Here is a 57671-nt window from a genome sequence, read left to right as displayed (position 1 = left end):
CTGCATTGCTCAAGCTTTTACCGCGAAACAGAAAGAAGTCGCTATCGAGATGGCAGAAGACGCGATTTCGGAAAGTCAGCAGATCGCAAACCAAGCGACACAAAGCGAAAGGCGCTTGTCAGTTGTACTTGACCAAGCGAATTCAAACTCTGAAAGCCTACAGGACGTTTCTGTCCATTTAGAACAACAGTCACAAGACCTACATGCGCAAGTTGAAGTGTTGAACATCAATTGTGAATCTCAGGCGAGTGCTGCCGAGGAGATGAGCCAGCAATTGCATCAGATGACGCAAGGTATCGCAGAGTCCAACTCATTTGTCGGAGAACTCAAAGATCGCAGCGAAGCCGTAGGCACTAAAGCACAGAAAAGCTCTGAGTCACTTGAGGCTTCGACCAGTGCAATCAGCCAAATTATTCAAAGCAACCAAGAAATCATGAAGGTTGCAGACTTGATTACGTCGGTCGCTGAGCAAACCAACTTACTCGCACTGAATGCTGCGATAGAAGCGGCTCGCGCAGGTGAGCAGGGCAGAGGCTTTGCTGTGGTTGCTGATCAGGTAAGGGAGCTATCAGCGAAAAGTAGTCACTCAGCCATTGAGATTCGAAGCTTGTTGGATCGCAGTAAAGTGGAAGTGGAACATGGTAGAGCGATCATCGAAACGACAGCTAATGAAATGAACGGCATTATTTCAGAGGTTCAGACTATCTCTACTGATGTGAACCAATTGACCGATATTATGGCAATGCAGATGGACTCACTGAAAGAGCTGGATCTTGCGAGCTCAGAAGTGGCACAGAGCGTTGCGGAAACAAAATCGGTATCAGGTTTAGTGGCTAATTATGGTTCTGAACTGACAGGACATGTTACCTCTGTCAAAGATCTCGTCGAAAGCCTAAATAACGTGGTCTCCCAAGCTAAACAAGCGTAAATAAATCCCTCCAAAAAACATAAAGAACTGGATAAGCATCCAGTTCTTTTATATTCTGTCCCTCAAACTAAATTCCATCAAGAGAGCGAACTGTGATCGGACGTCTACGCGGTACATTAATAGAAAAACAGCCACCAGAATTATTGATTGAAGTCAGTGGTGTTGGTTACGAAGTACAAATGCCAATGAGCTGTTTTTATGAACTACCAAACGTAGGCGAAGAGGCAATTATCTACACGCATTTTGTAGTACGTGAAGATGCTCAGCTACTTTATGGCTTCAACACGGTTAAAGAGCGGGCGTTATTCCGTGAAGTCATCAAAGCAAACGGTGTGGGCCCTAAACTTGGCCTTGGTATTCTTTCCGGTATGACGGCGAGCCAGTTTGTTCAGAGTGTTGAGCGTGAAGACATTTCTACGCTAGTGAAGCTACCGGGTGTTGGTAAGAAAACCGCTGAACGTCTAGTTGTTGAAATGAAAGACCGACTAAAAGGTTGGGGTGCTGGTGACCTGTTTACGCCTGCGACTGACGCGGCGCCAATTGACTCTATGCCAACCGTTCACGATGCTGAAGAAGAAGCGGTAAGTGCACTGCTTGCATTGGGCTATAAGCCGACTCAAGCTTCTAAGGTGGTTTCTCAAGTGGCTAAAGAAGGTATGACGAGCGAACAGTTGATTCGTGATGCCTTGAAGTCGATGGTTTAATAAAAACCGACGCTGACGATGTAAGCTCAGTTACTGCATCGTGTTTATCTCTAGCGACTACCATCTCGTTAGAATATCCTCAGTATTCATTAGCGCGAATATTAGATAACGGCTAAGCAAGAATTAAAGATAACAGAGTTAATACTCTCAAATTGGAACTCTCTATGATTGAAGCAGATCGCCTCATTGCTCCTGACAATCCGGTCTTTAAAGATGAAGATGTTATCGACCGTGCAATACGACCAAAGGCGTTAGCCGACTATCAAGGTCAGGACCACGTTCGTGACCAGATGGAGATTTTCATCAAAGCGGCGCAATTGCGTAATGAAGCACTTGATCACCTGTTGATATTTGGTCCTCCAGGCTTGGGTAAAACCACATTGGCGAACATTGTTGCCAATGAGATGGATGTAAACATTCGCACCACTTCTGGGCCGGTGTTAGAGAAAGCCGGCGACTTAGCGGCGCTGCTGACCAACCTTGAAGAAAATGATGTCCTATTCATTGATGAGATCCACCGCTTAAGCCCTGTGGTTGAAGAGGTGTTGTATCCAGCTATGGAAGATTACCAGTTGGACATCATGATTGGTGAAGGCCCTGCGGCGCGCTCTATCAAGATTGACTTGCCACCGTTCACTCTGATTGGTGCAACGACGCGTGCTGGTTCACTGACCTCTCCACTGCGTGACCGTTTTGGTATTACTCAACGTCTCGAGTATTACAAAGTAGAAGACTTGCAAAACATCGTACAGCGCAGCGCTGACTGCCTTGGCCTTTCGATGGAAGCAGAAGGGGCGTTGGAAGTGGCTCGCCGAGCTCGTGGTACACCACGTATTGCAAACCGTTTACTGCGCCGCGTCCGCGATTATGCGGAAGTAAAAGGGGACGGACATATTTGCCCTGTGGTCGCAGACAGCGCACTGAACATGTTAGATGTTGATGCCAAAGGTTTTGACTATATGGACAGAAAGCTTCTATTGGCAATTATGGAGAAGTTTGGTGGCGGCCCAGTTGGTATCGACAATATGGCTGCAGCAATTGGTGAAGAGAAAGACACCATTGAAGATGTATTGGAGCCTTATCTAATACAGCAAGGTTATCTACAAAGAACACCAAGGGGCCGAATCGCGACTGATAGAGCCTATTTACACTTTGGGATAGACCTACCGTCTAATCGCTAAATTATTCATTTTTAAAGATCCCAGTTGCATAAGCGCTGGGATTTTTTGCATTTTACTGAATAACAACTCTTTGCGCGAGTCGCTATAAAGCTCAAATAGGGTCACTCAAAAATGAAAACTTTGATTTCAGCTTTGATTTGGCTAACAAAAATTGAAATAAGTTGTCATATTTCTTGTTAATACTTTATGGGTAGTTGTGACTTGAATGTTGATGGTGTGCTGAGGTTTTGTCACAGGTATCATGCACTGTTATTAAGACAAGCCGAATTGGTGTGATTTTAATCATATTTGTACAAAATTAACCCTATTTTGCACGAATAAATTTGATACAAATCAACGCAGGGTTCTCCCATAAACCTTTTGAAACATACTGATTTTACCAGTAATATTAGCGCCAGCTATATTAGCTCATGCTTAACAATAATCTAACTATAACGGTACGTTTTTGCTACAAATTTCAAGTTGTAATAACAATTCTACAAATTGTTTTAACATGGATTTTTGAGGTGAATAATCACACAAGTGTCATTCAGCCGACACAAAGGAGTTACCATGATTGATGTTGTTGATCTGTCGCGATTGCAGTTTGCATTTACAGCGATGTATCACTTCCTATTTGTTCCACTGACTTTAGGTATGGCATTTCTACTTGCCATCATGGAGTCTGTTTATGTAATGACTGGCAAGCAAATTTACAAGGACATGACCAAGTTCTGGGGTAAATTGTTTGGTATTAACTTTGCTCTTGGTGTAGCGACAGGCTTAACCATGGAGTTCCAGTTTGGTACTAACTGGTCTTACTATTCTCACTATGTTGGCGACATCTTTGGTGCTCCGCTAGCTATCGAAGCGCTTGTTGCATTCTTCCTAGAGTCTACTTTTGTTGGCCTTTTCTTCTTCGGTTGGGACAGACTGTCAAAGCGTCAACACTTAGCGGTAACTTGGTTAGTAGCACTTGGCTCTAACTTCTCTGCGCTTTGGATCTTGGTAGCAAACGGCTGGATGCAAAACCCAGTGGGTGCGGAATTTAACTTTGAAACCATGCGTATGGAAATGGTGAGCTTCGCTGAAGTTGTACTAAACCCGGTAGCGCAAGTTAAATTCGTACACACAGTAGCGTCTGGTTACACAACGGGTGCGATGTTCATCCTTGGTATCAGCTCATACTACATTCTTAAAGGTCGTGACCTTGCCTTTGCTCGTCGTTCTTTCGCGATTGCAGCATCTTTCGGTATGGCGGCGATCTTGTCAGTGATCGTACTAGGTGATGAATCTGGTTACGAGCTTGGTGAAGTTCAGAAAGTGAAGCTAGCTGCAGTAGAAGCAGAGTGGCACACGGAAGAAGCACCCGCAGCATTTACTGTTTTTGGTATTCCTAACCAAGAAACAATGGATACTGACTACGCAATTAAGATCCCTTACGTAATGGGTATCATTGCAACGCGTTCTCTTGATAAAGAAGTAACGGGTCTACGTGACCTACGTGATGACCACGTTGATCGTATCCGTACTGGTATGTACGCTTACGAGCTTCTAGAAAAACTACGTGCAGGCGATAAGTCTGAAGAAAACATGGCAGCGTTCGACGAAGTGAAAGGTGACCTAGGTTACGGTCTACTTCTTAAGCGCTACACAGACAACGTTGTTGATGCAACAGAAGACCAAATCCAAATGGCTGCGGATGATTCTATCCCAACAGTTTGGCCTCTATTCTGGTCATTCCGTCTGATGGTTGCTTGTGGCTTCATCATGCTGTTTGTATTCGGTGCGGCGTTTGTTCAAACGTGTCGTCAGAAGATCGAACAGAAACCATGGGTACTTAAAGCAGCACTATTCTCAATCCCACTACCTTGGATTGCGATTGAAGCAGGTTGGTTCGTTGCTGAATTTGGTCGTCAACCATGGGCGGTTGGTGAAATCCTACCGGTTAACGTTGCTGCATCAGCACTAACTATTGAACAGCTATGGACTTCTCTATTCGCTATCTTGGCACTGTACACAGTGTTCCTGATTGCAGAAGTTTACCTAATGCTGAAATTCGCACGTAAAGGTCCAAGTAGCTTGAAGACAGGCCGTTACCACTTCGAACAAAACGATAACTCTGTTGAAGACAAAGTTAGCCGTTCAGTTGAAGTATAAGTGAGGGAATATTAATGTTTGATTACGAAAGCTTACGACTTATTTGGTGGATCCTAATCGGTGTATTGCTGGTAGGTTTCGCAGTAACTGATGGCTTTGATATGGGGGTTGCAGCACTTTCACCGGTTATCGGTAAGAGTGACACTGAACGTCGTATCATGCTGAACACGATTGCCCCTCACTGGGATGGTAACCAAGTTTGGTTAATCACGGCTGGTGGTGCACTGTTCGCCGCTTGGCCACTGGTTTACGCAACGTCTTTCTCTGGCTTCTACTTTGCTATGTACGTGACTCTAGCAGCGCTTTGGCTACGTCCACTGGCTCTAGATTACCGTTCTAAGATTGAAGAGCCAAAATGGCGTAAAGCGTGGGACTACGCACTTTGCTTTAGTGGCACAGTTCCGCCAATCATCTTTGGTGTAGCATTTGGTAACCTTCTACAAGGTGTTCCATTTGACCTGAACGACCTAATGATGTCTAAGTACCACGGTACATTCTTCGCTCTGCTAAACCCGTTTGCATTGCTATGTGGTGTATTGGCTCTGATGTTGTTCGTGACGCAAGGTGCAACATGGCTACAAATGAAGACGACAGAAGCGCTGCACGCTCGTGCTCGTAACGTTGCTCAGATCACAGGCCTGGTCTCAATTGTTCTATTTGTTATTGGTGGCTTCTGGGTTCAATCTATCGAAGGCTATGTCATTACAAGCACGATTGACACGTTCGCAGACTCTAACCCGCTAAACAAAGAAGTATCACTTCAAGTTGGCGCGTGGATGACAAACTTCGAGACGTACCCAGCAATGTGGGCAGCACCGATTCTTGGTGTGGTTATGCCACTGTTCGCTGTGATTGCATCTCGTCTTGAGCGCGGTGGTTTTGCTTTCTTATTCTCGAGCCTATCTAACGCTGGTGTTATCTTAACGGCTGGTTTTGCAATGTTCCCATTCGTAATGCCATCAAGCCTGAACCCTGACCATAGTTTGACTATGTGGGATTCAACAGCGAGTGAGCTGACACTTGGTCTAATGACTGCAGTTGCGGCGGTAATGGTTCCTGTGATTCTTGGCTACACAACTTGGACATACTACAAAATGTTCGGTCGCCTAGATAAGAAACACATCGAAGATAACGACGTTTCAGCTTACTAAGCTAGAAGTGAAATAACTTAGGAGAAATTTTATGTGGTATTTCGCATGGATTTTGGGTGTACTTCTAGCATGTGCATTCGGCATCATCAATGCTCTATGGCTTGAGCATTCTGAAATGATGGACAAAGACAGTGAGTAATCTCGCAGAACAAGTCGCTAAGCTGCATCGACCAATGGACAAGACTCTCTTAAGAGCTTTGTCCCTAATATTGGGTTTCATGCATGTTGGTTTAGTGATGTGGGATCCTGAAGCGTATGCAGCAAGCATCGGTGGATTTAACGCGATCATCGGGCCTATGTTTATTTGGGCAGTATGCTCAAGCATGGTTTACGGTGTTGGATTTAAACCGAGAGCTTGGATGTGGCAACTACTGTTTAGCCCATACGTTTCACTCACCATTCTGCTCTACCTAACGGTGCTACGCCTTCTATAAAATAGGTGTGGTTTAGGTTCTCATTGAACGTGAGCCTTTGTACTTGTTGGGTTTTTAGTCAAAAAGAGGTCATCTTATACAGATGGCCTTTTTTTTCGTCTATTAAATCAAAAAATTCACAGCCATATACTATTAATGATAAGGAGTTAGGTTATAGTGATGTCTTTATCGATTTTTGGTTTGTGGTATCAATTTGCAGGGATTATCTAAGCCGTTTACGTGGCCAGTAACCGTATATTACGAAGACACCGACGCAGGTGGCGTGGTGTACCACTCGAATTATCTCAAGTTCTTCGAGCGTGCTCGAACTGAGATGCTGCGCTCAATTGGCGTTTCTCAACAAGTATTATTAGAACAAAACATCGGTTTTGTAGTCCGACATATGGATATTGATTTCATTCAAGGCGCACGTCTTGATGATTCTTTACAAGTCATTACAAATATTTACGAGTTAAAGCGAGCTACCTTGGTCTTCTGTCAAGAGATCGTAAATCCTGATGGCAAAGCATTGTGTAAAGCAATGGTTAAGGTAGCATGTATCGAAAATCAAAAAATGAAACCCAAGGCAATGCCAACATTTATTCTTACGGAGCTAACGAATAGTGACTGCTGAAATCTCAATCTTAGGCCTAATTCTAGAAGCTAGTTTACTAGTGAAAATGGTCATGCTGACCCTTATGGGCATGTCTGTCGTTTCTTGGGCGATGATCATCAAGAGAAGTAAGGTGCTATCTCAAGCTTCTAAACAAGCCGAAGTCTTCGAAGATAAATTCTGGTCTGGTGTTGATCTGGCTAAGTTGTACCAAGAGAGCAATAAGCGCAAAGACGAGCTTTCTGGAACAGAAGAAATTTTTTACGCAGGCTTTACTGAATTTGCTCGCCTTCGTAAATCAAACGCAACGTCTCCTGACTTCATCATGGAAGGTACTGGCCGTGCAATGCGCGTAGCAGTGGCTCGTGAAGTGGATGAGTTAGAAACCAACCTACCTTTCTTAGCAACCGTTGGCTCAATCAGCCCATACATCGGCCTGTTCGGTACAGTTTGGGGTATTATGCACTCATTCATCGCGTTAGGTGAAGTAAAGCAAGCAACACTCGCTATGGTAGCGCCAGGTATTGCAGAAGCGCTTATCGCAACAGCGATGGGTCTATTTGCGGCGATTCCAGCTGTAATGGCATACAACCGCTTTAGCAGCAGTGTTGGTAAGTTAGAACATAACTATGCGACTTTCTCTGAAGAGTTCCACAGCATTCTTCACCGTCAAGCGATGGCTGGCAGGGAATAATAGATGGCTGGATACCAACCTAAAAAACGTAAAATGACAGCTGAGATTAACGTTGTACCTTATATCGACGTTATGCTCGTGCTGCTGATCATTTTTATGGTGACGTCACCGTTTGTTACTCAAGGTGTAGATGTTGAACTGCCTCAGGCTTCAACCGCTAAGTCAGCGCAAGATTTATTAGGCGACGACAATGCGAGTTTCATTATCGTTGAAGTGAACAAAGATGGTGAGCTTGGCCTAAGTGTCAACGACGAAGAGGTGCAGCGTGGCTTGTCATTGGAAGATATTATCGTTCGAGTAAAAGCTGAACTGTCTTTGAAACCGAATTCTCCAGTGGCGGTGGGCGGCGATGCTGCTACTCCTTACGCTGAAGTGGTTTTGTTACTTGATGAATTAAGCCGTGCAGGTGTGCCAAAGGTTGGCCTTTTAACGGATATAAGGGAATAGCTCCGTAGCATTCATGAAAGCGAATAATAAAAAATCCAATAGTTTTAAAAAGCCGCTTCTAATTTCACTTGGGCTGCACGTTGTCTTATTCGTTGCTCTCATTTGGGGAGCGGACTTTACTATGTCTGAACCAAAACCTACGGGGCAGATGGTTCAGGCTGTCGTTATCGACCCTCAATTGGTTCGTCAACAAGCTCAACAAATCCGTCAACAACGTGAAGCGGCGAGTAAGAAAGAGCAAGAGCGCCTAGACAAGCTTCGACGCGAAAGTGAAAGGCTAGAAAAGAATCGTAAGGCTGAAGAAGAAAACATCCGTAAGCTAAAAGAGCAACAAGCGAAGGATGCGAAAGCCGCACGAGAAGCAGAAAAGCGACGTGTCGAAAACGAGAAAAAACGCAAAGCTGAACAAGCACGTTTAGAGCAAGAGAAGAAGAAAGCTGCTAAAGCAGAAGCAGACCGCAAGTTAAAAGAGGCGGCTCTAGTGAAAGCTGAGAAAGAGCGTAAAGCGAAAGAAGCAGCGATTGCAAAAGCGGAACAAGAACGCGTGGCAAAAGAGAAAGCTGCACAAGAGGCCGCTGAAAAAGCTCGTAAAGAAAAAGAAGCCGCTGAACGTGCTGAGAAGCAGCGTATAGCGAAAGAGAAAGAAGCCGCCGCTGCAGCAGAGAAGGCACGTAAAGCAAAAGAGGCGGCAGCCAGGGCTGAGAAAGAGCGCAAACAGCAAGAAGCTGCACTGAACGATATCTTTGCAGGGCTTGAAACTGAAGCGACTCAAAACTCTTCAGCAAGACAACAATTTATTAGTGATGAAGCGCAGCGTTACGGTGCAATTTACACCCAATTGATTCAACAAAACCTATTGTTAGAAGACAGCTACCGAGGTCGCTCATGCCGAGTTAACCTCAAGCTTATTCCAACAGGATCAAACGCTATCTTGGGTAGCCTAAGCATATTGGATGGCGATAGCCGCTTATGTGCAGCAACCAAGCGTGCGGTGGCACAGGTACAATCTTACCCACTGCCTAAAGACCCAGACATTGTGAAGTCACTAAAAGACATTAATTTAACGGTATCACCAGAGTAAAAGGACGAACTTGTGTTAAAGAAACTATTACTGAGTTTTGTTTTTGTAATAGCGACAAGCAGCCAGTTTGCACATGCAGCACTGGAGCTAGTTATTACAGACGGTATTAACTCTGCACGACCTATTGCTATCGTACCTTTCCGCTGGGAAGGTGCAGAGCCACTACCACACGATGTGTCAGCGGTTATCGCTTCTGACTTACAGCGCAGTGGTAAGTTTAGCCCAGTTGCGACAAGCAAAATGCCGCAAACGCCTTACAGCGAAACTGAGGTGAACTTTGACGCTTGGACAAACCTAGGTGTTGATTCACTATTAACAGGTAGCATCACGAAGAACGCCGAAGGGCAGTACGTGGTGAATTACCAACTGATCGATATTGTTCGTGGTCAGCTGACGAAAGGACAAAGCCGAGCGTTAAGCGATGAAGGTCAATTGGTGCTTTCTAAAGATCACGTGTTGTTCAACAAGAAAGCGACCGTACCAGGTAAGCGCTTAAGAGAGTACGCACACCGTATCTCTGACTTGGTTTATGAAGAGCTAACAGGTGAAAAAGGCGCGTTTCTAACACGTATCTCTTACGTTGTTGTGAATGACAAAGACAAATACCCGTACCAGCTTCGCGTAGCAGACTACGATGGTTTCAATGAGCGCCTAGTACTTCGCTCTAAGCAGCCTCTAATGTCGCCGGCATGGTCACCAGACGGTAAAAAGCTTGCGTACGTAAGCTTCCAGAATGGCCAAGCTGAAATCTTCATCATGAATATTTACACGGGTGAACGTGAGAAAGTGACGTCATACCCACGTCATAATGGTGCGCCAAGATTCTCTCCTGATGGTAAAAAGCTAGCGCTAGTATTGTCGAAAACGGGCAGTCTTCAGGTGTACACACTTGACCTCGCAACCCGTAAACTGACTCAAATTACCCGCGGCCGTTCGAATAATACGGAACCATTCTGGCATCCAGATGGCAAGTCTCTTATTTTTACGTCTGATCGTGGTGGTAAACCTCAGATATATAATGTAAATTTGTCCAATAATTCGACTTCTCGTATTACTTGGCAAGGTAGCCAAAACTTAGGTGGTCAGATTACCCCTGATGGACGATTCCTGATAATGGTAAATCGCAGCAACTCAGGTTTTAACTTGGCTAAACAAGATTTGGAAACCGGTGCGGTTCAAGTACTAACAAAAACATTGTTAGATGAATCTCCAAGTATTGCACCAAATGGAGGTATGGTTATCTATAGCTCTATTTACAACAAGACGAACGTACTATCGATGGTGTCTATCGATGGTCGCTTTAAAGCTAGATTACCGGCTACCAACGGACGCGTAAGAGCGCCGGCATGGTCACCGTTCCTCTAGGAAAAGTCACAGATTCTTTTAGCTATTGATAGTGTTAACTATTGTGGCATTAACTATCTATAGCACTTAGTCGGCTGTAGAAACTAAGTTTGATAACGTAAGGAAAAAACGATGCAACTTAATAAAGTTCTTAAAGGCTTGATGATTGCACTACCAGTGATGGCAGTAACGGCATGTAGCTCAACTGATGAAGCAACATCTGCAACTTCTGGTACTGAAAGCAACCAAACAACTTCTGGTTCAGAAGGCAACGTAGATACAACTGTTGTAACGCCAATTGACGCTAACGGTCAACTGTCTGAGCAAGAGCTTAAAGAGCAAGCACTACGTGAAACTCAAACAATTTACTTCGCATTCGATAACTCTACTATCGCTGGCGACTACGAAGAAATGCTAGCAGCTCACGCAGCTTACCTAGTTAAGAACGTAGACATGAAAGTAACTATCGAAGGTCACGCTGATGAGCGCGGTACTCCTGAGTACAACATCGCACTTGGCGAGCGTCGTGCACAAGCTGTAGCAAAATACCTACAAGCTCTAGGTGTTCAAGCTGACCAAATCTCTATCGTAAGCTACGGTGAAGAGAAGCCACTTCTTCTAGGTCAATCTGAAGATGTGTACGCTAAAAACCGTCGCGCAGTACTAGTTTACTAATCTTAGTAAGCTATTTAATTGAGGAATTGCCTCATGTTCAGTAACACAAAGCGAGTTATTTTGCTTTCGTTACTGGCAAGTGCAGCGAACACTGCGTTCGCTGCACCAGCTCCAGTATCCGATCTCAATAGCACCGCAACCAATTCAACTTCTTCTTCCTCTCGATCAGCATCTAACGAATCAGATATTGAGCGTTTAGAGCGCCTGCTTCAAAATCGCAATCTTGTTCAGCTTCAAATGCAACAGCAAATCGACGACATGGCACTGGAAATCAGTGAACTTCGTGGTGAGCTAGAACGCAACAGTTACGATATGAAACAAATGCTAGAGCGCCAACGTGAACTCTTTATCGAGCTTGATCGCGTAAGAGGTGAGGTGAAAGCAGCAGGTACCGCAACAGTAGCAGTAGCCGCGAGCGAAGGCTCTAAAGAAGCTTCTGGTACGTTCAGTACTGATGTCGATGAGCAGACTGCTTATCAAAATGCTGTAGACATGATTCTCAAGCAACGAGACTACACGGGTGCAATTGCTGCATTCCAGAAGTTTCAAAAAGACTTCCCAGATTCTACCTTCACACCTAATTCTCATTACTGGTTAGGTCAGCTTTATTTTGCTAAGAAGCAAGATAAAGAAGCCGTGAAGAGCTTTGCCGCTGTTGTGTCGTACAAAGACTCAAACAAGCGAGCGGACGCACTGGTTAAGCTTGGTGACATAGCAGCGCGCAACAATAATGCGCCGCAAGCTAAGAAATATTACCAACAAGTCGTTACCGAGTACCCAAATAGTGCTTCGGCTAAAGTGGCGCAAACCCACTTATAAAACCAAATGGAGGTGCTAAGGCGCCTCTTTTTTATGCCTGTTTCAATATCTAACTGTACTTGCTTACAACCAATCCTTTTTGATCCTCATCGCTGTCCTGTGTAGAATACTCGGATTCTCGGAAGAAGTTGCGTAGAGCAAGAGCAATGAGTCATATACTAGATAAAATCGATACAGTTTACCCGTTTCCGCCTAAGCCAGTTCCATTGAGCGACGCTCAGAAACAGGCCCACATCGCAAACATCAAAAAACTACTTCAAGAAAAAGATGCAGTTCTAATTGCACACTACTACACCGATCCTGAAATTCAGGCTCTGGCAGAAGAAACTGGTGGTTTCGTTGGCGATTCATTAGAAATGGCTAAATTCGGTAACCGTCACTCAGCAAGCACTTTGATCATCGCAGGTGTTCGTTTCATGGGTGAATCTGCAAAGATCCTTACTCCTGAAAAACGCATTCTCATGCCAACGCTTGAAGCAGAATGTTCACTTGACCTTGGCTGTCCTGCTGATAAATTCACAGAATTTTGTGATGCTCACCCTGACCACACTGTCGTTGTATACGCGAACACCTCTGCGGCTGTTAAAGCTCGTGCAGATTGGGTGGTGACGTCGAGCATTGCTCTAGAAATCGTTGAAAGCCTAGACGCTGAAGGCAAACCAATTATTTGGGGCCCTGACCGCCACTTAGGTTCTTACATCGCGAATCAAACCGGCGCTGACATGTTGCTTTGGCAAGGTGAGTGTATCGTTCATGATGAGTTCTCTGCTGATGCATTGAAGAAAATGAAGTCGGTATACCCTGAAGCTGCAATTCTTGTGCACCCAGAGTCTCCAGCAAGCGTTGTTGAGCTGGCTGATGCCGTTGGTTCTACTAGCCAATTAATCAAGAAAGCGAAAGAGCTGCCTCATCCACAGATGATTGTCGCGACAGACAAAGGCATCTTCTTCAAGATGCAACAACTGGTTCCTGAAAAAGAGCTGATTGAAGCACCAACGGCGGGTGCTGGTGCAACTTGTCGTAGCTGTGCACACTGCCCTTGGATGGCGATGAATGGCCTTGAAGCGATTGAAAATGCGCTTGAGAATGGCGGTGAGCAACACGAAATCTTCGTTTCTGACGAGCTACGTGTTAAATCGCTTATCCCATTGAACCGTATGCTAGATTTCGCAGAGCAGCTAAACATGCAGGTAAAAGGCAACGCTTAAGCGGCTTATTTATCTGACTAAATTAAAAACCAGCCTATAGTGCTGGTTTTTTTGTGCCCAAAGATAAGCTGATAAATATCAATCTTGTGAGCATGTATCTTTTTCTGATGATTCATCTTGTTGATATCGTGTATTTTTTCTAGCATATAAGTAAGATCGAAGGATTCGAGGCTCGAATGATAATCTGGTTACAACTCAAACGTTGGGTCAAAGCAAATATCTTTGTTTTGAATGGAAAAAACTTACTATTCACCTTCTTAGGCTACGTATTTCTGTCATGGTCGAGTTTGTATCTAGCGGGTGAAACAGCTCTAACTGGCTCGTTTACCACGTTCGCATATTACTTAGTGGTGACCGCTTCAACAGTAGGGTACGGCGACTTATCACCTACGACAGAAGCAGGGCAATGGATCGTTATACTGTTTGTTATTCCGGGTGGACTGAGTCTTTTCGCGGCCTTACTCGGCAAGGTAGCGACAGAAGGTGTTGAATATTGGCGAGCGGGCTTGCTAGGAAAAAGGAGAGTTAGAGTGGACAACCACATTTTGATGCTTGGATGGAATGAGCAAAGAACTATTCACCTCATTCGTATGTTGCAGCACGAAGAGACGGGCAGGCGACCAATTGTGTTATGTACTCGTTCAGATATTGAGAACCCGTTACCCGGCGAAATTAATTTCGTTAAAGTAAACAGCTACACAGATGGCAAAGAGATGGAAAAGACGGGTATTGAGTCAGCCAGTTGTATTCTGATTGATAACCCAGAAGATGATATTACCTTATCTGCCGCTCTTTACTGTGCCAACCGAAATCCAGAAGCACATCTGTTGGTTTACTTTAAAGATGAAGCATTGAGTGACTTGCTACATAAACATTGCCCAAACTCCGAATGTATTCCGGCAGTAGGTGCAGAGATGCTTGCAAAAGCTGCTGTTGATCCCGGTTCCAGTGCACTGCACCAAGAACTACTCAGCTCGACACGTGGCATGACACAGTATTCGACTTATTACCCTCAAGACGCTGAGCCTGTGACCGTTGCGCCGATTTTCTCTGTGTTTAAAGAGAACTATCAAGCGACCTTGATTGCGATAGACTCCGGAAATGGTATTGAGCTCAACCCAGAATTGGATCAAGTTGTCAGCAGTGGTACCAAGTTGTTCTATATTGCTGATGAGCGTATTGATGACTTTGATTGGAAAGGCTTTTAAGTAACGAATCTTTTTGATGTGAGTGCTCTTCTAGGTATTTGGAGTTTTTCGCGTTACTTAGCATGCTCTAATTAAAAAAGGCCTCATGTGAGGCCTTTTGTTGTTTAGTTAAGTGCTTTTGTTGAATACTTTTTTATTGAGCTTCAGCCAGAGCAATACCGCGCTGAGTTAGGCCGCAAAGCATCACAGGAACCGCATTGAAGATCTCTTCAAACTGCTCTAAACCTTCAATGCCTTGTTCTGCAAGCGTAGCGATTGAAGTTTCTGGATCGTAAAGCATGCTAAGAGAAAGTAGAACGCCGCCTACAAGCGCGTTGTCTTCGCTATCTTCAGGCATTAGCGTTTCCCAATCATCACGGGCAATCTGCCAGCCTTGAAGTAAGCCTTCACAGAAATCACGAGCAGCAGTGTTAACCACTTCCTCTTCGTCTAATTGACAAGCTTCAGGCCAAGCCCAAGTGCCTTCGATTAATTCTGGACGCGTTTTGTTCCAAAGCGCAATGATCACTTCAATGTAGCTTTCTAGTTGCTCGCCATCAGTGAAAGGAGCAACTTCTTCGCCACCCCAAAGGAACGGTAGCCACTCATGCGGGGTTAACACATTAGGCGCTGCAGCCATTGCAGTGACAAAGCCTATGGTTTTGTGTTCTGTGATTAGCTTTCCTTCCAACTCTGGAAGCGCAAGAATATCTTGTAAAGTCAAAGTGAGGTACCGTAAAAGGGAACATATTTGCGCTTATAGTACCAATGAACTTGTGCCAATCAAGCTTCAATCTAAAAAGGCTTGATGTCGTTGATGATAAACACTAGGTTTAACAGAAAAGAAAACAATAAAAGAATTATGCAGATACGGTCGTCCTTAAAGAAAAAAAGCATGGTAGCGCTTGGGTTATACCTTGCAATGTTTATCGCTATTGTCGGTAGTGTGACGTATTACGTCGTAGAATCCCCCGTGCGCGCCAAACTGCAGCAAAACCTCGATCTACGTACGCAATTGCTGTCTTCGTTGATTACAGAGCCACTCAGCAGCTCTCAAGGCTTTGTTGATAGTTTAGTTGGCTTTGCTCAGGCGCATCGTAAAGGCGAAGATGTTATCCCGCTGTTCAAGTCGATGTTAGCCGCGAGTGACGACACAATCGTCAGTGCTGGTATTTGGCCTGAACCTTACACGCTCGATCCCGATAAGTTGCTGAACAGTTACTTCTTCAACAAAGCTGACGATGGCACCATCGACCAACTGTTTTCTTACAACAATCCTAAAAATGCCCCTTATCACGAAGAATACTGGTATACCTCAGTGGTCGATGAACCGCAGGGAACCATCTCATGGAGTGATGTCTACATCGATCCATACACGCACGTTCGAATGATCACGGCGTCTTCGCCTTATTACTACGATGGCACCTTTGCGGGTATCGCGACGGTGGACCTCTCTTTGGAAGAGTTACTGGGTTTTATTAAGAACCATGCAGAAGAGTACAACCTTGGTATTACCTTGAGAGACAAGCTAAACCAAGTCTTGGTTTCTCATAACTTTAATCTCGTTGAAGGGATCTACATTAGTAGCAATCAATTCGGTGAATTTGGCTGGCAAGTCGATGTCGTTAACTCTAAATCGCGGGTAGCAGACGAAGTGTTTCGTCAGGTGATGAGTATCGAGGGTGGTATTGTTCCCTTGTTGCTACTGTGTGTGATGGCGGGTTACTACTTACTTAACCGTTATTTAATCACTCCAATCACTAACATAGCCACTCAGGTTAACAGTTCAAAAGCCGGTGAGGTGATTGACGTTGATTATTCAAGTCATGATGAGATCGGCCACCTAATCAAAACCTTCAATGAGAAGACGGTATATCTCGAAGCAGAAAAAGTGAAAGCGCAAGCATCAACCAATGCAAAGACCGCTTTCCTTGCGACCCTGTCACACGAAATTCGTACCCCAATGAATGGTGTCTTAGGTACTGCGCAAATTCTGTTAAAAACTCCACTTAATGCTGAGCAAGAGAAGCACTTAAAGAGTCTGTATGAATCAGGCGATCACATGATGACCTTGCTGAACGAAATCTTGGACTTTTCAAAGATTGAGCAGGGTCGGTTAGATCTTGATGAGACGCGTTTCCCGCTGGATTCGATCATCGGCAGTATCAACAGTGTTTACTACACATTGTCTTCAGAGAAAGGGCTTCAATTTAAGGTCTATTCGGAAGTGCCTTCCGGTCGTTGGTACTTTTCCGACAAAGCTCGCTTGCGTCAAATCCTATTTAATCTCTTAAATAATGCGGTGAAGTTCACCTCACGCGGTTTTGTTGAGGTTTACCTTAAAGAGATGGTCGAGGGCGGCGATACTTACCTCAGCATCCGAGTTCGTGATACCGGCATCGGTATATCGAAAGAGGCGCAAAAGCGTATTTTTAAACCGTTTGAACAAGCGGAGTCTTCGACGACAAGACGTTTTGGTGGTACAGGACTTGGCCTAGCCATTGTGAAGAAAATTACTCAACTTATGGATGGCAACATTACCGTCACCAGTGAGGAGGGGATAGGCACTAGCTTTGATGTACGTTTGAAAATACAACCTTGTCAGCCTGGTGAAATAGAGAGCCTGCCACACAAGAAGTTAGATTATTCTGGTTTGAAGGTGCTGATCGTTGAAGACAATCGAACCAACACGGTAATCATTGAGACCTTTATGAATAGCAAGGGCTTTACTTGCAAGAGCGTTGAAAATGGTGAACTGGCGATACAGGCGCTTGTTGCTGAACGATTTGACCTCGTGTTGATGGATAACCACATGCCAGTCATGGACGGCGTAGAATCAACAACAGCTATTCGAGCGCTAATTGGTGAAGTGTCTTCAGTATTGATATTTGGTTGTACGGCTGATGTCTTCAAAGAGACTCGTGAGCGTATGCTTGGGGCTGGAGTAGATTATATTATCGCTAAGCCGATTGATGAGCGTGAACTTGATGATGCCCTGTTCCGTTACTCTAATAAGTTGTATCAATATCATGAAACCAAAAGTCAGAATGAGAACGGGCCTTTAGTTAAGCCTGTGAGCTTAAACAGTCACGATACGAACCTTCATAAGAATAAGAGCCCAAGCCGCTCACTACCGAAACCTGATCTGCACAACAAGGACAATACCGAAGAGCTACTCGTGACACTCTATGTCGCGTTAGAAGACAATAACCTAGACCTGATTCAGTCTGCGTTAGAAAGCCTACGTAAGCATGTCGAACCTATGGACAATGCTGAGCTTTCTTTTCAAGTCGATAAAGCGTTAGAACAGGTTTCTTTGGGCGCTCCGCCGACTCAAGATGTTATCAACATAATGACCGTGAACCTTCCCATGGCATAGTTGTTGTTTAATTACGGAAAGTTAATAACGAATCGCCTATATTTTGACCTTTAAGTGATTTCCTGGTTGAAGTGACTGGTTTTTAAATGGTTTTTGGTTGTTAATTTACAACTTGATTTTGAATTTGAAATGTATGACTACTAATCTTGTGTTTTAATAGCGACATTATCTGGTGAGGTGCGAAAGTGCCTTGTTTATATGTTGCTAAATCACTAAATAGGTAGTGATATATTTTAGGTTTAACGCTCAATGAAGTCTCGTGGTCCATTTTGTATTCGTAACGCAGCGGCGGATACATTTGCTATGGTAGTTTTCTGTTTTATCTCCGGCATGATCGTAGAAGTGTTCATCTCTGGTATGACGTTCGAGCAATCTCTTGCTTCTCGAACGCTGTCGATTCCGGTAAATATTGCCATTGCATGGCCTTATGGCGTGTTCCGTGATTGGTTCTTGCGTAATGGTGCAAAGCTTTCACACAGCTCGTTGATGAAAAACCTGTCAGACCTTATGGCTTATGTATTATTCCAGTCCCCAGTGTATGCTGGTATTTTGTTAGCTGTTGGTGCTTCAAGCGACCAGATCGTGACTGCGGTAACCAGTAACGCGGTGATCTCTTGTGGTATGGGCGTATTGTACGGTTACTTCTTAGATATGTGCCGTAAGTGGTTTAGAGTTCCAGGTTACTGTCAGCAAGCTTAAGAAAGGCAACAAGCTTAAGAAAAGCAACAAGCGTAAGTGCAGCGAAAGAATGAAATTTGGTTTGTTTTTGATCTAATGAGTTAATTTGTAATCGAACAAACTTAAAAAGGCACTTTTTTTGATAATGCCCCTTGACCAAAGCAAGCAGAATCAATAAAGTAGCGCCTCGTTGAGTGACGAGCTCAACACAGTTTGTGGAAGGATGGCTGAGTGGCTTAAGGCGCTCGCCTGGAAAGCGAGTATACGTTTATAGCGTATCTGGGGTTCAAATCCCCATCCTTCCACCACTATTCTAAACCCCAGCAGAAATGCTGGGGTTTTCTCGTTTTTGGGTGCCCAAATTTTTATCCCCTTCTTCTTTTCGAAACATTCCTTTCTCAAATCCTTTTTGTGTTCGTCACTCCCACTGTTTATGTTGAAGCATTTTGATCCAGATTAGCGATTGATGTCACCGATAAACGCTTGATTTATCGCTGTGGATCTACAAGATTAAGAGTAAGCAACATTATGAATAACCTTAACTCTTAGGAATCTACCGCATCATGACAGAAACCCTCGTTTCTCCAATGCTCTCCTTTACTATAGCGATCTCATTACTGTTTATTGGTAAAGGCTTAATCGAGCGCTCTGAAGTATTAAGGAAGTATTCACTACCAGAGCCAGTTATTGGTGGCTTTGTTTGTGCCGCTACCGTCGCTGCGCTTTACTATCTATTTGAAATCCAGATCACTTTTAGCCTCGATGTCAGAGACTTTCTGCTTCTCTACTTTTTTGCTGGTATTGGGCTACAAGCGGACATCAAGACGCTGGTAAAAGGTGGGCGGCCGCTGTTTATCCTGCTCTGTCTCGCGTCGACTTTTATTGTTCTTCAAAACGTGGTGGGTATGGCTGTCGCATCGGGTTTTGGTATGGATGCGAAAGCGGGCTTGTTGTCAGGCTCAATTAGCTTGATTGGCGGTGTTGGTACAACTCTAGCTTGGGCGCCAATGTTCGTAGAAGAGTTTGGTATTTCTAACGCGCTGGAGCTTGGTGTGGCGTCCAACACGGTGGGTTTGATTGCAGCCTGTGTCATTGGCGGCCCGATTGCCAACTACCTTCTCAATAAACACAAAGTGAGCCCTTCAAATGAAGAAGAAGTGACCGTTGGTGCATACCAAGAAAGTGAAACAAAAATTGAGCTTAGTCATTACGGTGTTCTGTGGGCATGGTTGATTTTAAACTTGACGCTCATGCTGGGTTACAGCTTGAGTGAAGTTATCGACTCAATGGGTCTAAAGCTGCCGTTATTCGTGAGCTGTTTAATTGCGGGTATCTTAATCGGAAACGTTGGTCGGGCTTTGTTCAAGAAGCGTCGCACACAAGAAAAAATTGCCCAAGGTCGTAAAGGGTTGGCAATGATCTCTGATATCTGTCTGGGCATGTTCTTAACCATGGCATTGATGGGACTGCGTATCTGGGACCTTGATGGGTTGTTTGGTTACATCTCAGTGATCATGAGTATCCAGATTCTACTTTCACTGCTGTTTACCATCTTTGTGGCTTATTACTTGATGGGAAGAAACTACGACTCAGTGGTGATATGTTCTGGCTTCGGAGGCATTACTTTAGGCTCGACTGCAACAGCGATTGTAAACATGACAGCCGTGACTCACCGCTATGGTGCAAGTCCACAAGCCTTTATCGTGGTGCCATTAGTGTGTGGTTTCTTTGTCGATTTGATCAATGCGCTGGTGATCAGTTTCTTTGTTGGGATGTAGTCTTTCTCCCGTCTATCTTGCTGAATCAAAAAAGCCTAGCGTTGAAGCTAGGCTTTTTTCTATTTATGTTTTTCGTCTTTATTGATGTGCTTAGTCTTCGACCAAATGTATGTTCAATTCCGATGGCAGCTGAGTGTTGTTTGTGTAGATGCGGTCAAAATCATTCAGTGACGCTACCTTTAGAGCGGCAAAGCGTCCCCATTTACTAGCATCTGCGACTAGCCAACTTTCACGGCTGTTCTTTATGATCGACTTGGATAGGTCAGCTTCAACTTGTTCATGCTCCATGGCGAAGTGACTGTCTGTTACTGAACCACAACCACAGATGCCGATGTCTGCTTCAAAGTCGGAAAAGAAGTGGACCACGCTACTTCCCACCATGTCTTGGTGTTCTCGTCTGAACAAACCGCCAGCCAAATACACTTCAATTTGCTCATTTGCTTCAAGGATGCGAGCGACTTGCAGGTTGTTGGTGATCACTCGCAATGCGGGTTTTGCCAACAAATATTGAGCGATGCGAGTGACTGTCGTACCAATGCCCATCATGACCGTTGAACCTTCAGGGATCGCGTCGGCAACCGCCATTGCAATACTGTCTTTGGTTTCAGACTCAACACCAGCACGGAATCGGTAGCTAGTATTAGTGAGCGTAGTGGGTAAGCTCACTCCTCCGTGTACTCTTCGTGCTAGGCCTTGCTCGCACAAGTGGTTTACATCACGACGAATAGTTTGAGTGGTAACAGAAAACAACTCGGCTAAGTGGTCGATCTGAATATCTTGGTTTGCTTTAAGCGTTGCGAGTATTTCTTTCTGGCGATGGTTCAGTTCCATAGAAGCCCACTAAAATTGGTTTGGTACGTCAGTGATGATGTTATCGACGCCTAGGTTGAAATATTTAGCCGCCAATTGTGGATCGTTCAAAGTCCATATTTTAAGAACTGCGCCTGAAGCTTTGATCGTTTTTGCTGTTTTCTCATCAAGGATGCGGTGATCAATATGAATGCTGTACAGATCTAGTGATTGAAGGGATTCCAGGCTGAAATCGTTCCACACTTCGCAGATAAAACCACGTTTAACCTCAGGCATCATTTGCTGGCAAAGACTTAGCGCTTCTTTTTTGAAGCTTGAGATGAGCAGTTTTTCAATAGGGAACTGCTTTTGCTCAACCAGTGCGATCACTGTTTCAACTAGAGGCTGAATAGCTTTATCGTCATAAATTTTGATTTCAAGGTTCAGAGTTACATCAAGTTCTAGGCATTTATCAAACGCTTCGCTCAAAGTCGGAATCGTGGTCCCCGCGAACTCGCTACCAAACCAACTACCAGCATCTAACGCCTTGAGTGTGGTTAAGTCTAAATCGGCGATATTGCCCGTTCCGTTAGTACAACGATTGACTGTCTTGTCATGAAAAACCATAGGGATGCCATCAGCACTCAACTGGGTATCAATTTCAATCCATTTAGCACCAGCTTTCGCTGCGTGTTCAATACCCACTAACGTATTTTCAGGTGCTAAAGAAGCGGCACCGCGGTGGCCTGTGATCATAATTCAATCTCGATGTTCATTTGAAAATTCAGGAAACAGTAGCTCTACTTTATTACAGATTTATTAACTCTCCACCATATTGCGCTGTTTTAAATGAGAACTAGTTAAAAAGAGTTGGATAGAGTTTGTACAATAGTGAGACCTTATACTCACTATGTTCAAATCACTAAGATTAATGTTCATATGAATGTAATAATTCACTCACATACTCTACGAAAACTTAATAACACCCTCTATATTTAGAAAACGATAGCCACATAAAGGTGATTAAAAATGAAAAAGCTATTAGGTACAGTAATTATGGCGGCAACGCTGCTTGTTGGTTGTGGTGAAGCTGACAAGGCTGGTTCTGAAGCTAAAGACGAGCCGATCAATATCAACATGAGCCTTGTGTTCACTCAAAATGAGCTGCTTACACAAGAGCTAATCAAAGCGACCGACAAAATTCGAGAAAGAACCGATGGCTCGGTAAACATTAAAGTTTTCCCTGGTGGTCAATTGCCTGTTTACAAAGATAACTTGGAACAAGTGGTTAACGGTGCCAACTGGATTGCCGTAGAGGATTTGACTTATCTAGGTGATTACGTGCCTGACTTTGCTGCACTGGCAGGTCCAATGCTGTACAACACCTACGATGAATACTTAGCGATGATGGACACTGATTTCGTCGCTGGCCTTAAGACTAAAGCGGAAGAGAAGGGCATCAAAGTATTAAATGCGGACTACATGTTTGGCTTCCGCCACATGATCACCAATAAAGAGATCGTTAACTCTGATGACATGAAAGGCATGCGTATTCGTGTTCCACAAAGTCAGCTGTTCATTAGCACACTTTCAGCAATGGGCGCAGCTCCAGCTTCTCTTCCATTCCCTGAGACCTATGCAGGTGTTCAGCAAGGCGTTGTTGACGGTCTTGAAGGTTCTATCCTGACAATGTACTCAACCAAGATCTACGAAGTGGCTAAGAACATGTCTTTGACTAAGCACTTCCTTGGCACTGTGGGTATCTACATTTCACCAACGCTTTGGGACAAATTTACGCCAGAGCAACAACAGATCATCAATGAAGAGCTAGAGGCTGGTGCTGAATCTAACACTGCTGAGCTAGTCAAACTGGATGTTGAATATACTCAGAAACTTGAAGAGTTAGGTGTTACTTTCAATGAAGTGAATTCTGAAGAGTTCAACCAACTGACAGCGGACGTATACAACCAGTTCCCAACATGGAGCGAAGGTATACACGCAACGATCATGAAAGAGTTGGAAACGATTCGAGCGGCACAGTAGTACTGCACACGTAAAATTAATTAGTTAATGATTACGGCCTAAACATCTTTAGGCCGTTTTATTCCTGAAATACCCACGTTGTATTCGGTATTTCGTTGGAGAAGTCTTTTGTTTTTATTGAAAAATATTGAAGAAATCCTCGCTTCTATCGCTATTTCGATCACCGTTTTGGTTGTGATCGTTAACGTCGTCTTGCGTTATGGATTTGGCTTTGTTGTCCCGTGGAGTGAAGAGCTGTCGGTTATTTGCTTTATCTGGGCTGTCTACTTAGGAATTAGCTCCTGTTACAAACACAAGCTTCACATGGGAGTCGATGTGGTGGTTGCCATGTTGCCAGAAAAAGCAAAAATCCCATTTAGATTGTGTGTTTCCGTTTTCCTACTGGCTCTGAACATTTTAATGGCAGTTCTGAGTTATCAATATCTCATGTTATCTAACAAGGTAACGCCAGTCATGGGCGTATCATATTTTGTTATCAATGGCGTGTTGTTGCTTTGTTTCTCATTGATGGCGATCCACACCGTTCGATTTATTGCGAACGATGTCGCTTCTCTAAAGTGCTCTTCTAAGTAGGTACGATTCATGGAAAGCTATCTTCCAATCCTTATTCTGTTTGTTCTGTTTCTATTGAACATACCCATCGCGTTTTCTCTGATCGCATCAGCGATGGTTTACTTTCTTTTTATCAATGACTCTATTCCGGTGAGCTTGGTGATGCAGCGCTTTATTAGCTCTGCTGAGTCTTTTCCGTTGTTGGCTATTCCGTTCTTTATCATGGTGGGTTCGGTGATGAACTATGCGGGGATCAGTAAGAGCTTACTCGCCTTTGCTGATTCTATGATTGGTCACAAAACCGGTGGCCTTGCTCAAGTGAATGTAGCATTGAGTACTCTGATGGGCGGTATCTCTGGATCTGCCAATGCGGATGCGGCGATGCAGTCTAAGATTCTTGCTCCTGAGATGACCAAGCGTGGTTACGACTTACCATTCACGGCCGCTGTAACAGCTGCTTCATCAAGTATTAGCCCTGTGATTCCACCTGGTATCAATCTAATCATCTTTGCTTTATTAGCGAATGTGTCGGTCCATCAAATGTTTATTGCGGGTTACGTTCCGGCATTTTTGATGGCGCTGTCGCTGATGGTGACGATCGCGTTCATCGCTCGTAAACGTCGTTACAAACCGTCTCGCTCTGAGCCAGCTTCTGCCAAAGAGCGTTTTCACTACTTCTTGAAAGCGATACCGGCACTGTTGATCCCATTTGGCATTATTTTAGGCATGCGTTTTGGCTTGTTCACGCCTACTGAAGCGGGTGCGATTGCTGTATTACTCTGCGCGATTATTGGCATCTTTGTCTATCGTCAACTGGGCTTCCGCCATATCCCGCTGATCATGCGTGAAACAGTGCAAGGCACCAGTAGTGTCATGTTCATCATTATCGGTGCCATGGTCTTTGGTTACTACATGACGCTAGAGCAGATCCCACACAATGTTGCGTCTGCGTTGATTGAACTTTCCGACAACAAGCTCGTCTTGCTGTTGTTGATTAACGTGCTGCTGTTAGTGGTTGGCATGTTCATCGAAGGCGGCGCTGCGATGATCATACTCACGCCATTGCTCCTGCCAGCTGTGCTTAACCTAGGCGTTAACCCGGTTCACTTCGGCATTATTGTGATTGTGAATATCATGATTGGTGGTGTGACTCCGCCATTTGGTTCGATGATGTTTACGGTTTGCTCGATTTTAAAAGTTCGTATGGTCGACTTCGTAAGAGAAGTGGCTCCGTTGTTGCTAGCACTACTTACGGTTCTGATGTTGCTGACTTTCTCTGAAAGCTTAGTGATGTTTTTACCGAATTTGCTTTAACACTGTTTAGTGATTGATTGTTTAGAGGTGTAGAAATGAATTCGGTATCGAATGAATTGAACCAAAATTGGAAAAAGATAGATTGGGTGTTAACCGATGTGGATGACACCTTAACGTGGCAAGGTCAATTGCCTCCTGAAACCTTGATTGCGTTAAGCAAGCTACGTGATTCAGGGAAAAAAGTAGTTGCGGTAACGGGCGCATGTGCAGGGTGGTGTGATCATATTGCTCAACTATGGCCTGTTGATGCGGTTCTCGGCGAGAATGGCGCGTTCATTATGGAAAAGAAAAACGGTTATCTGACATTGCGATCTGATATCCCATTGCCAGAAGTCAGTGCTAATCAGAGCAAACTGAAACAACAAGTCTTAGCTATTTTGAGCGATTATCCAGAGCTCAGCTTAACGCTGGATCAGTCGTATCGTTTGTGTGAAGTTGCGATAGACATAGGTCAAAACCGTCCCAAAGTCGATGATGCGATTATTGAAGAGATAGTCTCTAAGATTCACGCATTAGGTGCACATGCCACAGCAAGCTCAATTCACATCAACGCTTGGTATGGTGAGCACTCTAAGAAAGCGACATCAACCGCTTTTCTCAAAGAGAAGGGGTTATCTGATCAAGAGATAGTCGAGCGTAGTTGCTATGTCGGTGACTCGATGAATGACCAATACATGTTTGAAATTTTGCCTAATAGTGTCGGTGTGGCGAATATTCAGCATTACTGGGAACGACTAGAGCATCACCCATCAGTGGTGATGAGCAAGCCTGGTGGGTATGGTTTCTCTGAATTTGTAGATAAGCTGCTTGCCTTAAAATAGCGACAGTTTAGCGGCTTCAAACAGCCGATATTGAACATCAAACATAGCTCATTTCTTCGTTGAATTGAGCTGTGTTTTTGTTTTATTTGGCGCGAATACATACTTCTTCTATATCGTGCCTATCGCTCTTCAAGGACTTGTGTTGGTGACTCAGCCCACAACTTGCAAACTTGTTGTGTCGGTATCTCAATTCCTAGATGGGCAAATGAGAAAATTGTGAGACGCTTGCCGTGTGTCTGTCGAATCACAAGGAAGTTGCATGCATCATTTTAATCTCCGTGCGCTTGAGTATCTGAATGCGTTATCAAAATATGGGTCGCTGCGTAAGGCATCTAAGATGATGAACGTTGACCCTGCGGCAATGAGTCGAATGCTGACGCAGCTTGAAGCACAAGCAGAAATGAAGGTGTGGGAACGCAATAATCGTCAATCACTGCTGACTGAGGCTGGCAATGAATTGTTGAGCTACTACCGTTCCATCGTTCGCAGTGAAACGGCGGTGCTGGCACGTCTAACCAAACTGAAAAACCTCAAGGGCGGTAACGTTAGCATCGCGATAGGGGAAGGGTTTATCACAAACTTGGTCTCTAAACCCATGCAGACCTTCATGGCTCGATACCCTGATATCAATTTATCGATTGAAATTGCGGGTGCGTTGGATGCCGTGAAAATGTTGGAGGATCAACAGATCGATTTCGCGATTACCTATGCGTCTGCTCCTCACCCTAAACTGCATTCACACGTCGAGCGTAGTCATCCTCTAGAGCTAATCGCTCCAAAAGGGCACATACTGACGACGCAACAAGCACCAGTGACACTGCAAGATGTTAGAGAGGCTTCTATTGCGTTGATCGACAACTCGACAGGTATGGGAAGGCTAGTAAAGCAGGCCGAACAAAACTCTCATCTTACTTTGCAACCTAAGCTTCAAACTAACTCTGTTACCGCACTCACTAACTTTGTTTCGGCAGGCCTAGGCGTAACCTTTATGCCTAAGCTCACCGTGCTTGATGAGATCAAATCGGGACAAATTGAAGTGGTTGCGACTGAGTTAGACACTTTCTCTAAAGCGACGGTGAAAGTTCAATCTCTTAAAGGCCGTGGGCTCTCATTGCAAGCCGAAACCTTTTTAGACTTTCTTATCGAGAACGCCACATTCTTAAGTCATGATGCTCACAATATCTAAATAGATCAGGGTTGGTGAAACGCATAGTCCTACTCTTGGTTCGACTTGTTACCGCCAATGAACTAATTTATTGGGTGTGGGGCCTCGCAATGTCTTGTGCTCTGAAGCCCTTCAACATCACACTTCCAAAACTCATTATTCCGATTTTCGACTAAATTGACTTTTTATCAACGCATGTTTAATTGTTAAGTCAACGCTTGCTGAATAAGTTACAAATTATTAACGAAGGTAGTTTGAAACAGGCAGTAATGCTCGGCAGATTTGATCGGGCGTAGGGGAAGAGAATGGAAGTAATTGTAATTGGCAGCGGTGTTATTGGGTTGACCAGCGCTTGGTACCTTGCGAAGGAAGGCCACTCGGTCACGGTTATCGACCGCCAAGATAGCAGTGGTAAAGAGACCAGTTTTGCCAATGCCGGGCAAATTTCTTACGGTTATTCATCACCATGGGCGGCGCCGGGTATTCCTTTGAAAGCGATGAAATGGCTCACCCAAGAGCATGCTCCCTTGAAAGTGAAGCCGTCACTTTCCCCTGATCTAGTTTCTTGGGCGACTAAGATGCTCGCCAATTGTAACGAAGCTAAATACGCCGTGAATAAGTCACGGATGTTGAGAGTGGCAAACTACAGCCGAGACTGTCTAACCCAACTTCGAACCAGTGAAAATTTGGCATACGAGGGCAGGCAGAAAGGTACCCTGCAGGTGTTCAGAAGCGAGAAACAACTGGATGCGATTCAGCAGGATATGAAGCTACTAACAGAAAGCGGCATCGAGCACTCGTTGTTTGGTGTGGAGCAGTGTCTGTCGGTGGAACCGGGATTAGCTGACGTGAAAGACAAGCTGGTGGGCGGTTTATATTTACCGGATGATGAAACCGGTGATTGCCATCAATTCTGTTTAGCTCTGACTGAGAAAGCCAAGGCGCTAGGCGTTCAGTTCGTGTTTGATACTGAAGTGGTGAGTTTGAATCATCATAACCAAACTATAGAGAGCATTACGACAACTCAAGGTGAATTTAGAGCGGACGCTTATGTGGTGGCTTCGGGAAGCTACTCTCGTGAACTGCTCAAGCAAGTGGACTTATCGATTCCAGTGTATCCAGTGAAGGGCTACTCTTTGACACTGCCCATCGTGAGTGCGGATAAGTCACCAACATCAACGGTTATGGATGAAACCTATAAGGTGGCGATGACGCGTTTCGATGACCGAATTCGTATTGCAGGGACGGCAGAGCTTGCTGGTTTCAACTACCTGATTCCAGAAAAACGCAAAGCTACGATTGATATGGTGATTAAAGATCTTTTCCCACAAGCGGGAGACTTCTCTAAGGCAGAATACTGGACCGGATTAAGGCCAATGACACCAGATGGCACGCCTATTATCGGAAAGACACCAATTAAGAATCTATTTACCAATACTGGTCACGGTACTCTGGGGTGGACGATGGCATGTGGTTCAGGAAAGCTACTAGCGAGTGTGGTCAGTGGTTCTGATTGCGATGTAAAAGCAGACGACTTGAGTATCCATCGTTACATGTAGTTCATCAAATACTTGGTCATACGAATTAGCCCATGCTTGCTATTAAGCATGGGCTAATTTGGTTTGAGTGTTGCGGCTTATCGGGTGGTGGTTTCTAACACATGTGTGAATCGTTCCCACGATTTTTGGTCAGCTTCATTTTGGTAATTATTGGAGCCGAACACGGTAAACGCATGTGGAGCACCACTGTAGGTGATCATCTCATGAGGTACTTTGGCTGATTCGAGTTCAGCGGCGAGGTTGCCAAAATCTTGCATTGAGATCATGGCATCTGCCGTTCCGTGGAACACGACAACAGGTGCTTTGGTTTGTGAGTAGTCTTGTCCTTTTGGTGTAGATAAACCACCGTGGAAGGTGACATAAGCTTTGGATGGAATCCCTGCTCTCGCGGCTTCCAAGACGGCGGCTCCGCCGAAACAGTATCCCATCATTACGTTGTTATCTAAGTTTCCGCCAAGTCTTTTCGCTTCCATGGCTCCTGCGTTGAGTAGCGCACGCATTTTTTCACGGTCTTTATACAATTCGCCCGTGTGCTGCTTTTTGTCTTTCACTTCGGTAGGGCGGATGCCTTTACCAAATAGGTCGATAGCGAACACGTTGTAACCGAGTTCGTTGAGCATCTCAGAACGCTTCTTTTCGTAATCAGTTAAGCCATCCCAATCGTGTATTAGCAACACCAAAGGGGCTTGGTCACTGGCTTCACTCCAATAACCTTCGTAGTCCATACCGTCAACTTGGTAAGTGACGTTTTCTCCAGAAATTGCTGAAAAGGGAAGTAAAACTGAAAACAGACCTAGTGTAGTAAGTGCTCGCATACGTTAATCCTTCAGGTGACGAGTGGCAATCCAATGGAAAGTATAGATAACGTTATGATTCTCGCCAGATTGTCAGTTTGACTTTGATGGGTAAAGCAAGAAGGGCAGTTGTCTGAAATGAAAAGAGACTTAAACGAAAGAAACAATCACAGTAAGCCGTCACTGTGATTGTTCGCATAACAGGTTTAGGAGGTTTGAACCATTACCAAGCAGGGGATGTGCAGCCATCGCTGTTAGAACGACTTGTTCTGATATCAGGATACTTACGCTGATAGCGAGGCAGCATTGATTCATTGCCTAAGATGCCACCTTGATGAATATAGATAATGGTTTTAGTCGGATTATCTGCCTGCCATTGCTCTAAACATTGCCACATTAATGGGTCATAAAGCAGATCGAATTCAATGTCAGTTTGCTCCTGAAGATCTAGCCATGTCTGATAGTCTTGCTTATACAGTTTACCAAAGTGATGCTTTTTCGGGAGAGGCAATATCTGCGGATGTTCACTTTCGCCAAGCTCATTGAATTGCTGCGTTAAATAGTCACTGCCACCAACACAAGCACAGGTTAACACTGGTATGTTGTGCATTTTTAAATGCTTATGAAGGTACAGCGCAGTACTGCCAGTTCCTGCGGGTAGGGCCACAACAAAATCGTATTGGTTTTCAAAGCGAGTCCAGCTCAGTATTTCCATCGCCAGTTGTTTTACGCCATATTCGGAAAGTTGAGATCGGCCACCCTCAGGTAACACGATACACTGTGAGTCTGGTTGTCTTATTTGCTCAACATACGCTTGTGGATGAAGTTCAGAGCCTGTCTCTTTGACTGAAATGACTTTAGCGCCGAGGTCGATGGCACCACGGTAATTACCGATAGGGCGTTCTAGTAGCCACTCGGGAAGGTGGTCGACGTAAAACTCAAGTGTCCAGCCTTTAATCTTTGCCAATGCCGCCAGTGAGAACAGAGAGTTCGCTTGAGCTGAACCGTAGCTGATCAGGGTGGTAATGTTCGGATGATCGTCTTCTAGCAACTTCATAAACTTGCGAGCTTTATTGCCACAAAAATGGGAGTGCAGCTGGTCGTCACGCTTTAAGAAAAAAGTGTGGTCGTTATATTGATGCTGAGTTACAGGGCTATTATTTAGTTTCATCGCACTTAGTAAAAATGCTGACTAAAAAGCCAGCATTTTAAAATCAAATTGGACTTACGAGTATCTAGCAGGTTATTGGCTCTGTAAACCAACTACATCAAGTTTTCACTCGATATTGATCGCTCTAAAAGGTGATTTGAGCTGTGCATCCACCGCAAGTTCGGTTGAACAGTTTGAAGTCCCAATGATAGCGTTGACACAGGTCATCAACAATCAGTAGCCCTAAACCGTGGCCGTTAGGATTGTATTGATCTTGTAAGCCTTCGCCTTGGTCTTCAATCGTGATGCCGTTTTCAGACAAAGTAATTGTCACAGTACCACTATTGGTCGCAGCAATAGCATTCCTTAGTAGGTTACCAATCAGCATGTTCATGATAGCGCTGGTGGCTTGAATGGTCGGCTCAGACTCAACGGTTAATGATATATCGACCTCTTTGTCAGAGGCCTGTGAAGTGCTTTTTGACACAATAGCTTCTAGTTCTTGCTGGCTAAATAAGCGCGGTGGTGCGTCGTCACTGTTTCTTTCATATCTCACGAGGCCAAGCAAGGCATCGACCATCTCCGACATCTGAACGATGGCGTCATCAATACGCTCAACCTGACGAGATTGAAACTCGGTAGTATCACTACGAAGCAATAGCTTATTAGCACCACGTGCAACCGTTAATGGTGTTCTCAACTCATGGCTTGCGTAGCGTGCAAAGGCTTGTTCTCGCTTGATTAGTGAGTTGATTTCTCGACGATATTGATTGAGTTGTTCGGTCAGTTGACGGAATTCAATCGCAGCATCGTCACTCACTCCAAATTCCTCGTTGAGGTTGAGTTTGTTCGACTCAAGCTGGGCAGAGAGAGAGTTGAATGGTTCAATGAGACGTTTCGATAATCGATAAAGTAGCGAACCAAAACCAAAAATTAGGATAGAAAGCAACGTGAGTATAAACATTGTCGCGTACACTGATTCTGTTTGATCCAGTTCGATAAGGTCTATCTCAGACAGTAGAATAATAGGATAGGCTTTTCCTTGGTCTGAATATTCTCCTACATAAACCATACGTGAATTCGGCTCTTGCCCCACTTCGCCAAGGAAGTTTTCTCTGCCTTTTATAAATTTAGAGTACTCTTCCGGTATTAGCGTTGGGTCATTATAGGCCGTGGTCAGCTCATCTATTCTTAGTTCGCCCCTCTCACCAGCTTGAAATTGACTGACGGCGTAGTTGCGGTCAATCAGGATTCGCCTTTCGCCGACGCGGTCTTCAGACAAAAACAGTGCGGATATAAAAACCACATAGACAAATGCCGTCACAATCACCGCCATTAAGCCAAAGAAAAGCGCTAAACGGCCTGTTAGGGTCTTAGTGCTGGTGAGAACATTGAGAATCAATTGGAAGACTCCAGACGGAATCCAACTTTAGGAACCGTAATCAGCATCTGGGTATCAAAGGGCTTATCGAGTTGATTACGCAGTTGGTAGATGTGACTACGTAGCACATCGTTGTTCGGTTCGTCTTCTTCCCATAGTTTGTACGAGATGTCTTCACGCGTTACCACTTCAGGTGCATTCTGGCACAGCATCTCAAGAATGGTATAGGTGGTTGGGTTGAGTGCAAGTAGCTTGTCTTGACGGTAAGCTTTGCGGGTTTTCTGGTCGATGGTGAGCTCGTCAAATTGAAGCTTAGAGGAGGCGACTTTTCCACGGTAACGGCGAACCAGTGCATTCATCCTTGCTTCGAGAATATCTAAGTCAAAGGGCTTGGTGAGATAGTCATCTGCACCGTGGTCAAAGCCTTTCAGCATATCTTCGCGGCTATCGAGTGCAGTCAGCATCAGGATCGGCGTTGCGTTGCCTTGATCTCGTAGTTTGTTGCAAACTGTCAGTCCATCCATTCGTGGCAACATCAGATCTAAAATGATGATATCAAAAGAGTTATCCATCGCGAGTTGCAGGCCCAGCTCACCATTGTCGGCATAATCGAGTTCCATGCCAATACACTCAAAATAATCAAATAAGACACCTGCAATTTCACGGTTATCTTCGACCAATAGAACTCGTTTCATTTTGATTCTCATACAGAAATAGACAGTAACATTATCCTGGGTGAGCGTGAAAAATATGTCAATAACATAACTTTCACTTATTAGCGCGTAAATTGATCTCAGATTAATAAATAGAAGAACGTATTATGTCTGAACTTCATATTAGCCGACCTAAAGAACCCCTCTCGCAGATCCACCCAGCGGTTTTGCTGTCTATCATTGTGCCTTTTTATAACGAACAAGAGGTGTTGGAAGAGTTTCATTCACGCTTAACCAAGGTGTTAGATAGCCTGCCGATTACCAGTGAGATTGTTTATGTCGATGATGGCAGTAAAGATAACAGCTTAGACGTGGTAAGCTCATTTACCTCTATCAATAGTTCTATTTCTGTTATCGGACTGAGCCGTAACTTCGGTAAAGAGTCGGCGATGAGTGCTGGCTTAGAGCATTGTCGCGGGCAAGCGGTGATCTTATTAGATGCAGACTTGCAAGATCCTCCTGAGTTAATTCCTCAAATGATTGCCAAATGGCGTGAAGGCTATGACGTGGTGAACATGCAACGTCGCCAACGTGACGGAGAAACTTGGTTTAAGAAGTTCTCTGCGGCGAGCTTTTATAAAGTGATGAATGTGGCTGCCAAGATTGACGTTCCAGAGAATGTGGGGGATTTCCGACTGCTGAGCCGTGAAGTTGTCGACCATATTAACCAACTTCCAGAACGTAATCGCTACATGAAAGGCATTTTTTCATGGCCGGGTTTTCGCCAAGTGACTATTCAGTTTAATCGTGATGCACGTTTCTGTGGTGAGACGAAGTGGAACTACCTCAAGCTGATCGGGTTAGCAATGGATGGTATTACGTCATTCTCAATTCGACCGCTGCGTATTGCGACGGCTGTGGGTGGTTTGGTCGCGCTGAGCGCGTTTATCTACGGGATGGTTATTGTCTTCAAAACTATGATGTTTGGTGAGCCAATCACAGGATACCCATCCATGATGGTGGTTCAACTTGCCCTCGGCGGCATTCAACTTCTGAGTATCGGTTTAATGGGGGAATACATAGGTCGTATCTTCATTGAAACCAAGAATCGTCCTTTGTATTTGATCCAGTCTGTGGTTGATACACCCGCATTAAAAACACACTTTAAATTAGAGGAATCGGCATGAGCCTGAATAGAACACACCTATGGTATTTATTGGCTTTTGCATTGGTTCTGAGGCTCTTGTCTTTGGCGACGTATCCGTTGATGGATACCACTGAGGCTCGCTATGGGGAAATGGCGCGTCTAATGGTGGAAACCGGCAATTGGTTAACTCCTCAGTTCGATTACGGCATCCCTTTTTGGGGTAAGCCTCCGATGTTTACCTGGATGAGTGCGATTGGCATTGAGCTTTTTGGGTTAAGCGAGTTTGCTGTCCGTGCTCCGCATTGGTTGGCCGGTTTCGCGACAATTTTATTGGTCGCGTATATGGCGAAGCGTACCGGACAAAGTGCGCTGGTTGCGGCAGTGGTATTGGCGACCTGTGGCATTTTCTCGATTGCTGCCGGTGCTGTAATGACGGATATGGCGCTAACCTTATCTATGACGATTGCGATGCTAGGGTTTTATTTGTGTTGGCAGGGAGAAGGCAGTGACAAGACCAATAGAAATTGGGGATATATCGGTTTCATTGGCTTGGCATTAGGTTTACTTGCAAAAGGCCCTGTGGCCGTTGTCATTATGGGTATCGCAGTTTTTCCTTGGTTAGTATTACAACATGGCTTCTTTGGTGCTTTCAAAGTGTTATGGCAACGCTTTCCACTGTTGTCTGGATTAGGTGTGATGCTGGCGATTGCCTTGCCTTGGTACATCATGGCAGAAATGGCGACACCGGGTTTTATTGACTACTTTATTGTTGGCGAGCATTTTAAGCGTTTTGTAGTGAGCGGCTGGGAAGGGGATCTTTATGGCTCTGCACACGACCAGACGCGAGGTATGATTTGGGTATTCTGGATTCAAGCCGCCGCGCCTTGGTCTATTGTTTTACCGATATTGGCGTTCGTTCGCCGTAAGAAAATCGCTCAAATCAACATTGAGAATCGTGGGCTGTTTTCATTTCTTGTATGTTGGTTAATTTCACCTCTGATTCTATTTACCATGGCAGGTAACATTCTTCCTGCGTATGTGCTCCCGGGTATCCCAGCGCTTGGTTTACTGGTGGCGATGTTAGTGGTGGAAAAAGACAAGAAGTGGTTCTCTAGCGTTGCGCTTGTTTTACCTGTGCTGTTGATGATCGCGATGGTTTACCTGAACTTAGGTAAAGCAAATGAGAAAAGTGACCGTATCATCTTTGAACAGATAACAGACTCTGCGCCAAGCTTTTACGTGGGTAAACGACCATTCTCGGGGCAGTTTTACAGCCATGGGCAGGCAAAGAAATTGCTCGATATTGAACAGCTAGATGGTATCGACAAGTTCTACTTGATAGGGAAAAAATCGGAAGTAGAAACCAAGATCAAAGAGAACGCGCTGACCTGTATTTTGGAGCCGACCGTCAAAATAAAGCGAGCTTTGTTCACCTGTCATAGCCAGAACATCAAACCCAATCAATCGTTGAGTCACATTCAAATTGGAAGCTATGGTCAGCCTTAACGCAAGCTTACGCGTTTGCAAAGATAAGCTTCGGGTGTACAGCCAGAATTTACAATCCCACCATAAGATAATTCGGTTCGCTGCGGTTGGTGTTGGTGGGTTTGTTGTTGATTGCACAGTGTTCTCGTTGCTGCACTACCTTGCCGGGTTGCCATTGATGAGTGCAAGGATAGGTGCCTTCATTGCTGCCGCCACGACAACTTGGTTGGGCAATCGTGTGCTGACGTTTGAGTTCAAAGGGCAGGGCGGTTGGTCAGATAAGTTGATTCAATGGCAAAAGTTCATGCTGTCAGCATCGATATCGGCAATACCTAATTTGCTGTGTTTTAAGCTGACGACAGAAATGCTGCCTGCATTTGACGGGGTTGTTTTTGTCGCAATGGCAATGGGTATCTTAGTAGGAATGGTGACGAACTATTTGTTCAGTCAGTATTGGGTTTTCGCCCGCTAGGCTTTCTCAAAAGTCACGTTGCTTTAGATTTCCCAACGAAAGATACAAAAAGCGCAGCTAAACAGCTGCGCTTTGTGTTTTTATGTTCGCTAATGGTATCTGTTTACATACTAGCGTTGTGCAGCTCGTTGACGGTTCTTTCCGTTACCAGCCGGCTTTCCACCTTGGCCGTTACCGCCTTTATTGCGGTTTGGTTTGCCGTTTCCGCTGCCAGTGCCTTGTGATTGACCACCAGGACCTTTCTTGATGAAGCCAGTTGCTGGTTTACGAGAGTTCCCATTACCGCCACCGTTACCTTGGCCACCATTGCTGTTACCAGTAGGTTTCTTACCCCCTGGTTTTGGCTTATTGCCACCAGGTTTAGAGTGGTTACGTGGCTTCTCGCCGCCTAATCCTGGTTGAGATTTGCTGTGCTTAGTAGCAAAACGTTGTGAGCCGTGACGACCAGATTTACGACGTTGTGCTGGTGTTTGAGCATCAAAGTCATCCTCAGGAACCAAGCAACCTGGCTTATCACCAATTAGGTGTTTTTTACCCATGTCGATCAGTGCTTCACGGATCAGTTTCCAGTTCTCTGGGTCGTGGTAGCGAAGCAGTGCTTTATGCAGACGACGTTGACGGTCACCTTTTGGTACAGGGATATCTTCACGTTTTTTGTATTTAACGCGTTTCAGAGGGTTTGTCTCTGAGTAGTACATCGACGTTGCGTTACACATTGGCGATGGGTAGAAGTTCTGTACTTGGTCACATTCATAGTTGTGCTTTTTCAGCCACAGCGCCAGGTTAAGCATGTCTTCATCTTCTGTGCCCGGGTGAGCTGAGATGAAGTAAGGAATTAGGTACTGTTTCTTACCGGCTTCAGCGCTGTACTTCTCGAACATCTCTTTGAAACGGTCGTAAGTGCCCATACCCGGCTTCATCATCAGATCTAGAGGGCCTTTCTCAGTATGCTCTGGAGCAATCTTCAAATAGCCACCTACGTGGTGCGTTACAAGCTCACGCACGTATTCTGGTGATTCAATCGCTAAGTCGTAACGAACACCGGAAGCGATCATGATCTTCTTAACACCTGGTACTTTTCTCGCTGAACGGTACAGGTCGATGGTGTGTTTGTGGTCTGTGTTTAGCTTCTCACAGATTTTCGGGAACACACACGATGGGCGACGACAGTTCACTTCTGCTTTCGGGTCTGAACAACCTAAACGGTACATATTCGCCGTAGGGCCGCCCAAGTCAGAAATGGTACCAGTAAAGCCAGGTACTTTATCTTTGATGTCTTCGATCTCATCCAAGATAGATTCTTTTGAACGGTTCTGGATGATACGACCTTCATGTTCTGTGATTGAACAGAAAGAACAACCACCAAAACAGCCACGCATGATGTTTACTGAGGTTTTGATCATCTCGTAGGCTGGAATCTTTGCTTTGCCGTACATCGGGTGAGGTACACGCTTATAAGCAAGGCCAAACACGTAATCCATCTCTTCTGTAGCTAGAGGGATTGGTGCTTGGTTAACCCAAAGCTCGCGGTCACCGTGACGTTGAATCAGAGCACGGCCTGAGTACGGGTTTGTCTCTAGGTGTAAGATACGGCTTGCGTGAGCGTAAAGAATACGGTCGTTGTTAAGCTTTTCGAACGCAGGTATACGAACCGCGGTTGTTTTCGCATCGTGACGAGAAGGACGAATCGTAATTGGCTGCGCCTTTGGCTCTTCATCTTTTTTGGTATCGCATTGCGTTTCCACTTCGTACGGGTTTACTGGTACGTAAGCTTTGTTTGGCTTTTCGATACGAGAAGAGTCGATGATCTTGTAACCTTCAGGTGCAGCAGGCAGGTTGATTGCCGTACCACGAATGTTGGTTAGGTTAGAGATCTCTTCACCATCAGCAAGGCGGTGTGCCACTTCTACTAGTGCACGTTCTGCGTTACCAAATAGTAGGATGTCCGCTTTTGCATCAAACAGTACAGAGCGACGAACTTTATCCGACCAGTAGTCGTAGTGAGCTACACGACGCAAGCTCGCTTCGATACCACCCAATACGATTGGTGTGCCTTTATAGGCTTCACGACAACGCTGAGAGTAAACCAGAGTTGCACGATCAGGACGCTTACCACCTTCGTTATTTGGCGTGTATGCATCATCGTGACGTAATTTGCGATCAGAGGTATAGCGGTTGATCATGGAGTCCATGTTACCCGCAGTGATGCCGAAGAATAGGTTTGGTTTACCTAGCTTCATGAAGGCATCTTTATTGTCCCATTTCGGTTGAGCGATGATGCCCACGCGGAAGCCTTGAGCTTCAAGAAGACGGCCGATGATAGCCATACCAAAGCTCGGGTGATCAACATAAGCGTCACCAGTTACAATAATAATGTCACAGCTATCCCATCCAAGAGCATCCATCTCCTTTCTACTGGTAGGCAAAAAGGGTGCAGTTCCGTAGCACTCGGCCCAGTATTTTTTGTGTTCGTGAATAGGAGTGATATCGCTGTACATATTTCGACCTCTGATTTTTGAGGCGGGAATTATAGCGGCATGCGCCCTGACTAGCCAGTAGAACATGCCCCTGTTAGTTCTGGTGTCTTTCGCCAGTTTGCAGATAAAAACGACAAAAGAGCCAAACAACAGCATAGTTGAAGGCTTGAATAACGTCGCTAATTTGTGATTTTGATTAGTGTTCACAGCAGTTTTTGATATTATTCGGCGAAAATAAGTCTAGATAAGTAGATCCACAATGGTCGAAACATTATTACTGCAATTTGCTCCAATGTTATTAGGAGCTCAACTGATCTTAACCCTGATTCTGGTGAAGGGAGATATTTGCCCAGGGCAACGTGGTCGTATCCACAAAATGTTACCTGCGATTGGCGTACTTTGGTTAGCCGTGGCTTCAGTGAAAATTGAGGCGTTTCTTGTCGTGTTCGCAATCTTTTATTTCTATTCTCAAGTTCAGACTAAGAAAACACGTGATTCGGGCCCGATTTGGGTGATGTATCTGGCGTGTGGTTTGGCGCTGTCTTACGTTGCTATCCAAGCATTTGAGCAACCAACGGTTGTTGGTATTATCACGACATTATTGTTGGTGGTTTTATTGGGCGCGGCGTTTGCTCATCTATTGCTGACCATTGCAAGAACGCGCTTACAAGCGTTTCACCGTGTGCTGCCTGTTGTCGGTGTATTGACTGGAATGCTGGTGGTACTAGCGACAGTTGTGAACGTTTACTCGCTTTCTGAAGCTCAGTTAGAGCCTGTTATCTCAGCATTGCTGTTTAGCTTTGCGCTGCTTATCTCTTCAATCGTGGTGTGGTGTTGGCACCTACTATTTGTTAAAACGGCAGAGAAGGTCCAACTTACGGTGTCATTGCTGATGTTGTTAGCCGCTGTCGTTGGCCTAACACCAATTTGGGCGCTGTAATTACCGGTTTGAGTTAAGAAGTGTGATCTGTTTTTTAGCGAGAGGCGAGTTAGCGTTCTAAACTTAATCTAGTCAGAGTGTTCGTAAGGAGTGCGAGATGGATTTAAGCAACGTCAAAAGCCTAGATAGCATTATTTTGCTTGGAATAGTGAACGAAAAACTGCGCTTGGAATGCGACAGTTTTGAAGAACTCATTAGCATGTATGAAATGGATATAGAAAGTGTTGTAGGCAAGCTAGACATGCTTGGTTATCAATACGACCCACTGACTAATCAGTTTAAGTCATACGCAAGATAGTCTATTTTTCGCGATTGAACAGATATCGTAAGATAAGTATTACTGAACCTAAAAAGTCACAGGTAATCTGTGACTTTTTTGTTTTTGTACTTTGTGTTGATCTAATAACCGATATGGTTAAACGACTTCAATCCCATCCAAGTGGCTCTTACTCTGCTGCCTTGCAGTGCTGAAGAATGCTTGCAGATAACGTTTGTCTTTCTCTGAGTTTCTTACCGCAGCGAATAGCCTTCTTGAAAGCCCTTTACCCAGAGGCTTACTAGCAATTAATCCCTGTCTTGAAAACTCGCTGATTGCCCAGTTTGGCAAGGCTGCAACTCCTAACCCTGCCGATACCATTTGTACTAACATCAAGGTGTTGTCTGCTTGCTTCCACTTCTTCGGTTCAATACCCGCAGGTTGCAAGAAGTGTTTCACCACATCTAGACGCTGCTTTTGAACTGGGTAGGAAAGCATCGTGAGATCGCTAAGATCTTGCGGATCAACGCTTGGTTTCTCGGCCAAAGGAGAGTTAATCGCTGTGATCAAACGCATCTCGAAATCGAAAAGTGGCTCATAGTGGATCTCAGAGCGAGGTTGAATGTCTGAGGTGATCACTAAATCCAACTCGCCGGCCATTAGCGCGGGTAGCGGTTCAAAGCCAAAACCGGATGAGAAATCTAGAGTCACGCTTGGCCAAGCGACTTGATACTCTTTCAATGCAGGCATTAACCATTGGAAGCATGAGTGACACTCGATCGCCATATGCAGACGCCCATTCACGTCCTCTTTGAGGCTCGCCAACTCATTCTCTGCTTTAGCGATTCTTGGTTGAATCTCATCAGCGAGCTTAAGCAAGATCTCCCCCTCTGAAGTGAACTTTACTGGCCGAGTTTTGCGCAGGAACAACTGCCCACCAATACGTGCCTCTAGATCCTTCAATTGATGAGAAAGTGCCGACTGAGTCAGGTGGAGAGAGGTCGCTGTTGCTGTGAGCGAACCGCTATCTCTCAAGGTCGTCAATGTTCGCAGGTGTTTAAGCTCTATCATGAGTATTCCTCATATTCCCTAAGCTAATTCAATATTTCTTAATAATCACCCTACGGGGTTTTTTATCATTTGTAAACGTCTAGATGTCCAGATGGATTTAACTATATTCATCTCTGACTCACTGATGATGAATATTTTTAATAAACAAGATGAATATTTGGACGTTGTTCAGCGATTCGATTCGGTAGATAGTTTAGCCATCCAGACGCCTTTTTATGAAAGCAAGAACACAATAGGCAATCTGAAAAGATACTAACAATTATTGAATAAGGAACAGGTTCATGACGACAACAACGCATATTCTTGGCTACCCACGTATCGGTGAAAAGCGCGAACTGAAATTCACACTCGAAAAATACTGGCGTGGTGAAATCAACCAATCAGAACTCAAACAGCTAGGTAGCGAGCTGAGAAATCGTAACTGGAATGTACAAGCTGATGCGAATCTTAGCTTTGCAACTGCGGGTGACTTCGCATGGTACGACCATGTACTGACAACGACTTTGCTATTGGGGCATGTACCAAAGCGTCATGCTGGTGGTAGCGAAGAGGAGAAAGCTTTTCCTGATTTAGATACCTTGTTCCGAGTGGGACGTGGGCAATCACAAGTTGAAGCTGCTTGTTGTGGTGGGAAACACGCTTCTGAAGGCACGAACAACGGTGCAGCGGCGTCAGATATGACCAAGTGGTTCAATACCAACTATCACTACATTGTTCCTGAGTTCAGTAAAGATGATTCGTTTGAGGTGAGCTGGCCACAATTGTTTGATGAAGTGAATGAAGCCGTTCAAGCAGGGCATAAAGTGAAGCCTGTCCTTCTTGGTCCACTGTCTTACTTGTACTTAGGGAAAGAGGTAGCAGAGGGCTTCGACCGCTTAACCTTGTTGCCCCGCTTGCTGACTGCCTACCAAGCGATTTTGGCGAAGCTTGCCAAGTTGGGGGTTGAGTGGGTTCAAATTGATGAGCCAATTCTTGCCCTTGAGCTTGAAAAACAATGGGCTGATTCATTTAAACTGGCATACCAAGTTATTCAAGGGGAAGTGAAACTGCTATTAACCACGTACTTCGATTCGGTGACAGATACCTTAGACAAGATCGTCAAACTACCGGTTAACGGGCTGCATATCGACCTAGCTGCAGCGCCACAGCAGCTTGATGAAGTTGTGAGTCAATTACCGGCGGAGTGGGTGTTGTCTGCTGGTGTGATCAACGGACGCAATGTTTGGCGAGCAGACTTAGCGACTCAACTAGCAAAACTGCAACCGGTGAAAGAGAAGTTAGGCGATAAGCTTTGGGTGGCGAGCTCATGTTCGCTGCTACACAGCCCGGTTGATTTAGAGCTAGAAGATTCGCTTAGCAAAGAAGTGAAAAGCTGGTTTGCTTTCGCGAAACAGAAAGTGACGGAGGTGAGCTTATTGGGTGCCGCGCTAGACGGAGATCAAAATGCCATCTTAGCGTGTGAGACTTATAGCCAACCGATTGTTGCTCGGAAAAGCGCGACACACGTAAACAAGCCGCAGGTACAGGCTCGTATTAATACAATCACTAAAGCATTGGCAGAGCGTAGCGCCCTTTATGCAGAACGCGCTGCACACCAGTCTGAAGTGTTGGGTTTACCGTTGTTACCAACCACAACGATAGGTTCGTTCCCGCAGACAGGAGAGATTCGTGTTCAACGCAGCGCGTATCGCACCGGAAAATTGAGCGAAGCGGAATACACGACCGCACTAAAAGGTCATATTGCCGATGCGGTGAAGCGTCAAGAAGCACTTGATTTGGATGTGTTGGTGCATGGTGAAGCCGAACGTAACGACATGGTGGAATACTTTGCTGAAAACCTAGCAGGCTTCCAAACCACCAAGTTTGGTTGGGTACAAAGCTATGGCTCTCGCTGCGTGAAACCTGCGATTGTGGTCGCGGATATTGAGCGTGAAAAACCGATGACGGTCGAGTGGACGACTTATGCACAATCTCTGACATCTAAGCAGATGAAAGGCATGCTGACTGGCCCTGTGACAATTCTGTGTTGGACCTTCCCGCGTGAAGATATCTCACGTAAAGAAATCACGAATCAGTTAGCGTTTGCATTACGCGATGAGGTATCTGATTTGCAAGATGCAGGAATCAACATTATCCAAATCGATGAACCAGCTATTCGTGAAGGCCTGCCGCTTAAAAAGCGTGACCATGCAGAATATTTAGAATGGGCGGTAGATGCTTTTAAGATTTCAGCGGCAAGTGCTAAACCAGAAACTCAGATTCATACGCACATGTGTTACAGCGAGTTCAATGAAATCATTGATTCAGTGGCCGCATTAGATGCTGATGTGATTACTATTGAGACGTCTCGCTCGAACATGGAACTGCTTAAAGCGTTTGAAGAGTTCAACTACCCGAACGCGATTGGCCCAGGTGTTTATGATATCCATTCACCAAATATCCCATCGCAAGAGTGGATTATTAGCCTGCTTAAGAAGGCGGCGGAAAAAATACCGGCAGAGCGCTTATGGGCAAACCCAGATTGTGGTCTTAAAACTCGCAATTGGGCAGAAACAGAAGCAGCACTGACTAACTTAGTCTCCGCGACTAAGGAATTGCGTAAAGAGTGGGAATCTGTTGAGGCATAATTTAGTCTAGGATTTTGATTGTTTAATAAAACAAAGGCCTCGCAAATGCGAGGCCTTCTAGTTTTATACTTGTTCGAATCTCGAATCTCGAATCTTAATTGGCGCTCTGGCAAGTATCTTTGCTTATCAGCTTCTCAACCATCAGTTGTCCGCGTGTGTTGCGGATCTTGATGTTGTAAGCCAAGCCCATATCTAGGTTTGCTCTTACTTCTGAGTTAGTACAGTAGCTATTCACACTCATATCGACAACTTGGTTTAAAGGCTTAGCACCTTTAGCATCTTGGTTGTAGATCATCATGATTTCAATCACGGTGTTTTTTGCTAGTACTCGCATAACAGACAGTGGGCCATACTCAATAGGTAGGCCTGCAGATAGCACGCCAGCACGATGCTGCGCCATCATCTCGAGTTGTCTTTGTTGGTCTTGCTCACTTGAAGCACAGCCTGCAAGCAGGATCGCGGCCAGTGAGCTAATAATCCATTTTTTCACGTTAAAATACTTTCTTGAATGGTTTTACGATGACATTTTGGTAGACACCAGCGTCGATGTACGGATCTGCGTCTGCCCATGCCTGTGCGTCTTCTAAAGAGTTAAACTCAGCGATTACTGTTGAACCTGTGAAACCAGCTTCGCCAGGGTTATCTGAATCAATAGCTGGCATTGGACCCGCTGTTAATAGGCGGCCTTCATCGTGAAGTGTTTGTAGGCGTTCTAGATGTTGTGGGCGAACACTGAGGCGTTTTTCTAATGAATTTTCGACATCTTGAGAGAAAATCACGTACCACATATTGGCATATCCTTATTTTACTTCACTGAATTTGGGAGATTATAAAATAGCTATCTTGCTAATTTACGCGAACTAATTGGTATTGGAAGAGCTAATGATAAGAAATTGTGAATTGGTGCGAGAGACTTGTATGGTCTTTAGCGATTTCATTTGCTGAAACTAAAGACCACAGATAGGTATGACTTAGTGAAAAGTACTATTTCTTGATGGTTCGAGGCTTGCCACTTTCATCAACGGCTACGTAGTTGAACGTTGCACCACATACCTTGTAGCGGTCGCCAATGCCGTGATCCAGGACCGGCTTAACCCAGACTTCTAGGTCGATATTCATCGAGCTACGGCCAATCTTTGTGCAGTCACCATAAACGCACACCACATCACCAACGGATACGGGCTGCTTGAATTCAATGCTCGAAACCGACACGGTAACAATTTTGCCGTTAGAGATCTCTTTCGCCAAGATGCCGCCTGCAAGGTCGAGCTGAGACATTATCCAACCACCGAAGATTTGACCTGCTGCATTGGTATCAGAAGGCATCGCTAATGTGCGAAGAAGTAGGGAACCAATTGGGTTCAAAGTTGATTGAATCGTCATTGTTGTACTCTTGGTGGTATTGATTATCTAAATAAAAACAGAAGTGTTGGTTGGTGAAGCGCATTGGCAAATGAATACAATGAGCAACAAGAGACCAGATAAGCCACCGTTAATTTAATGTGATTTACATTTAATAATAGGCTTTATTTTGACCAGTTTCCGCAACACAAAAAAGCTAACGGCCAATGATCACGAGTATCATTGGCCGCTAGGTATAGCATATTGACAAGAATTGTAACAAAAACGGAATGAGGACTCACCCCTTGGGGTTACTTCTTGTCAGTATTTTTATCAGTTAGCTCTTGCTGCTCTTTTTGGAGCTGTTGATCTTTTGGTAAATGCTTATAGATGTAGACGCCCGTAAGCAGCGTAAATAGTAATGTTGCTATTAGCAGGCCAAACACCTTGAAGTTAACCCATACATCCAATGGTAGGTTAAAAGCAACATATACGTTGATGCTTGCGCATAGAGTGAAGAAGAATGTCCATGCCCAGTTGATCTTGCCCCATACCGCATCCGGAAGTGTAATCTCTTTACCCAACATGCCCTTAATCGCTGATTTACCCATTAAATGGCTAGTAGTGAGGCCGATAGCAAATAAGGCATAAACGATGGTGACTTTCCACTTTATGAAGTTGTCATCATGCAAGAAGATGGTCATTCCACCAAATACCGCAACCATCAGAAACGTTATCACCTGCATTTTTTCTATTTTTTTGTAGATGAAGTACGTCAAAACGATTTGTAGTGCAGAAGCGACAATCAATGCCCCAGTAGCCGTATAGATGTCGTACATCTTGTAAAGCGCGAAGAAAATGATGAGAGGGATGAAATCAAGAATTTGTTTCATATGGACTGAATATCCGGTTAGTTGAGTTACCGACAGTCTAACCAAAATTGCCTCGATGCAAAACAGCTCGAGACAATTGGGTATTAACCTGATTGAAGCTGGCAGAATTTCAACGCATCGATGACGTTTGGTAGCGAGGGATCAGCTTCTTGATATCTTCTAAATAACCTTCGCTCTTCAGATTGTCTAAAGTGTTCTCCAGCTCTTGTTCACTCATCGCGAAGCACGTGGATTTTCCTGTCGTTAGGTCAAGATACTCATGATATTCACGCTCAGTAAAGTGGCCAACTCTGTCCATTAACAAGGTTTTAATTCCATGGTGAATTAAGCCGTAATACGTATGTCTTTGTAAGGTCATAGCCTATCCTCCGTGACAAGCTGCAATGATGGTAAGTGATGCAACCTGCTGTATATTGGTTGGGTTATCTATGACAAAGCAATTCAAATGCCATTTTGTCTAGTTTTGCAGAACATTTCCCGTGCCATTCTGAAATAATCTTCTTTTCAGATAGTTAAATGAAAGTGTTCTCGCTTCTCACTGAAACAATACGTAGCTGGCGGATAATAGTTTTATTTTGAGAATAATTAGATTCTCATTATGACGATCGAGCGGCGATGTGATCTACAACGATTTTGACAATACCTAGCCTAAAAGCCAGTCAACTAACACGGTTAGTGACGTATTCTGGCGATTCCTCGGTTGCAATAAGAAGTAACCGTTTCCTGAAAATACACTGTCTTCACTCACTTTCACTAACCGCCCTAAATCAATATCTTGTTTAGCCAGCGTGATATCGCCTATCGCTATCCCAAACCCTTGAATGGCTGCGTTCATCGCTTGATCAAGCGTAGCAAATTGCTGGTTGTTCTTGCTAGAAAGGTCGTGGCTGCCGATGTGTTCTAACCAAAGTCGCCAATCACTCTGCTCATTGTTGGCGTGTAACCAAGTGTATTGAGCGAGCTTGTGTGGCTTGATGACAGTTGAAGTGCTGTCAATCAGGTGGCTTGGAACAATACTCTGTGCTTGGCAGATGGGGGCGAGTTGTTCGTTGAACAGCAGTTGGCTAACAATAGAGTGCTGGCTTGGTTTCTTGCCATAGGTAATCACCGCATCGAAGGGATCAAAGCTTGGCTCAAAAACGTGCTTGATGGTAGATGTGAGCTCGACATCAATCTCAGGATAGGCCTGTTGAAACGACATTAGTTTGGGTAGCAACCAAGAAGTGATGCAACTTGGGGCATTGAGTTTTATCTTAGAGGGAGAACTCGCGACCTGATTAAGTGCCGATTGCAGCTGCTGAATGGTCCCTTGAATGAGAGGAACAAGTTCTTCCCCTTTAGGCGTTAATGACAGACCACGAGCATGGCGATAGAAGAGATCACACCCAAGGCTTTCTTCAAACGACAACACCTGACGACTCACCGCACCTTGCGTCACATTGAGCTCATGTGCCGCGCGTGTAAAGTTGAGATGCCTTGCGGTAGACAGGAATGCGAGCAAGGTTTTGGTTGAAGGCAGTGTGTTGTTCATATCTTTACCTATGACTTTTTATTATGGCTATTATGTAATTATTTCGATTCATTTATCAATAGTGTTCTGTTTGAATGTAAATACTTACTCATCATTAGTGATTTAATATGTGTATAAATCACATTTTTTGAATATGAAAGCAGTGATGAAGACAATGTGATTATGTGAAAGGGATAGCTTCTTGACATCTTTTATTGATAGCTTAGTGCCTCAGGCTGTAAAAAAATTAATACCTTATCAATCAGCAAGAAGAATTGGTGGTGATGGACGTGTCTGGTTAAATGCAAATGAATTGGAAAGTGCTCTGTTTCAAGGAGAAGCCAGCCATAATCGTTACCCGGATTTTTTACCACAAGACATTGCCAAGGCTTACCAAGCTTATTGCGAAACTGACGCTGCAACCGTTGCGGTGCGTGGTGCCGATGAAGCGATTGATTTACTGATCAGAACATTCTGCAAACCCGCTCAAGATAATATCCTTATCTGTTCACCAACGTATGCCATGTATGAGTTTTGCGCTGATGCACTAGCGATTGAAACGCTCGACTCTCCTTTGCAGGAAGATTTCAGCTTAGATGTTGCTGACATCGTGAATAAAGCTGAGTTGGCCAATATTGTTTTCCTTTGTTCACCGAACAACCCAACGGGCAATGTGATTCCGAAATCAGATCTGATTCATGTGCTTGAGGGGACTCAAGGTAAATCTTTGGTTGTAGTGGATGAGGCGTATATTGAGTTTGAACCTCAAACATCAGCTGTGAACCTGGTTAAACGCTACCCACATTTGGTTGTGATTCGCACCTTGTCTAAGGCATTTGGACTGGCAGCAGTACGCTGTGGTTTCATCTTAGCGAGTCAAAATGTGATGCAGTATGTCTCTAAGCTTATTCCACCGTACCCAATGCCAGATTGTTCGTCTCAGATAGTTTTAGAGGCGTTATCTCATGAGCGTGTTGCCGTGATGCAAAAAGCAACGTCAAAGTTGGTTGAACTACGTAATTGCTTTGCTTCTGAACTGAATCAGTTTGATTTCATTGAGCAGGTTTACCCGTCTTCTACCAACTTTGTGTTATTGCGCCACAAGCCTGAACACGAACTGTTTAGTGTATTGGCGAAAGATGGCATTGTGATAAGGAATCAACATCATGAGCCCGCATTACGTCACTGTGTTCGAATCAGCATTGGTAGCCCAGAGAGCATGGGGGAAGTGATAGCGTCACTTGTAAGTTACCAAACCGAATTAGACAAGAAGCAACAAATCCAACAGCTTCAAGATAGAGAACCTCAATTTCAACTCGACAAAGATCATATCTAGGATGGCAATGATGAAGAAGATAATACTAGGACTTGCTTGTGCGGCCGCTTTACTTGGTACAACGGTACAGGCGAAAGAAATCCGTTTGGCGTCAGACTTTACCTATCCGCCATTCAACTATAAAAATAGTGAAGGTGTACCTGTCGGGTTTGATATCGAGATAGCTGATGCTCTATGTGAGCAAGCCAAGCTCGATTGCACTTGGGTATCACAAAGCTGGGATTCGTTGATTCCAAGCCTATTGGCAAGAAAGTCAGATGTGATCATGGCTTCTATGCGTATTACCGAAGAGCGTAAACGCAAAATCTTGTTTACTGATAAGTACTACCAAACACCAGCGGTATTTGTTGCTGCCAAAAACACGGAGTTTGCAATTGATGAGAAGGGCTTAGCGGGTAAAACCATTGGTGTCCAGCAAGGTACGATTCACGATCGTTACGTGACGGATAAGTTTGGCAGTGTTGCCAACATCAAGCGTTATACAGGGCAAGATGAAGTATATCTGGATCTGCAGAATGGCCGTTTAGATCTCACCTTCGGTAACTCAGATCAACTGTCACTCGCTTTCTTAGATAAGAAAGAAGGAGAGGGCTTTGAATTCAAGGGTAAAGCGGTAACAGACAAAGCCTACATCGGCGAAGGTACGGCTTTAGCACTAAGAAAGCAGGATTCAAAACTCGCAAAACAGTTCAACAACGCCATCGAAGAGATCAGAGCGAACGGTACCTACGACAAGATAGCTTCTAAGTATTTCACGTTTGATATCTATGGTAGTGATTTGTAAATTCATACTGTTAAATTCTGGATACGCATCCAATAACGTCATGAGAATAAAAGCGATGTGCTGAGAAATTAGTAACAGCTAATAATAAAACCCCGAGAGCTAAAACGCTCTCGGGGTTTTTGTTTGGGATAAAGGTAATACAGCTTGATGAACGAGCGTTGCTTAATTCATTATTGCTTAAACATAGACCAATGGTTTAAACATAAAGTGATATTTGTTTAGTGAATGTGTTCACCGATAAAAGTGAACTGGCGGTAACATAATTATCAATTTTCGCTAATTCAATAGAACCTTATGCTACTGTCTCGTTATATCAATATAAAAGTACAATTCGTCGTTCTTTTATCTATTATCTCGCTCAGTTTAGCGGCGATAATTACCATCAATGTTTTTATTCATCGCGATAATAGCCAACGACTAACTCAGTTAGAAATAAGTTATTACCCAGCATTAGAGCACGCCACTAAAATTCACTCGCTGTTGCCAAATGTTCAACAGCAGTTCGAAGCCGCTGTGATCATGGAAGATGAACAGGCTCTCGATTATGCGCGCCAAATATCTTCTGAACTTCAAGTTGAAGCAAGTAAAGGGGCCAATGTTTTACCTTCACAGGCGCAAGCATTCAATAAGGTGTCGAGCTCGCTAAAAAAGTACACGGACTCCGCGTACGCGTTAAGTCTAGATTTTATTAACTTGAATGACTCCTTCGCGAATCTCACAGCAAGATCGAATACGCTCACCGCTGAATATGATTCGTTACTCGCGGCAAGTGAAATGCTGCGCTCGTCAGCGAGTCAAAATGTCGTAAATACCATATTGCACTCAGAGAATGCCGCAAACGACGCTGCTCAGCAATCAATCTGGCTTGGCGTTTTCTTTGTTTTGTCTGTCTTTGCAGTGGGCTATGCGATTTTCAAATCTGTTATCAGTTCAATTCTGCTCGTCACTGAGAAAATGCAAGCGATCGCAACGGGAGATGGTGATTTAACCGTACGCATCGATTATTCCGGCAAAGACGAAATAGCAACCCTTGTACAAAGCGTTAACCAGTTTATTGAGAAGCTTCAAGGGATCATTGCAAGCACGTTGAGCATTGGGCAGGAGCTTGAGGTTGTGAGCGACAAAATCCGCAGTGAATCCAATCAAACCTTAGCGTTGAACAGCACCCAACGTGATCACATCGAAGAAGTGACTGACGCAGTTAACAATATCATTGCTCTTATTGAACAAGTGGTTGGCTTTGCATCACATGCCGATTCACAAGCTCAAAAGGCCAATGCCAGTGCTCAAACGGGTACCCAAGTCGTTTTGAAAACAAGCCAAGAGATCGAAGAGCTTGCCACCAATATTCGCGATACCGCCGGAAAATTAAAAGAGCTCGACCAAAATGCCAGCAATGTGGGCTCAATCCTCAGCACGATTCAAAGCGTTGCCGAGCAAACCAATCTGCTGGCCCTAAACGCGGCGATTGAAGCAGCTCGAGCAGGAGAGCATGGGCGCGGCTTTGCTGTTGTGTCTGATGAGGTACGTGTACTCGCTAATAACACCCAACAATCAGCAACCGAGATTAATGCCTTACTCGGCGAGCTTAAGTTTGGTTCGAATGCGGCGGTAGGTGCAATGGATCAAGGTCTCGCAAGCTCTTCTCAAGCGGTTGGAGATGCACAAAACGCTGGTGATTACCTATTAGAAATTAGCGGACAGGTTGAAGGAATTACCGAGCTGAATCGCCAGATAGCGAGTACCACTGAACACCAAGCTCGCGCTTCAAAACAAATTCATACCCATATGGATGATTTTAGACAGTGCTCTCACCAAGTGTCTCAGTCTACCGATCAACTAGAAGCTCTGAGCCACCAGTTGAGTGGCATCGTGACAGAGCTGAGTAAATCAACATCACAATTCAAAGTATAACGGAGAACAATAATGACTAACTCCCCATTTCGCTTATTGCCTGTAGCAGTGGCGCTTGCGGCATCGTTTGCTGCACATGCTTCAGATGAGCAAAAATTGGCCGAGCTAGAGAAAAAGGTCGCTATCCTTGAAGCGAAAGAGCAAAACTCAATTGCTGATAAATTTAGTTTCAATGGTTTTGCATCTTTGAACATGCAACTGGGTAATCAAAACCACGGCTTCATGAAGTCGGAGAATAAAGTACGTTTTGATGAAGGTTCTTTGTTTGGTTTACAAGGTGAGTTCGAAGTTAATGAGTCAACTTCAGCCGTTGTTCAAATGGTTGCTCGTGGTAATAAAAAAGAGAACTGGTCTCCAGATATTGAGTGGGCATTCTTAAGCCACAAAGTGACGCCGAACTTAACGGTACGTGGTGGTAAATTACGTTTACCACTGTTCATGTACTCTGATTATCTAGAAGTGGGTTACGCACAAGTTGGTGTGCGAGTGCCGAATGAAGTGTACGGTTCAGTCGTGCTTACCTCTCTAACTGGCGGTGACTTCATTTATGATGTAGAGCTAGATGACAGTACTCTTTCATTCCAAGGCTTTGCCGGTTCACAGAAGCTGTCGGCATCAAAGCATAGCTACAACGCTGATACACAGTTTGATGACATTGCTGGTGGTGTAGTTAACTGGACTGATGATACTTGGACACTACGTGCTGTGTACGCACAGTCTGTGGTTAGCTCTTCGACTAACTGGAATGTAAACAGCAAGCCGGTGTTGAATTCAACGTTTGATGACGAGAAAGCGAAGTTTTACGGTGTTGGTGGTCGATACGAAAACGGCAACCTAATGCTGGTTTCAGAAGTGACGCGCACAACCGTTGAAGGGTTTTACTACGATGTAGATGCAGCTTACTTAACAGCAGCATACCGTCTAGATGAAGTAACGCCTTACATTACCGTGTCACACATGGAAACGCAGGACGATGACGAGCGAAATGCAGAAGCTAACCGTCAGCTTGCAAATGTACTTCAAAACCCAACCAGTGCGTCTGCGAAATACGCATACGGTTCAGCAAAAGCATTAGCTGATAAGCTAAACACACAGCGCACAACATACAGCGTTGGTGCTCGTTGGGACTTCCTACCGAATATTGCGCTAAAAGGTGATATTAGTTACCTAACTGGCTTTGGTTCAACGAATGGTGGTGTAGCGTCGGAATATAAGAACGACGATAACATTTTGTACACTGTAAAAGTTGATGCGGTATTTTAAGGAAGAGAATCATGTTGAGAAAAACATTAGTAGCCGCTGCTCTTCTTAGCAGCATGAACGCATTCGCTGGCCTAGTTGTCGTTGGTAACCCTGCTATGTCTGAGCTTGACGCTTCAACGGTTAAGAAGTTGTACTTAGGAAAAGCGAAGTCACTACAAATCGAAGCGGTTGATTTGGAAGACGGACATCCAAAGAAAGGTGAATTTCACCAAGCTATTACTCAAAAAACCGAAGCGCAGCTGCAAGCATACTGGGCAAAACGCGTATTCACGGGTAAAGGTCAACCACCTAAGGCTGTTGGTCAGGAGAGCCTAGCGAAAGACATGGTTGCTAGCTCGACAAATACGATTGCTTATATCGATGAATCTTTAGTCGATAGTTCAGTTAAAGTGATTTTAAAACTTTAATTTTATATGTGGCGCTCAATATGAGCGCCACTCTTACATTGGCTTACGTTTAAGCTGGTCGTCCTTACATTTAAGATAGCTAGCCTTACTTAACCCTTACGTGATATTGCTTAGCTATATGTTATTGTTTCTTAGAGCAATTATTCAGTTTGATTTTAATTACATTATTTAAAACACACATGAAATTTAGACTTCTAAGTTTTGATTATCTAACGGTGTACTAAATGTGTGTTTTTTCATATTGAGATTGTTTCTTAGAGTTATAAAATGTGCGGTAAATGTAAACAAGTGGGTGGGATATAATCTGATGCCAAAAGAAAAAAGAGAAGAAATATTAAGTGCAGCAGAAAAACTATTTATTTCTCAGCCTTATAATAAAGTATCAATTCGCTCTATTGCCAAATCTGCAGGGGTAAGCCCTGCTTTAATTCTTTATTACTTCAATAATAAAGAACAGCTTTTTGATCAGCTCATTGAAGAGCATACAAATCGATTTAAGGAACAGTTTTCAAAATATCAAAGAGTGGAAGGGGTACAGCTACAACAGTTAATCTCAGAGCTTATTGAGTTTTGGGAAAGTGCGCCAAATATATTTTTGTTATTCACCCTTGGTGGTAACTCTTTTAATCACGATAATGTTCAAAGGTTGAAAGAATCTAAGTTCGGTTTCATCTATCACAAAACTCTTGAAAACCTCCTTTATTTAGTTGATGGCTGTAACGAATCCAACTTTCATTATTATCAGATGCTGGTAAGTTCACTGGTTTCTCAACCTTATTTAGAAACAAGACTGCAAAAGTACAACTCTGAGAGTTCGACGTTTAACCTGATGCAATATCAAGAAGTTATCGCGAGCTTGTTTAAGAAAGAGAATAGCTACGCATACTGAGTGATGCGTAGAGCATCAAAAACATTGAAGCCTCCGAATTTAGCTCAGCAATGATCTTATCTTAAAACGTAAAAAAGCCACTCATAGAGTGGCTTTTTGTTTTCCGACGTAATCGAAACTTATGCTTGTTGTTTTTGTAGCTCAGCTTCTTTCGCTTCGTCTTCAATTAGAGAGTCAACGATCACTGCACATGCTGCATCACCAGTGATGTTTAGTGCTGTACGAATCATGTCGAAGATACGGTCTAGAGCGAACAGTAGAGGTAGACCTTCGATAGGGATACCAGCCGCTAGAAGAACCGCAACAACTAGGAAAGAAGGACCAGGAACACCTGCTTGACCAACTGCGCCTAACGTTGATGTTACGATGATAGCAACGTAAGCACCCATAGATAGGTCGATGTTGAACAGCTGTGCGAAGAAGATAGCCACTAGGCCGTAGTAAATCGCGTTACCAGACATGTTGATCGTTGCACCTAGAGGTAGAACGAACGAAGCCGTAGAGTTACGTACACCTAGCTCGTTTTCTACAGTGTCCATGGTTACAGGCAGTGTAGCCATTGAAGATGCTGTTGAAAGAGCAACCGCTTGAGGCTTCTTCATTGCAACTAGGAACTTCTTAGCTGAAGTCTTAGTGAAGATTTGAATCATTAGTGGGTAAGCAACAAAGCCGAAGATTAGGATCGCAGCGATGTAAACAACAAACAGTTTGAATACAACCATTAGTGCGCCAAAACCGAATGTACCAACTGCTTCAGCCATTAGGCCAAATACGCCAAGTGGTGCGATGATCATCACTTTGTTGATCATCCAAACCATAGCATCAACAATCGCGTTTACGCCATTGATGATAGGATCACGTTTTTCTTTCGCTTGCTTAGAAAGTGCGATACCAAAGAATAAGCAGAAAACTAGGATTTGCAGAATGTTTGCTTCGTTCAATGATTGGAAAACGTTAGTAGGGATCATGCCTGTGATGGTTGCCCAAAACGTTGGTAGTTCGCCTTTCGCAGCGTACTCAGAAGAGAACATGCCTTCTACGCCAGAAACATCGATACCACGACCTGGTTCGAATACTTCACCCATTACAAGCGCTAGCGCTACAGCAAGTGCAGACGTTAGTGCGAAGTAACCAAGGGTTGTGATACCAACCTTACCAGCAGATGAGCTATTACCTAGACCTGCTGCACCTGAAATTAGGGCAACCGCAACGAGAGGGATAACCAGCATCTTGATCAAGTTGATGAAGATAGCACCCAGTGGAGCGAACATTGTTGCGCTGTCACCCATCATCGCACCAACTAGGGTACCGATGAACATTGCAATAACGACTTGAACGCCAATGTTGCTTAGTAAACTCTTTTCTTTTAACACTTCCATAACCTCTGTGCTACTAAATATAAAATTCCCAGAACTACTCACCAATGTACGATGTACCATTGGATAAATATTTCGCGAAGAGTTTTACACGTATCCTTTACATTTATCAATATGAGCTGAGATGAAAGTGCGCCAAAAATTGTAGGCTTAACGTTATTTGGTGTTTTTTTATACCAAAGCAAACGTTTGCTTTGGTTTTTTCTTAGGGTGATATTTGGTTGATTTATAAAAGCGTTCTGACTGCGTGTTTTGTGAATGAATTTGGTTGTCTGATGTTGATAAACACCTATTAACATTTTCTTTTCAAGTTAGGGCTTTTTTTGAGCAAGCAGAAGGTGGTGAACTTAAGTGAGTGTGTTGTGCGAAATTTAGCCTGAACTATGCTTAAGGTATCTATTTATTACCAAGATGTTACCTCTGCGCTTTAAATAAAACGTCTATCTAGCATCTCAGTTGTAAGGAGAGGGACATGACTTTTATCTTAAAGTACTTGTTTGCATTTCTTCTGTTGTTCAGCTCTGTGTTTGCTCAGGCCGATGATGTCTGGGTTATTGAAGTGAATGGAGGTATTGGTCCTGCAACCAGTGATTACCTCACAAGAGAGATTGAACAAGCCCACAAAGAGCAAGCCATGCTCATCATATTAAAAATGAACACGCCCGGCGGGTTAGATACGTCGATGCGTGACATCATCCGAGCCATTACTACTTCACCTATTCCTGTCGCCACTTGGGTTGGACCTGCCGGTTCACGTGCGGCAAGCGCAGGGACTTACATTTTGCTTGCTAGCCACATCGCTTCTATGGCTCCCGGAACTAATTTGGGTGCAGCTACTCCAGTGTCACTTGGCGGAGGGAAAGCGCCAACCAATCCGTTATCTCCCCAAGATGACACCAATAAAGACGACAATGCCACTGCCGATGAGCAGTGTGCACTCAAAGAAGAGAGTTCAGAGCAGGTAAAGGCGACCACCGCGATGGAGAAGAAGGTGATTAATGACGCTGCGGCTTACATTGTCAGTTTGGCGAAGCTACACAATCGAAATGAAGAGTGGGCAGAAAAAGCCGTAAGAGAAGCGGCGAGTTTGGATTCCGAGAACGCCCTTGAGCTTAATGTGATTGATTTTGTTGCCAGTGACCTGCAACAGCTGGTGGAAATGAGTAACGGTCGCACCATCATGATTAATGGCATCAATCAGGACATAGAACTTAATGACGTGGCCTTTGTCGAGCGAGAACAAGATTGGCGCTTTAGTTTGCTTTCTGTGATTACGAATCCAAACGTCGCTTATATCTTAATGCTGATTGGTATTTATGGTCTGCTGCTTGAGTTTTATAACCCAGGTGTCGGGTTGCCAGGGGTGCTTGGTGGCATCTGTTTGGTGCTGGCGATGTATTCCTTACAAATGTTGCCTGTGAGCTATGCAGGTCTCGCCCTCATTTTGCTCGGTATCGCCTTGATGGTCGCCGAAGCCTTTAGTCCGAGTTTTGGTATTTTCGGCTTGGGTGGCGTAGCTGCGTTTTCACTCGGTTCCATCATGTTGATGGACACTGAAGTACCTGGCTACCAAATCGCATTACCGCTAATTATCGGGATAAGTTTGTTCTCCGTTGCCTTTATCGTCGTAACACTCTCTATGTTAGCTCGAGTAAGAAGCAAGCCTGTCACCACTGGGATGGAAGCAGTGGTCGGTGAGACAGGCAAGGTAGTCAGCGGTTTTCCTGGCGCGGGGCGAGTGCTTGTTGCTGGCGAAATTTGGCAAGCTCAATGCACCAGTGAACTGCAAGCAGGGCAGAATATCAGAGTCACCAAGCTAACAGGGCTTTCTTTAGATGTTGAAGCTCTTCCTGATGAGACATCATCGAAAATTGGTTAGTGCTTGATGAGAGGATTAAATCGAAAGAATTATTCATTGTTGAGTCATCGTTACCATTAGGGGGCGGTTATGTTTATACACACTATAGGTATTGTCATCGTGCTGGTTGTCTTGCTGATTGCCAGTATGTTCAGAGTACTACGCGAGTACGAGCGTGCAGTAGTATTCTTCCTTGGGCGCTTTTATGACGTGAAAGGGCCGGGGTTAATTATCATCATTCCTTTTATTCAACAAATGGTGCGAGTCGATCTACGAACCATTGTATTAGATGTTCCCACACAAGATTTGATCACCAGAGATAACGTATCAGTGAAGGTTAACGCTGTGGTTTACTTCAGAGTGTTAGATCCTAAGATGGCGATCAATAATGTTGAGAACTATCTCGAGGCGACCAGTCAGCTTTCCCAAACCACACTGAGATCAGTTTTAGGTCAGCATGAGTTAGATGAACTGTTGTCTGAACGTGAGGAACTCAACAGAGATCTCCAATCGATTCTTGATCAACACACCGATAACTGGGGGATCAAGATCGCCAATGTTGAGATCAAGCATGTCGATCTTGATGACAGTATGGTGCGCGCTCTGGCTAAACAGGCGGAAGCCGAGCGTTCTCGCCGAGCTAAGGTGATTCATGCGACCGGTGAGCTTGAAGCATCCACCAAGCTACGGGAAGCCGCCGATGTGCTAAACAAAGCGCCCAATGCTATTCAGTTGCGTTATATGCAGACATTGACCGAAGTGGCGAATGAGCGTACCACCACCATCGTATTTCCAATGCCTGTCGATTTAGTGGATAAAATCACCGATCCTATCAAAGCGACACTTAATGAAGCGGCTATTAAGAAAGCGATGAAATCTGATGATTAGCGAGGGTTTCTCACCGCAATAAAAAAGGCGCCACATCTGTGGCGCCTTTTGAATTTAACGTGACCCGTCCTAAATAAGGTTGACACTCCCCAAGCAT

The 57671-nt window shown here is 44.5% G+C and carries 55 protein-coding genes and 1 tRNA gene (1 of these 56 running past the window's edge); 40 read left to right on the top strand and 16 right to left on the bottom strand.

Annotation, left to right across the window (positions count from 1 at the left end):
* The 16 genes from OH460_RS17960 to OH460_RS17885 all read left to right on the top strand — a co-directional run.
* Positions 1-928, top strand: the 3' portion of a protein-coding gene (locus tag OH460_RS17960) for a methyl-accepting chemotaxis protein (protein WP_269999043.1). The gene continues 533 nt to the left of window position 1, outside the view; only the last 928 of its 1461 coding nucleotides appear in the window; the start codon falls outside the window, past its left edge; the stop codon is at positions 926-928.
* A gap of 92 nt (positions 929-1020) precedes the next feature.
* On the top strand, positions 1021-1632 hold the full coding sequence (gene ruvA, locus OH460_RS17955; protein ID WP_008219934.1) for a Holliday junction branch migration protein RuvA: 612 nt from the start codon (positions 1021-1023) through the stop codon (positions 1630-1632).
* Positions 1633-1796: 164 nt separating this feature from the next.
* Complete coding sequence (gene ruvB, locus OH460_RS17950; RefSeq protein ID WP_269999042.1) at positions 1797-2813, top strand: Holliday junction branch migration DNA helicase RuvB; 1017 nt, start codon at positions 1797-1799, stop codon at positions 2811-2813.
* Positions 2814-3365: 552 nt separating this feature from the next.
* Complete coding sequence (gene cydA, locus OH460_RS17945; protein WP_061032863.1) at positions 3366-4952, top strand: cytochrome ubiquinol oxidase subunit I; 1587 nt, start codon at positions 3366-3368, stop codon at positions 4950-4952.
* A 14-nt stretch (positions 4953-4966) separates the two neighbouring features.
* Positions 4967-6103 (top strand): cytochrome d ubiquinol oxidase subunit II, encoded by a 1137-nt coding sequence (gene cydB, locus OH460_RS17940; RefSeq protein WP_269999041.1) that lies wholly within the window; start codon positions 4967-4969, stop codon positions 6101-6103.
* Positions 6104-6134: 31 nt separating this feature from the next.
* Positions 6135-6242, top strand: a complete 108-nt coding sequence (gene cydX / locus OH460_RS17935; RefSeq protein WP_000270284.1) for a cytochrome bd-I oxidase subunit CydX — start codon at positions 6135-6137, stop codon at positions 6240-6242.
* Complete coding sequence (gene ybgE / locus OH460_RS17930; RefSeq protein ID WP_032498481.1) at positions 6235-6537, top strand: cyd operon protein YbgE; 303 nt, start codon at positions 6235-6237, stop codon at positions 6535-6537. The genes cydX and ybgE overlap by 8 nt, the downstream gene beginning before the upstream one ends.
* Before the next feature lie 175 nt (positions 6538-6712).
* Positions 6713-7150, top strand: coding sequence for a tol-pal system-associated acyl-CoA thioesterase (gene ybgC / locus OH460_RS17925; RefSeq protein WP_269999040.1), 438 nt, complete (start codon positions 6713-6715; stop codon positions 7148-7150).
* A complete protein-coding gene (tolQ, locus tag OH460_RS17920; RefSeq protein ID WP_008219926.1) occupies positions 7140-7823 on the top strand; it encodes a protein TolQ in 684 nt (227 codons plus the stop codon). Before ybgC ends, tolQ begins: the two co-directional genes overlap by 11 nt.
* 3 nt (positions 7824-7826) lie before the next feature.
* Positions 7827-8270, top strand: coding sequence for a protein TolR (gene tolR, locus OH460_RS17915; protein ID WP_004741086.1), 444 nt, complete (start codon positions 7827-7829; stop codon positions 8268-8270).
* Positions 8271-8283: 13 nt separating this feature from the next.
* Positions 8284-9351, top strand: a complete 1068-nt coding sequence (gene tolA / locus OH460_RS17910) for a cell envelope integrity protein TolA (protein WP_171366668.1) — start codon at positions 8284-8286, stop codon at positions 9349-9351.
* A gap of 12 nt (positions 9352-9363) precedes the next feature.
* Positions 9364-10716, top strand: a complete 1353-nt coding sequence (gene tolB, locus OH460_RS17905; protein ID WP_061032859.1) for a Tol-Pal system beta propeller repeat protein TolB — start codon at positions 9364-9366, stop codon at positions 10714-10716.
* A gap of 111 nt (positions 10717-10827) precedes the next feature.
* A complete protein-coding gene (pal, locus tag OH460_RS17900) occupies positions 10828-11370 on the top strand; it encodes a peptidoglycan-associated lipoprotein Pal (RefSeq protein ID WP_004741083.1) in 543 nt (180 codons plus the stop codon).
* A 33-nt stretch (positions 11371-11403) separates the two neighbouring features.
* The gene (gene ybgF, locus OH460_RS17895) at positions 11404-12189 is read left to right on the top strand and encodes a tol-pal system protein YbgF (RefSeq protein WP_008219921.1); all 786 of its coding nucleotides are present in this window, start codon (positions 11404-11406) and stop codon (positions 12187-12189) included.
* Positions 12190-12335: 146 nt separating this feature from the next.
* The gene (gene nadA, locus OH460_RS17890) at positions 12336-13397 is read left to right on the top strand and encodes a quinolinate synthase NadA (protein WP_008219920.1); all 1062 of its coding nucleotides are present in this window, start codon (positions 12336-12338) and stop codon (positions 13395-13397) included.
* A 176-nt stretch (positions 13398-13573) separates the two neighbouring features.
* The gene (locus tag OH460_RS17885; RefSeq protein WP_269999039.1) at positions 13574-14605 is read left to right on the top strand and encodes a potassium channel protein; all 1032 of its coding nucleotides are present in this window, start codon (positions 13574-13576) and stop codon (positions 14603-14605) included.
* A gap of 133 nt (positions 14606-14738) precedes the next feature.
* Here OH460_RS17885 and OH460_RS17880 read toward each other — a convergent pair whose 3' ends face one another.
* On the bottom strand, positions 14739-15308 hold the full coding sequence (locus OH460_RS17880) for a UPF0149 family protein (RefSeq protein WP_171730688.1): 570 nt from the start codon (positions 15306-15308) through the stop codon (positions 14739-14741).
* Between the two features lie 138 nt (positions 15309-15446).
* Here OH460_RS17880 and OH460_RS17875 point away from each other — a divergent pair, with 138 nt between their 5' ends.
* From OH460_RS17875 to gltS, 4 genes are all read left to right on the top strand, one after another.
* Positions 15447-17963, top strand: coding sequence for an ATP-binding protein (locus tag OH460_RS17875; protein ID WP_443088686.1), 2517 nt, complete (start codon positions 15447-15449; stop codon positions 17961-17963).
* Positions 17964-18212: 249 nt separating this feature from the next.
* Entirely contained in the window at positions 18213-18662 is a 450-nt protein-coding gene (locus OH460_RS17870) for an L-alanine exporter AlaE (RefSeq protein WP_269999037.1), read from the top strand.
* Between the two features lie 196 nt (positions 18663-18858).
* Positions 18859-18949: transfer RNA gene (locus OH460_RS17865), tRNA-Ser, on the top strand.
* A gap of 255 nt (positions 18950-19204) precedes the next feature.
* Positions 19205-20419 (top strand): sodium/glutamate symporter, encoded by a 1215-nt coding sequence (gene gltS / locus OH460_RS17860; protein WP_269999036.1) that lies wholly within the window; start codon positions 19205-19207, stop codon positions 20417-20419.
* A gap of 90 nt (positions 20420-20509) precedes the next feature.
* Here the strand turns inward: gltS and OH460_RS17855 are convergent, their stop codons facing one another.
* Both OH460_RS17855 and OH460_RS17850 read right to left on the bottom strand, forming a co-directional pair.
* Entirely contained in the window at positions 20510-21250 is a 741-nt protein-coding gene (locus OH460_RS17855; protein ID WP_269999035.1) for a DeoR/GlpR family DNA-binding transcription regulator, read from the bottom strand.
* Positions 21251-21259: 9 nt separating this feature from the next.
* Entirely contained in the window at positions 21260-21964 is a 705-nt protein-coding gene (locus OH460_RS17850) for a glycerophosphodiester phosphodiesterase family protein (RefSeq protein WP_269999034.1), read from the bottom strand.
* A 273-nt stretch (positions 21965-22237) separates the two neighbouring features.
* Here OH460_RS17850 and OH460_RS17845 point away from each other — a divergent pair, with 273 nt between their 5' ends.
* The 6 genes from OH460_RS17845 (at position 22238) to OH460_RS17820 (ending at position 28662) form a co-directional block, all read left to right on the top strand.
* The gene (locus tag OH460_RS17845; protein WP_269999033.1) at positions 22238-23251 is read left to right on the top strand and encodes a C4-dicarboxylate TRAP transporter substrate-binding protein; all 1014 of its coding nucleotides are present in this window, start codon (positions 22238-22240) and stop codon (positions 23249-23251) included.
* A 108-nt stretch (positions 23252-23359) separates the two neighbouring features.
* Entirely contained in the window at positions 23360-23824 is a 465-nt protein-coding gene (locus tag OH460_RS17840) for a TRAP transporter small permease (protein WP_050653984.1), read from the top strand.
* Between the two features lie 9 nt (positions 23825-23833).
* Positions 23834-25117 carry a TRAP transporter large permease gene (locus tag OH460_RS17835; RefSeq protein WP_269999032.1) on the top strand — a complete coding sequence of 428 codons (1284 nt, stop codon included), beginning with the start codon at positions 23834-23836 and terminating at the stop codon, positions 25115-25117.
* A 35-nt stretch (positions 25118-25152) separates the two neighbouring features.
* Positions 25153-25938 (top strand): HAD-IIB family hydrolase, encoded by a 786-nt coding sequence (locus OH460_RS17830; RefSeq protein WP_105025250.1) that lies wholly within the window; start codon positions 25153-25155, stop codon positions 25936-25938.
* 259 nt (positions 25939-26197) lie between these two features.
* On the top strand, positions 26198-27124 hold the full coding sequence (locus OH460_RS17825) for a LysR family transcriptional regulator (protein ID WP_269999031.1): 927 nt from the start codon (positions 26198-26200) through the stop codon (positions 27122-27124).
* A 284-nt stretch (positions 27125-27408) separates the two neighbouring features.
* Positions 27409-28662 (top strand): D-amino acid dehydrogenase, encoded by a 1254-nt coding sequence (locus OH460_RS17820; RefSeq protein WP_269999030.1) that lies wholly within the window; start codon positions 27409-27411, stop codon positions 28660-28662.
* A 77-nt stretch (positions 28663-28739) separates the two neighbouring features.
* Here the strand turns inward: OH460_RS17820 and OH460_RS17815 are convergent, their stop codons facing one another.
* The 4 genes from OH460_RS17815 to OH460_RS17800 form a co-directional block, all read right to left on the bottom strand.
* Positions 28740-29477, bottom strand: a complete 738-nt coding sequence (locus tag OH460_RS17815) for a dienelactone hydrolase family protein (RefSeq protein WP_269999029.1) — start codon at positions 29475-29477, stop codon at positions 28740-28742.
* 202 nt (positions 29478-29679) lie between these two features.
* On the bottom strand, positions 29680-30627 hold the full coding sequence (locus OH460_RS17810; RefSeq protein ID WP_269999028.1) for a 1-aminocyclopropane-1-carboxylate deaminase/D-cysteine desulfhydrase: 948 nt from the start codon (positions 30625-30627) through the stop codon (positions 29680-29682).
* A 124-nt stretch (positions 30628-30751) separates the two neighbouring features.
* Positions 30752-32008, bottom strand: a complete 1257-nt coding sequence (locus OH460_RS17805) for a sensor histidine kinase (protein WP_269999027.1) — start codon at positions 32006-32008, stop codon at positions 30752-30754.
* Positions 32005-32682, bottom strand: coding sequence for a response regulator transcription factor (locus tag OH460_RS17800; RefSeq protein WP_269999026.1), 678 nt, complete (start codon positions 32680-32682; stop codon positions 32005-32007). The genes OH460_RS17805 and OH460_RS17800 overlap by 4 nt, the downstream gene beginning before the upstream one ends.
* Before the next feature lie 125 nt (positions 32683-32807).
* Here OH460_RS17800 and OH460_RS17795 point away from each other — a divergent pair, with 125 nt between their 5' ends.
* Genes OH460_RS17795 through OH460_RS17785 form a run of 3 tightly spaced genes read left to right on the top strand, consistent with a single transcriptional unit; the run spans position 32808 to position 35744 of the window.
* Positions 32808-33827, top strand: a complete 1020-nt coding sequence (locus OH460_RS17795; protein WP_269999025.1) for a glycosyltransferase family 2 protein — start codon at positions 32808-32810, stop codon at positions 33825-33827.
* The gene (locus OH460_RS17790; RefSeq protein ID WP_269999024.1) at positions 33824-35293 is read left to right on the top strand and encodes an ArnT family glycosyltransferase; all 1470 of its coding nucleotides are present in this window, start codon (positions 33824-33826) and stop codon (positions 35291-35293) included. Before OH460_RS17795 ends, OH460_RS17790 begins: the two co-directional genes overlap by 4 nt.
* Positions 35280-35744, top strand: a complete 465-nt coding sequence (locus OH460_RS17785; RefSeq protein ID WP_269999023.1) for a GtrA family protein — start codon at positions 35280-35282, stop codon at positions 35742-35744. Before OH460_RS17790 ends, OH460_RS17785 begins: the two co-directional genes overlap by 14 nt.
* A gap of 110 nt (positions 35745-35854) precedes the next feature.
* Here OH460_RS17785 and OH460_RS17780 read toward each other — a convergent pair whose 3' ends face one another.
* On the bottom strand, positions 35855-38242 hold the full coding sequence (locus OH460_RS17780; RefSeq protein ID WP_269999022.1) for a YgiQ family radical SAM protein: 2388 nt from the start codon (positions 38240-38242) through the stop codon (positions 35855-35857).
* 238 nt (positions 38243-38480) lie between these two features.
* Here OH460_RS17780 and OH460_RS17775 point away from each other — a divergent pair, with 238 nt between their 5' ends.
* On the top strand, positions 38481-39161 hold the full coding sequence (locus OH460_RS17775; RefSeq protein WP_269999021.1) for a hypothetical protein: 681 nt from the start codon (positions 38481-38483) through the stop codon (positions 39159-39161).
* A 97-nt stretch (positions 39162-39258) separates the two neighbouring features.
* Entirely contained in the window at positions 39259-39459 is a 201-nt protein-coding gene (locus tag OH460_RS17770; RefSeq protein WP_004741624.1) for a DUF4250 domain-containing protein, read from the top strand.
* Positions 39460-39576: 117 nt separating this feature from the next.
* Here the strand turns inward: OH460_RS17770 and OH460_RS17765 are convergent, their stop codons facing one another.
* Complete coding sequence (locus OH460_RS17765; protein WP_198778765.1) at positions 39577-40488, bottom strand: LysR substrate-binding domain-containing protein; 912 nt, start codon at positions 40486-40488, stop codon at positions 39577-39579.
* A gap of 281 nt (positions 40489-40769) precedes the next feature.
* Between OH460_RS17765 and metE the strand changes: the two genes are divergently transcribed.
* The gene (gene metE / locus OH460_RS17760) at positions 40770-43115 is read left to right on the top strand and encodes a 5-methyltetrahydropteroyltriglutamate--homocysteine S-methyltransferase (protein WP_269999020.1); all 2346 of its coding nucleotides are present in this window, start codon (positions 40770-40772) and stop codon (positions 43113-43115) included.
* 94 nt (positions 43116-43209) lie between these two features.
* Here metE and OH460_RS17755 read toward each other — a convergent pair whose 3' ends face one another.
* The 6 genes from OH460_RS17755 to OH460_RS17730 form a co-directional block, all read right to left on the bottom strand.
* Positions 43210-43605: a GspS/AspS pilotin family protein gene (locus OH460_RS17755; RefSeq protein WP_017069993.1), complete on the bottom strand. Its 396-nt coding sequence runs from the start codon at positions 43603-43605 to the stop codon at positions 43210-43212.
* 1 nt (position 43606) lies between these two features.
* Complete coding sequence (locus OH460_RS17750) at positions 43607-43903, bottom strand: YciI family protein (RefSeq protein ID WP_004741234.1); 297 nt, start codon at positions 43901-43903, stop codon at positions 43607-43609.
* Positions 43904-44099: 196 nt separating this feature from the next.
* Complete coding sequence (yciA, locus tag OH460_RS17745) at positions 44100-44498, bottom strand: acyl-CoA thioester hydrolase YciA (protein ID WP_004741235.1); 399 nt, start codon at positions 44496-44498, stop codon at positions 44100-44102.
* A gap of 269 nt (positions 44499-44767) precedes the next feature.
* Positions 44768-45349 (bottom strand): septation protein A, encoded by a 582-nt coding sequence (locus OH460_RS17740; protein WP_269999019.1) that lies wholly within the window; start codon positions 45347-45349, stop codon positions 44768-44770.
* 109 nt (positions 45350-45458) lie between these two features.
* Positions 45459-45707, bottom strand: coding sequence for a hypothetical protein (locus tag OH460_RS17735; RefSeq protein WP_004741237.1), 249 nt, complete (start codon positions 45705-45707; stop codon positions 45459-45461).
* A gap of 285 nt (positions 45708-45992) precedes the next feature.
* Positions 45993-46880 carry a LysR substrate-binding domain-containing protein gene (locus OH460_RS17730; RefSeq protein WP_269999018.1) on the bottom strand — a complete coding sequence of 296 codons (888 nt, stop codon included), beginning with the start codon at positions 46878-46880 and terminating at the stop codon, positions 45993-45995.
* A 181-nt stretch (positions 46881-47061) separates the two neighbouring features.
* On the opposite strand from OH460_RS17730, the gene hisC reads away from it, so the two are divergent.
* The 6 genes from hisC to OH460_RS17700 all read left to right on the top strand — a co-directional run bounded on the left by hisC (position 47062) and on the right by OH460_RS17700 (position 53452).
* On the top strand, positions 47062-48195 hold the full coding sequence (gene hisC / locus OH460_RS17725; RefSeq protein WP_269999017.1) for a histidinol-phosphate transaminase: 1134 nt from the start codon (positions 47062-47064) through the stop codon (positions 48193-48195).
* Between the two features lie 10 nt (positions 48196-48205).
* Positions 48206-48979, top strand: coding sequence for an ABC transporter substrate-binding protein (locus OH460_RS17720; protein ID WP_269999067.1), 774 nt, complete (start codon positions 48206-48208; stop codon positions 48977-48979).
* A gap of 294 nt (positions 48980-49273) precedes the next feature.
* Positions 49274-50893, top strand: a complete 1620-nt coding sequence (locus OH460_RS17715; protein WP_269999016.1) for a methyl-accepting chemotaxis protein — start codon at positions 49274-49276, stop codon at positions 50891-50893.
* A 12-nt stretch (positions 50894-50905) separates the two neighbouring features.
* Positions 50906-52156 carry a hypothetical protein gene (locus OH460_RS17710; protein ID WP_269999015.1) on the top strand — a complete coding sequence of 417 codons (1251 nt, stop codon included), beginning with the start codon at positions 50906-50908 and terminating at the stop codon, positions 52154-52156.
* An 11-nt stretch (positions 52157-52167) separates the two neighbouring features.
* Positions 52168-52563 (top strand): phosphate ABC transporter substrate-binding protein, encoded by a 396-nt coding sequence (locus tag OH460_RS17705; RefSeq protein WP_239930969.1) that lies wholly within the window; start codon positions 52168-52170, stop codon positions 52561-52563.
* A 307-nt stretch (positions 52564-52870) separates the two neighbouring features.
* A complete protein-coding gene (locus OH460_RS17700) occupies positions 52871-53452 on the top strand; it encodes a TetR/AcrR family transcriptional regulator (RefSeq protein ID WP_269999014.1) in 582 nt (193 codons plus the stop codon).
* Between the two features lie 119 nt (positions 53453-53571).
* Here the strand turns inward: OH460_RS17700 and OH460_RS17695 are convergent, their stop codons facing one another.
* Positions 53572-54831, bottom strand: a complete 1260-nt coding sequence (locus OH460_RS17695; protein ID WP_008219823.1) for a dicarboxylate/amino acid:cation symporter — start codon at positions 54829-54831, stop codon at positions 53572-53574.
* Positions 54832-55300: 469 nt separating this feature from the next.
* Between OH460_RS17695 and OH460_RS17690 the strand changes: the two genes are divergently transcribed.
* Positions 55301-56707 carry an NfeD family protein gene (locus tag OH460_RS17690; protein ID WP_269999013.1) on the top strand — a complete coding sequence of 469 codons (1407 nt, stop codon included), beginning with the start codon at positions 55301-55303 and terminating at the stop codon, positions 56705-56707.
* A 69-nt stretch (positions 56708-56776) separates the two neighbouring features.
* Entirely contained in the window at positions 56777-57574 is a 798-nt protein-coding gene (locus OH460_RS17685; protein ID WP_061032811.1) for a slipin family protein, read from the top strand.
* Positions 57575-57671 lie beyond the last annotated feature (97 nt).

It is taken from the genome of Vibrio sp. Makdt (assembly GCF_027587015.1).
Taxonomy (GTDB): domain Bacteria; phylum Pseudomonadota; class Gammaproteobacteria; order Enterobacterales; family Vibrionaceae; genus Vibrio; species Vibrio chagasii_B.
Note: the sequence above shows the minus strand (reverse complement) of the source record. Positions and strands in the feature narration are given on the sequence as shown.

Excerpts from the sequence above, each read along its gene's own strand:
- cydB (WP_269999041.1), top strand. The coding sequence starts at position 4,967 with ATGTTTGATTACGAAAGCTTACGACTTATTTGGTGGATCCTAATCGGT.
- OH460_RS17835 (WP_269999032.1), top strand. The coding sequence starts at position 23,834 with ATGGAAAGCTATCTTCCAATCCTTATTCTGTTTGTTCTGTTTCTATTG.
- tolR (WP_004741086.1), top strand. The coding sequence starts at position 7,827 with ATGGCTGGATACCAACCTAAAAAACGTAAAATGACAGCTGAGATTAAC.
- OH460_RS17790 (WP_269999024.1), top strand. The coding sequence starts at position 33,824 with ATGAGCCTGAATAGAACACACCTATGGTATTTATTGGCTTTTGCATTG.
- nadA (WP_008219920.1), top strand. The coding sequence starts at position 12,336 with ATGAGTCATATACTAGATAAAATCGATACAGTTTACCCGTTTCCGCCT.
- OH460_RS17705 (WP_239930969.1), top strand. The coding sequence starts at position 52,168 with ATGTTGAGAAAAACATTAGTAGCCGCTGCTCTTCTTAGCAGCATGAAC.
- OH460_RS17775 (WP_269999021.1), top strand. The coding sequence starts at position 38,481 with ATGGTCGAAACATTATTACTGCAATTTGCTCCAATGTTATTAGGAGCT.
- OH460_RS17710 (WP_269999015.1), top strand. The coding sequence starts at position 50,906 with ATGACTAACTCCCCATTTCGCTTATTGCCTGTAGCAGTGGCGCTTGCG.
- OH460_RS17800 (WP_269999026.1), bottom strand. The coding sequence starts at position 32,682 with ATGAAACGAGTTCTATTGGTCGAAGATAACCGTGAAATTGCAGGTGTC.
- OH460_RS17875 (WP_443088686.1), top strand. The coding sequence starts at position 15,447 with ATGCAGATACGGTCGTCCTTAAAGAAAAAAAGCATGGTAGCGCTTGGG.
- OH460_RS17885 (WP_269999039.1), top strand. The coding sequence starts at position 13,574 with ATGATAATCTGGTTACAACTCAAACGTTGGGTCAAAGCAAATATCTTT.
- OH460_RS17700 (WP_269999014.1), top strand. The coding sequence starts at position 52,871 with ATGCCAAAAGAAAAAAGAGAAGAAATATTAAGTGCAGCAGAAAAACTA.
- OH460_RS17685 (WP_061032811.1), top strand. The coding sequence starts at position 56,777 with ATGTTTATACACACTATAGGTATTGTCATCGTGCTGGTTGTCTTGCTG.
- tolA (WP_171366668.1), top strand. The coding sequence starts at position 8,284 with ATGAAAGCGAATAATAAAAAATCCAATAGTTTTAAAAAGCCGCTTCTA.
- cydA (WP_061032863.1), top strand. The coding sequence starts at position 3,366 with ATGATTGATGTTGTTGATCTGTCGCGATTGCAGTTTGCATTTACAGCG.
- OH460_RS17730 (WP_269999018.1), bottom strand. The coding sequence starts at position 46,880 with ATGAACAACACACTGCCTTCAACCAAAACCTTGCTCGCATTCCTGTCT.
- OH460_RS17735 (WP_004741237.1), bottom strand. The coding sequence starts at position 45,707 with ATGACCTTACAAAGACATACGTATTACGGCTTAATTCACCATGGAATT.
- OH460_RS17720 (WP_269999067.1), top strand. The coding sequence starts at position 48,206 with ATGAAGAAGATAATACTAGGACTTGCTTGTGCGGCCGCTTTACTTGGT.
- ruvB (WP_269999042.1), top strand. The coding sequence starts at position 1,797 with ATGATTGAAGCAGATCGCCTCATTGCTCCTGACAATCCGGTCTTTAAA.
- OH460_RS17770 (WP_004741624.1), top strand. The coding sequence starts at position 39,259 with ATGGATTTAAGCAACGTCAAAAGCCTAGATAGCATTATTTTGCTTGGA.
- OH460_RS17830 (WP_105025250.1), top strand. The coding sequence starts at position 25,153 with ATGAATTCGGTATCGAATGAATTGAACCAAAATTGGAAAAAGATAGAT.
- OH460_RS17795 (WP_269999025.1), top strand. The coding sequence starts at position 32,808 with ATGTCTGAACTTCATATTAGCCGACCTAAAGAACCCCTCTCGCAGATC.
- OH460_RS17750 (WP_004741234.1), bottom strand. The coding sequence starts at position 43,903 with ATGTGGTACGTGATTTTCTCTCAAGATGTCGAAAATTCATTAGAAAAA.
- yciA (WP_004741235.1), bottom strand. The coding sequence starts at position 44,498 with ATGACGATTCAATCAACTTTGAACCCAATTGGTTCCCTACTTCTTCGC.
- pal (WP_004741083.1), top strand. The coding sequence starts at position 10,828 with ATGCAACTTAATAAAGTTCTTAAAGGCTTGATGATTGCACTACCAGTG.
- gltS (WP_269999036.1), top strand. The coding sequence starts at position 19,205 with ATGACAGAAACCCTCGTTTCTCCAATGCTCTCCTTTACTATAGCGATC.
- OH460_RS17715 (WP_269999016.1), top strand. The coding sequence starts at position 49,274 with ATGCTACTGTCTCGTTATATCAATATAAAAGTACAATTCGTCGTTCTT.
- ybgF (WP_008219921.1), top strand. The coding sequence starts at position 11,404 with ATGTTCAGTAACACAAAGCGAGTTATTTTGCTTTCGTTACTGGCAAGT.
- OH460_RS17690 (WP_269999013.1), top strand. The coding sequence starts at position 55,301 with ATGACTTTTATCTTAAAGTACTTGTTTGCATTTCTTCTGTTGTTCAGC.
- OH460_RS17695 (WP_008219823.1), bottom strand. The coding sequence starts at position 54,831 with ATGGAAGTGTTAAAAGAAAAGAGTTTACTAAGCAACATTGGCGTTCAA.
- OH460_RS17815 (WP_269999029.1), bottom strand. The coding sequence starts at position 29,477 with ATGCGAGCACTTACTACACTAGGTCTGTTTTCAGTTTTACTTCCCTTT.
- OH460_RS17820 (WP_269999030.1), top strand. The coding sequence starts at position 27,409 with ATGGAAGTAATTGTAATTGGCAGCGGTGTTATTGGGTTGACCAGCGCT.
- OH460_RS17870 (WP_269999037.1), top strand. The coding sequence starts at position 18,213 with ATGAAGTCTCGTGGTCCATTTTGTATTCGTAACGCAGCGGCGGATACA.
- OH460_RS17785 (WP_269999023.1), top strand. The coding sequence starts at position 35,280 with ATGGTCAGCCTTAACGCAAGCTTACGCGTTTGCAAAGATAAGCTTCGG.
- OH460_RS17845 (WP_269999033.1), top strand. The coding sequence starts at position 22,238 with ATGAAAAAGCTATTAGGTACAGTAATTATGGCGGCAACGCTGCTTGTT.
- OH460_RS17765 (WP_198778765.1), bottom strand. The coding sequence starts at position 40,488 with ATGATAGAGCTTAAACACCTGCGAACATTGACGACCTTGAGAGATAGC.
- OH460_RS17810 (WP_269999028.1), bottom strand. The coding sequence starts at position 30,627 with ATGAAACTAAATAATAGCCCTGTAACTCAGCATCAATATAACGACCAC.
- OH460_RS17825 (WP_269999031.1), top strand. The coding sequence starts at position 26,198 with ATGCATCATTTTAATCTCCGTGCGCTTGAGTATCTGAATGCGTTATCA.
- OH460_RS17850 (WP_269999034.1), bottom strand. The coding sequence starts at position 21,964 with ATGATCACAGGCCACCGCGGTGCCGCTTCTTTAGCACCTGAAAATACG.
- metE (WP_269999020.1), top strand. The coding sequence starts at position 40,770 with ATGACGACAACAACGCATATTCTTGGCTACCCACGTATCGGTGAAAAG.
- OH460_RS17780 (WP_269999022.1), bottom strand. The coding sequence starts at position 38,242 with ATGTACAGCGATATCACTCCTATTCACGAACACAAAAAATACTGGGCC.
- OH460_RS17740 (WP_269999019.1), bottom strand. The coding sequence starts at position 45,349 with ATGAAACAAATTCTTGATTTCATCCCTCTCATCATTTTCTTCGCGCTT.
- cydX (WP_000270284.1), top strand. The coding sequence starts at position 6,135 with ATGTGGTATTTCGCATGGATTTTGGGTGTACTTCTAGCATGTGCATTC.
- OH460_RS17855 (WP_269999035.1), bottom strand. The coding sequence starts at position 21,250 with ATGGAACTGAACCATCGCCAGAAAGAAATACTCGCAACGCTTAAAGCA.